General features: G+C 39.2%; 45 protein-coding genes and 2 pseudogenes (1 of these 47 running past the window's edge). 10 read left to right on the plus strand and 37 right to left on the minus strand.

What is annotated here, in order from left to right:
* Positions 1-138 precede the first annotated feature (138 nt).
* The 4 genes from DBU79_RS05870 to hopE all read right to left on the minus strand — a co-directional run bounded on the left by DBU79_RS05870 (position 139) and on the right by hopE (position 3,574).
* On the minus strand, positions 139-1,041 hold the full coding sequence (locus tag DBU79_RS05870; protein ID WP_134890206.1) for an SAM hydrolase/SAM-dependent halogenase family protein: 903 nt from the start codon (positions 1,039-1,041) through the stop codon (positions 139-141).
* Positions 1,042-1,283: 242 nt separating this feature from the next.
* The gene (locus DBU79_RS05875) at positions 1,284-1,628 is read right to left on the minus strand and encodes a hypothetical protein (RefSeq protein WP_001022704.1); all 345 of its coding nucleotides are present in this window, start codon (positions 1,626-1,628) and stop codon (positions 1,284-1,286) included.
* A gap of 20 nt (positions 1,629-1,648) precedes the next feature.
* Positions 1,649-2,575, minus strand: a complete 927-nt coding sequence (gene rsmH / locus DBU79_RS05880; RefSeq protein WP_134890207.1) for a 16S rRNA (cytosine(1402)-N(4))-methyltransferase RsmH — start codon at positions 2,573-2,575, stop codon at positions 1,649-1,651.
* A gap of 177 nt (positions 2,576-2,752) precedes the next feature.
* On the minus strand, positions 2,753-3,574 hold the full coding sequence (gene hopE, locus DBU79_RS05885; protein WP_154411840.1) for a Hop family outer membrane protein HopE: 822 nt from the start codon (positions 3,572-3,574) through the stop codon (positions 2,753-2,755).
* A gap of 164 nt (positions 3,575-3,738) precedes the next feature.
* Here hopE and uvrA point away from each other — a divergent pair, with 164 nt between their 5' ends.
* Positions 3,739-6,564: an excinuclease ABC subunit UvrA gene (gene uvrA / locus DBU79_RS05890; protein WP_180481961.1), complete on the plus strand. Its 2,826-nt coding sequence runs from the start codon at positions 3,739-3,741 to the stop codon at positions 6,562-6,564.
* Positions 6,565-7,233: 669 nt separating this feature from the next.
* Here uvrA and DBU79_RS08055 read toward each other — a convergent pair.
* The 16 genes and pseudogenes from DBU79_RS08055 to DBU79_RS05975 all read right to left on the minus strand — a co-directional run bounded on the left by DBU79_RS08055 (position 7,234) and on the right by DBU79_RS05975 (position 25,565).
* Positions 7,234-8,054: pseudogene (locus DBU79_RS08055) on the minus strand (hypothetical protein).
* Positions 8,055-8,224: 170 nt separating this feature from the next.
* Complete coding sequence (gene flgR, locus DBU79_RS05905; protein ID WP_154411842.1) at positions 8,225-9,370, minus strand: transcriptional activator FlgR; 1,146 nt, start codon at positions 9,368-9,370, stop codon at positions 8,225-8,227.
* Positions 9,367-9,840: a hypothetical protein gene (locus DBU79_RS05910; RefSeq protein ID WP_195834239.1), complete on the minus strand. Its 474-nt coding sequence runs from the start codon at positions 9,838-9,840 to the stop codon at positions 9,367-9,369. The genes flgR and DBU79_RS05910 overlap by 4 nt, the downstream gene beginning before the upstream one ends.
* A complete protein-coding gene (gyrA, locus tag DBU79_RS05915) occupies positions 9,840-12,326 on the minus strand; it encodes a DNA topoisomerase (ATP-hydrolyzing) subunit A (protein WP_154411844.1) in 2,487 nt (828 codons plus the stop codon). Before gyrA ends, DBU79_RS05910 begins: the two co-directional genes overlap by 1 nt.
* A gap of 15 nt (positions 12,327-12,341) precedes the next feature.
* Positions 12,342-12,728 carry a diacylglycerol kinase gene (locus DBU79_RS05920; RefSeq protein WP_154411845.1) on the minus strand — a complete coding sequence of 129 codons (387 nt, stop codon included), beginning with the start codon at positions 12,726-12,728 and terminating at the stop codon, positions 12,342-12,344.
* Positions 12,721-13,749 (minus strand): hypothetical protein, encoded by a 1,029-nt coding sequence (locus DBU79_RS05925; protein WP_154411846.1) that lies wholly within the window; start codon positions 13,747-13,749, stop codon positions 12,721-12,723. The genes DBU79_RS05920 and DBU79_RS05925 overlap by 8 nt, the downstream gene beginning before the upstream one ends.
* Before the next feature lie 10 nt (positions 13,750-13,759).
* Entirely contained in the window at positions 13,760-13,951 is a 192-nt protein-coding gene (locus DBU79_RS05930; RefSeq protein WP_154411847.1) for a DUF262 domain-containing protein, read from the minus strand.
* 202 nt (positions 13,952-14,153) lie between these two features.
* Complete coding sequence (locus DBU79_RS05935) at positions 14,154-14,654, minus strand: acetone carboxylase subunit gamma (protein ID WP_162982101.1); 501 nt, start codon at positions 14,652-14,654, stop codon at positions 14,154-14,156.
* A gap of 23 nt (positions 14,655-14,677) precedes the next feature.
* Complete coding sequence (locus DBU79_RS05940; protein ID WP_154411848.1) at positions 14,678-16,975, minus strand: hydantoinase B/oxoprolinase family protein; 2,298 nt, start codon at positions 16,973-16,975, stop codon at positions 14,678-14,680.
* Positions 16,976-16,986: 11 nt separating this feature from the next.
* Complete coding sequence (locus tag DBU79_RS05945) at positions 16,987-19,128, minus strand: hydantoinase/oxoprolinase family protein (RefSeq protein ID WP_154411849.1); 2,142 nt, start codon at positions 19,126-19,128, stop codon at positions 16,987-16,989.
* A gap of 208 nt (positions 19,129-19,336) precedes the next feature.
* Positions 19,337-20,338, minus strand: a complete 1,002-nt coding sequence (locus DBU79_RS05950) for a lipid A deacylase LpxR family protein (RefSeq protein WP_154411850.1) — start codon at positions 20,336-20,338, stop codon at positions 19,337-19,339.
* 127 nt (positions 20,339-20,465) lie between these two features.
* Positions 20,466-21,830, minus strand: coding sequence for a TIGR00366 family protein (locus DBU79_RS05955; protein WP_154411851.1), 1,365 nt, complete (start codon positions 21,828-21,830; stop codon positions 20,466-20,468).
* A gap of 19 nt (positions 21,831-21,849) precedes the next feature.
* The gene (locus tag DBU79_RS05960; RefSeq protein WP_001206254.1) at positions 21,850-22,473 is read right to left on the minus strand and encodes a 3-oxoacid CoA-transferase subunit B; all 624 of its coding nucleotides are present in this window, start codon (positions 22,471-22,473) and stop codon (positions 21,850-21,852) included.
* A complete protein-coding gene (locus tag DBU79_RS05965) occupies positions 22,470-23,168 on the minus strand; it encodes a CoA transferase subunit A (protein WP_154411852.1) in 699 nt (232 codons plus the stop codon). Before DBU79_RS05965 ends, DBU79_RS05960 begins: the two co-directional genes overlap by 4 nt.
* 10 nt (positions 23,169-23,178) lie before the next feature.
* Positions 23,179-24,354, minus strand: a complete 1,176-nt coding sequence (locus DBU79_RS05970; RefSeq protein WP_154411853.1) for an acetyl-CoA C-acetyltransferase — start codon at positions 24,352-24,354, stop codon at positions 23,179-23,181.
* 380 nt (positions 24,355-24,734) lie between these two features.
* Positions 24,735-25,565 carry a 3'-5' exonuclease gene (locus DBU79_RS05975; RefSeq protein ID WP_412018770.1) on the minus strand — a complete coding sequence of 277 codons (831 nt, stop codon included), beginning with the start codon at positions 25,563-25,565 and terminating at the stop codon, positions 24,735-24,737.
* Positions 25,566-25,689: 124 nt separating this feature from the next.
* On the opposite strand from DBU79_RS05975, the gene feoB reads away from it, so the two are divergent.
* Positions 25,690-27,618: a ferrous iron transport protein B gene (gene feoB / locus DBU79_RS05980; protein WP_154411854.1), complete on the plus strand. Its 1,929-nt coding sequence runs from the start codon at positions 25,690-25,692 to the stop codon at positions 27,616-27,618.
* A gap of 247 nt (positions 27,619-27,865) precedes the next feature.
* Complete coding sequence (locus DBU79_RS05985; RefSeq protein WP_154411855.1) at positions 27,866-30,169, plus strand: TonB-dependent receptor family protein; 2,304 nt, start codon at positions 27,866-27,868, stop codon at positions 30,167-30,169.
* Positions 30,170-30,208: 39 nt separating this feature from the next.
* Here DBU79_RS05985 and fliP read toward each other — a convergent pair whose 3' ends face one another.
* Positions 30,209-30,955 carry a flagellar type III secretion system pore protein FliP gene (fliP, locus tag DBU79_RS05990; protein WP_154411856.1) on the minus strand — a complete coding sequence of 249 codons (747 nt, stop codon included), beginning with the start codon at positions 30,953-30,955 and terminating at the stop codon, positions 30,209-30,211.
* Between the two features lie 81 nt (positions 30,956-31,036).
* Between fliP and glmU the strand changes: the two genes are divergently transcribed.
* From glmU to DBU79_RS06025, 7 genes are all read left to right on the plus strand, one after another.
* Positions 31,037-32,338, plus strand: coding sequence for a bifunctional UDP-N-acetylglucosamine diphosphorylase/glucosamine-1-phosphate N-acetyltransferase GlmU (gene glmU / locus DBU79_RS05995; RefSeq protein ID WP_154411857.1), 1,302 nt, complete (start codon positions 31,037-31,039; stop codon positions 32,336-32,338).
* A gap of 286 nt (positions 32,339-32,624) precedes the next feature.
* Entirely contained in the window at positions 32,625-32,945 is a 321-nt protein-coding gene (locus tag DBU79_RS06000; RefSeq protein ID WP_154411858.1) for a pantothenate kinase, read from the plus strand.
* Between the two features lie 39 nt (positions 32,946-32,984).
* A complete protein-coding gene (locus DBU79_RS06005) occupies positions 32,985-33,488 on the plus strand; it encodes a hypothetical protein (protein WP_075645635.1) in 504 nt (167 codons plus the stop codon).
* A gap of 157 nt (positions 33,489-33,645) precedes the next feature.
* The gene (locus tag DBU79_RS06010; RefSeq protein ID WP_154411859.1) at positions 33,646-36,012 is read left to right on the plus strand and encodes a ribonucleoside-diphosphate reductase subunit alpha; all 2,367 of its coding nucleotides are present in this window, start codon (positions 33,646-33,648) and stop codon (positions 36,010-36,012) included.
* Between the two features lie 61 nt (positions 36,013-36,073).
* A complete protein-coding gene (locus tag DBU79_RS06015; protein WP_154411860.1) occupies positions 36,074-37,021 on the plus strand; it encodes a Gfo/Idh/MocA family protein in 948 nt (315 codons plus the stop codon).
* A gap of 97 nt (positions 37,022-37,118) precedes the next feature.
* A complete protein-coding gene (locus DBU79_RS06020) occupies positions 37,119-37,886 on the plus strand; it encodes a sulfite exporter TauE/SafE family protein (protein ID WP_154411861.1) in 768 nt (255 codons plus the stop codon).
* Positions 37,887-37,889: 3 nt separating this feature from the next.
* The gene (locus tag DBU79_RS06025; RefSeq protein ID WP_134890272.1) at positions 37,890-38,396 is read left to right on the plus strand and encodes a methylated-DNA--[protein]-cysteine S-methyltransferase; all 507 of its coding nucleotides are present in this window, start codon (positions 37,890-37,892) and stop codon (positions 38,394-38,396) included.
* A 62-nt stretch (positions 38,397-38,458) separates the two neighbouring features.
* Here the strand turns inward: DBU79_RS06025 and xerH are convergent, their stop codons facing one another.
* From xerH to gatB, 16 genes and pseudogenes are all read right to left on the minus strand, one after another.
* Positions 38,459-39,529, minus strand: coding sequence for a tyrosine recombinase XerH (gene xerH, locus DBU79_RS06030; RefSeq protein WP_154411862.1), 1,071 nt, complete (start codon positions 39,527-39,529; stop codon positions 38,459-38,461).
* A 20-nt stretch (positions 39,530-39,549) separates the two neighbouring features.
* Positions 39,550-39,768 (minus strand): annotated as a pseudogene (locus tag DBU79_RS06035) (hypothetical protein); the annotation flags it as partial.
* Positions 39,769-39,977: 209 nt separating this feature from the next.
* On the minus strand, positions 39,978-41,150 hold the full coding sequence (locus tag DBU79_RS06040; RefSeq protein WP_134890274.1) for a pyridoxal phosphate-dependent aminotransferase: 1,173 nt from the start codon (positions 41,148-41,150) through the stop codon (positions 39,978-39,980).
* Positions 41,151-41,308: 158 nt separating this feature from the next.
* Entirely contained in the window at positions 41,309-42,121 is an 813-nt protein-coding gene (locus DBU79_RS06045) for an outer membrane protein (protein ID WP_134890275.1), read from the minus strand.
* A gap of 121 nt (positions 42,122-42,242) precedes the next feature.
* Entirely contained in the window at positions 42,243-43,628 is a 1,386-nt protein-coding gene (locus DBU79_RS06050) for a hypothetical protein (RefSeq protein ID WP_154411863.1), read from the minus strand.
* The gene (locus DBU79_RS06055) at positions 43,625-47,020 is read right to left on the minus strand and encodes a type ISP restriction/modification enzyme (RefSeq protein WP_412018771.1); all 3,396 of its coding nucleotides are present in this window, start codon (positions 47,018-47,020) and stop codon (positions 43,625-43,627) included. Before DBU79_RS06055 ends, DBU79_RS06050 begins: the two co-directional genes overlap by 4 nt.
* A complete protein-coding gene (locus DBU79_RS08080) occupies positions 47,017-48,444 on the minus strand; it encodes a DEAD/DEAH box helicase family protein (protein WP_412018772.1) in 1,428 nt (475 codons plus the stop codon). The genes DBU79_RS06055 and DBU79_RS08080 overlap by 4 nt, the downstream gene beginning before the upstream one ends.
* Before the next feature lie 77 nt (positions 48,445-48,521).
* Positions 48,522-49,811, minus strand: a complete 1,290-nt coding sequence (locus DBU79_RS06060; protein ID WP_154411864.1) for a (Fe-S)-binding protein — start codon at positions 49,809-49,811, stop codon at positions 48,522-48,524.
* On the minus strand, positions 49,808-51,181 hold the full coding sequence (hemN, locus tag DBU79_RS06065) for an oxygen-independent coproporphyrinogen III oxidase (RefSeq protein ID WP_154411865.1): 1,374 nt from the start codon (positions 51,179-51,181) through the stop codon (positions 49,808-49,810). The genes DBU79_RS06060 and hemN overlap by 4 nt, the downstream gene beginning before the upstream one ends.
* Complete coding sequence (locus DBU79_RS06070; RefSeq protein WP_000413484.1) at positions 51,181-51,696, minus strand: DUF2603 domain-containing protein; 516 nt, start codon at positions 51,694-51,696, stop codon at positions 51,181-51,183. Before DBU79_RS06070 ends, hemN begins: the two co-directional genes overlap by 1 nt.
* Before the next feature lie 37 nt (positions 51,697-51,733).
* On the minus strand, positions 51,734-52,831 hold the full coding sequence (aroC, locus tag DBU79_RS06075; protein ID WP_154411866.1) for a chorismate synthase: 1,098 nt from the start codon (positions 52,829-52,831) through the stop codon (positions 51,734-51,736).
* Positions 52,828-53,547, minus strand: coding sequence for a ribonuclease III (gene rnc, locus DBU79_RS06080; protein ID WP_167599618.1), 720 nt, complete (start codon positions 53,545-53,547; stop codon positions 52,828-52,830). The genes aroC and rnc overlap by 4 nt, the downstream gene beginning before the upstream one ends.
* A 10-nt stretch (positions 53,548-53,557) precedes the next feature.
* Positions 53,558-53,989 carry a ribonuclease HI gene (gene rnhA, locus DBU79_RS06085; protein ID WP_001155405.1) on the minus strand — a complete coding sequence of 144 codons (432 nt, stop codon included), beginning with the start codon at positions 53,987-53,989 and terminating at the stop codon, positions 53,558-53,560.
* Complete coding sequence (locus tag DBU79_RS06090; RefSeq protein WP_154411867.1) at positions 53,990-55,000, minus strand: tetratricopeptide repeat protein; 1,011 nt, start codon at positions 54,998-55,000, stop codon at positions 53,990-53,992. It lies immediately after the preceding gene.
* A gap of 10 nt (positions 55,001-55,010) precedes the next feature.
* Positions 55,011-56,273 (minus strand): SurA N-terminal domain-containing protein, encoded by a 1,263-nt coding sequence (locus DBU79_RS06095; RefSeq protein WP_154411868.1) that lies wholly within the window; start codon positions 56,271-56,273, stop codon positions 55,011-55,013.
* On the minus strand, positions 56,273-57,671 hold the 3' portion of the coding sequence (gene gatB, locus DBU79_RS06100) for an Asp-tRNA(Asn)/Glu-tRNA(Gln) amidotransferase subunit GatB (RefSeq protein WP_195834240.1). Its footprint extends 26 nt past the window's final position; 1,399 of the gene's 1,425 nt are visible here — the last part of the coding sequence; its start codon lies beyond the right edge, outside the window — the gene reads right to left on this strand; it ends in the stop codon at positions 56,273-56,275. Before gatB ends, DBU79_RS06095 begins: the two co-directional genes overlap by 1 nt.

Raw genomic sequence — 57,671 nt, forward strand, 5'->3', positions numbered from 1 at the left:
TTATAAGGGATTGGTATTTCATATTGAAACAAAATTTTAAAAATTTGTTTTAGGGCTAATTTAGCATTAATTAGGCTATGTTAATAAAAGTTTGATGGTTAAAAATCTCTAACTCCCCTTAATTTTCTAAAAAGCGCTTTACTTAGCACACTTCTTTATGTCAATATTCCAATCAGCACCGGATTTGATTTGATGTTTTTGCGCGAAATTATCCATATTCAGCGCCACGGAAACATTCAACAAGCTGTTTAAATAAACCAACGGCTGGCCTTCTGGCACATTGCCAAAGCTCGCAACATACGGCATTTTCCCTTCGTATTGTTTCTTAGAACCTTTAAAAATCGTTACACACAGCGTGTCATTGAGTTTGATTTTTGCTTGATTGAGTAATTTATCGCTGATATTGCTCCAAACATTGCCATATTGAATATCCAAAATCGGGATATTGCCTTTCACTTCCCCTTTTGTGGCTTTCGCTTTTTGGTAAGGAATTTCAACGACTTTTGGGGGAAGCTCTGGCCCGACCTGCTCGAATGTGATCGCCCCAGAAGCCAAACGCGCACCGGTGTAAGCATACACATCACGGCCATGGAAAGTATAAGATTTTTCAGAACCTTTCAAGCGGTTAGTTTTTTCATCAATTTCACGCACGCTATCAATCCCCAAAGTTTGTGCCACCAAAGTCAGCGTGCCGTTATCCGGCGAGACGAAATACTGGCCGTTTTTAGTTTTTAGCACCACCGATTTACGCTTAGTGCCTACGCCCGGATCCACTACGCTCACAAATACCGAACCTTTTGGCCAATAACTAGCGGTCTGATACAAGCGGTAAGCGCCTTCCCAAATATTATACGGGGGGATTTCGTGCGTTAAATCAAAGATTTTAAGATTGGAATCAACGCTGAAAGCGACGCCTTTCATCGCCGAGACAGCTCCATCTTTTAGGCTAAAATCTGTTTGTAAAATCAAAGCGTTACTCGCATAAACAGGCGATAACCCTATACACGCTGATAAAAACAACGCTAAAATCGTTTTTTTCATCTGTATTATTTCCTAAATAACAAAAGCGGAGTGAAGCGTTTTCTCATGGTTATCCTTTGTTGGATTAAAGTGTTTTTATTATACAATTTAAGGGGATTGTTTGTTTGTTTTTTTGAAGTTTAAAGTTTTTACAAGGGATTAAAATTTCGTATTGAAACAGAATTTTAAAATAAGTCTTTATGTTAAAATAATTTAAAATGATTTACCGCTAATTAGGCTTTCTTAAGGATAGGGGGTTTTATTTAAAACGCAATATCGCCAATATTTTCACTATTTTCTATATAGTATTTAAAGCGCTCTTTTTCTAATTCGTTTTTTAGGATTTGTTGTTCTTCTAAAAGCAGGCGTTTTTGATCTTCTAGGGTGTTGATTTTACGGCTAATATAATAAATATTATTGCTTAAATAGATTTTAGGCGCTAATAAGGCTAAAAACGCGCCCCCAAAAACCAATACCCCTATTAAATTCATTAAAGAAAGACCATGCGAATTTTCATTTGCAGTTCCAGCGAACAATTCCTTTTTTTCGTCCTCTTCTATGCGTACAAAGCGTTCTTTTTCATTTGAAGAATGGGTTTTGATATTCATGGCTTACTCATATGGCTTACTCATGGTTTGAATTGAAACACCCTCATTTTAGCGCTTCGTGAGCGCCTGTTGTTTTTAATTTCTTCTGGGCTTGGAGTGATGGGCTTTTTGGTTAAAATTGCGCCTAAAGCGTGATTGTTAGAGCAAGCGCATTTGAAACTTGAAGGATCACAAATGCAATTTTTAGCGTAATCTTTGAAAGCGTTTTTCACTAACGCGTCTTCTAAAGAATGGAAAGAAATCACGCACAAAATCGCTCCCTTAAGGTTTCTAGCGCATTGTAAAAACTCTTTTAACTCTTCTAATTCGCTATTGACTTCTATGCGGATGGCTTGAAACACTAGTGTCGCTGGGTGGATTTTTTTATTTTTAGAAAAAGAGCTTAAAAAATCGCTCAAATCTTTAGCGTCTTTAAAGGATTTTTTAGCACGCCTTTCTGCAATTTTGTGGGCGATTTTTTTGTATTCTTTGATTTCGCCATAGTCTCTAAAGATTTTTTCTAACGCTATTACAGGATAAGAGTTGATGACTTTTTGAGCGTTCAAATCACTCTCTAAATCCATGCGCATATCCAAAGCGTGCGAGTGGAAATTAAACCCTCTGTTATCGTCATCAAGCTGCAAGGAGCTCACCCCTAAATCCACTAAAACCCCCTTGATTCGCTCACCATGAATTTCTAGGGCTTCTTTAAAGCGTTTGGCAAAACCTCCGCTTAAGAGATTATAACGCCCTTCAAATTCTTTCAATCGTTCTTTAGCGATTTCTTGAGCGAACTTATCTTTATCAATGCCAATGAGTTTCAGGTGTGGTTTTTGGGATAAAAGGGCTTTAGAATGCCCCCCTAACCCTAAAGTGCAATCAATCAAAACCCCTTCTTCTAAAGGCGTGAACGCTTGCAAAACTTCTTGCAACAAAACGCTTTGGTGCAGATTTTCTATTTCTTGCAAACAATCCCCCTAAAACCCCTAGATGAATTTTCCAAATGCCTACTCAATGGTATTGGTTTTGTTGGTTACGCCCAAAAGTTTCTTTATCAATTTTAGCTTTTTAAGATGCGAAAATTCAAGCTAATAATCCTTTTTAATAAAGATTAAAAAGAGCTTAAAGACACCCTTTTAAAGGGTTTAAAAAGTGTAGTTATACCCTAAATAAAGCGAATAATCCCGTTTCAAATGGTAATAAAGATTAGTAGCGTTAGGACCCGCACTCAAAAATTTATTGATGAGTAGCGGCACTCTCACGCCAAACTCTACGCCATTATGCTTATAGATATTGGCTCTCACCCCAAAATTCAACCATACTTGAAAAGCGACGGTTGAAGTATTGGTGCTATAAGGGGCGTTAGGGTTACAATAAGTGGGGGTACAAACATCAGGACCCTTAGCTTCAATGATTTGCTCTTTCCAATAGTTTGCCGCTGAGCTTTTCCAAGTGTTACCGCCGATAGCGACCCCACCAAAAATACCAAAAGAAGCGTTGTCTCTATCAATAATATCAGCTAACAAATCGCTCCCCACACCCCAAGAAACCATATCCAACTGGATTTTATTAGGTGCATAAACTTGCTTACCCAAATCGGCATGCCCGTAATCAAAAAGCCCATACACTCTAAAACCAAACCATTTGCTTGTCATATCTAGCGACTTGAATTGGAAAAATTTCTTATAACCCACATTCAACCCAAGACCATTCAAAGCCCCATTAGCGTATTTAGCATGCCAGTTGATATTGGTGCCTCCTGGATTATGCTTATTAGCGGTAAGACCTGGGGGGCAACCTACAACACTCCCTGTGCAATCCCCTGTATTATAAATATTACTATTCAAACGGGCCTGTCCAAGCTGATAATTAGCCCCTATATAAACACCATCACCTTCGGCTAACAACGAAGAGCTTAAAACTGCGGATAGAAGCCCTAAAGCTACAAACTTTTTCATAAATTCCATTCCTTTACATTCCTATCTTTAAAATTGTCTCATAAAATAATAGCATGTTTATCCTTAATCAAGCAAATATTTTTAACTCTTATGAATAAGAAATGATAATAAAACCATTCTTTTTTGAAGTATAATAGCTCCTTTTAATCCATTTTCTTATTTTAAGGAAACTCTTGCAACATAAAACCATTATGGATAAGATCATTATTCAAGGGGCTAGGGAAAATAATCTCAAAAATATCTTTTTAGAAATCCCTAAAAACCAGTTTGTTGTTTTTACCGGATTAAGCGGTTCGGGTAAATCCACTCTGGCGTTTGACACTTTATACGCTGAAGGCCAAAGGCGTTATTTAGAGAGTTTGTCCAGCTATGCGAGGCAATTTTTAGATAAAGTGGGTAAGCCTAATGTGGATAAAATTGAAGGCCTAACCCCTGCGATCGCTATCGATCAAAAAACCACTTCTAAAAACCCTAGATCCACTGTGGGGACGATCACTGAGATTTATGATTATTTAAGGTTGTTGTTTGCAAGGGTTGGGGAGCAATTTTGCCCCACATGTCTAGAGCCTATTAGTTCTATGAGCGCGAGCGATATTATTTCTCAAATCTGTCATTTAGAAGAAAATTCTAAAATCATTATTCTCGCCCCCATTATTAAAGATAAAAAAGGTTCGTTTAACGATAAATTAGAGAGCTTGCGTTTGAAGGGGTATGTGAGGGCTTTTGTTGATGGGGTGATGGTGCGTTTAGATGAAGAAATCCATTTGCACAAAACCAAAAAACACACCATTGAAGCGGTGGTGGATAGGGTAGTCATTAATAGCGAAAATTCTTCACGGATCGCTAGCGCGGTAGAAAAAGCCCTTAAAGAAAGCTATGGGGAATTAGAAGTGGAAATCTTGCAAGACAACGCGCCAGGCATTAGGAAGCATTACAGCGAGCATAAGGCATGTTTTAAGTGTAAGATGAGTTTTGAAGAATTAGAGCCTTTGAGTTTTTCCTTCAATTCGCCTAAAGGGGCGTGCGAGAGCTGTTTGGGTTTGGGGACAAAATTTAGCTTAGATATTAGTAAGATTTTAGATCCTAACACGCCTTTAAATCAAGGAGCGATTAAAGTGATTTTTGGGTATAACCGCAGTTATTACGCTCAAATGTTTGAAGGCTTTTGCGAATACAATGGTATTGACAGCGCGCTTTGTTTTAATGAATTGAATAAAGAGCAACAAGACGCTCTTTTGTATGGGAATGGCACTGAAATCAGCTTTCATTTTAAAAATAGCCCCTTAAAACGCCCTTGGAAAGGCATTATCCAAATCGCTTATGACATGTTTAAAGAGCAAAAGGATTTGAGCGATTACATGAGCGAAAAAACCTGTTCTTCATGCAAGGGGCATCGTTTGAAAGCCTCAAGTTTGAGCGTCCAAGTCGCTGGCTTGAAAATGGCGGATTTTTTAACTAAGCCCATTGAAGAAGTCTATCACTTTTTTAATGATCCCACGCATTTTAGCTATCTTAACGAGCAAGAAAAAAAGATCGCTGAACCGATTTTAAAAGAGATTTTAGAAAGGGTGTTTTTTTTATACGATGTGGGGCTAGGATATTTGACTTTAGGGCGGGATGCACGAACGATTAGCGGAGGGGAGAGCCAAAGGATACGAATCGCTAGTCAAATCGGGAGTGGTTTGACAGGGGTTTTGTATGTTTTAGACGAGCCTAGCATTGGCTTGCATGAAAAAGACACGCTCAAACTTATTAACACCCTTAGGAATTTACAAAAAAAGGGGAACACGCTCATTGTCGTAGAGCATGATAAAGAGACGATTAAGCATGCGGATTTTGTTGTGGATATTGGGCCAAAGGCTGGAAGACATGGAGGCGAGGTGGTTTTTAGCGGGAGCGTGGAAGAGTTATTGCAAAATAACCATTCTACCGCCTTGTATCTCAACGGCACTAAAAAGATTGAGCGCCCTAAATTTGAACTCCCTAAAGAAAAGCATTTTTTAGAAATTAAAAATGTCAATATCAATAACATTAAGAATTTGAGCGTTCAAATCCCTTTAAAACAATTGGTGTGCATTACTGGGGTGAGCGGGAGCGGTAAAAGTTCGCTGATTTTACAAACCCTTTTACCCACCGCTCAAACCCTTTTAAACCATGCTAAAAAAGCTCAAAGTTTGAATGGGGTGGAGATTGTAGGGTTGGAGCATTTGGATAAAGTGATTTATTTAGATCAAGCCCCCATAGGCAAAACCCCACGAAGCAACCCCGCCACTTACACGGGAGTGATGGATGAAATCAGGATTTTATTTGCCGAGCAAAAAGAAGCTAAAATTTTAGGCTATAGCGCGAGCCGTTTTAGCTTTAATGTTAAAGGGGGGCGGTGCGAGAAATGCCAAGGCGATGGGGACATTAAAATAGAAATGCACTTTTTGCCTGATGTGTTAGTCCAATGCGATAGCTGTAAGGGTGCTAAATACAACCCCCAAACTTTAGAAATCAAGGTGAAAGGCAAATCCATTGCTGATGTGTTGAACATGAGCGTGGAAGAAGCTTATGAATTTTTTGCTAAATTCCCTAAAATCGCCGTGAAGTTAAAAACACTTATAGATGTGGGCTTAGGCTATATCACTTTAGGGCAAAACGCTACGACTTTAAGCGGGGGGGAGGCTCAAAGGATCAAATTGGCTAAAGAATTGAGTAAAAAAGACACAGGCAAAACCCTTTATATTTTAGATGAGCCTACTACCGGTTTGCATTTTGAAGACGTGAATCACCTTTTACAGGTTTTGCACTCTTTAGTGGCGTTAGGCAATTCCATGCTAGTGATTGAGCATAATTTAGACATTATCAAAAACGCTGACTACATTATAGACATGGGGCCTGATGGGGGGGATAAGGGCGGGAGGGTCATTGCGAGCGGCACGCCTTTAGAAGTGGCACAAAATTGCGAAAAAACCCAAAGCTATACGGGAAAATTTTTAGCTTTGGAATTGAAATAGCTTGCATGGGGTTTGTTAAAACGATGTAGGGCTGAATAAAATAACAGACAGCCAAATATTAGAGAGCAGAAAAATTACAAGGCTAACGGCAATAATAGCCGCTTAATCATGCAAGAGTTAGCAAGGAAACCATGCCTTTAAAATCCATCGCATGAGAGTTTGAAAAATGAGAAAATACTAAGGAAAATAGAGACCAAGCCGACACTTTCTAATCATTGCAAAAACGGCAATAGCGTTTCAAACCTTAATGGGAATAATCCCACCACAAACGAATTTAAAACACAAGAGCCACAACGAATGAAGCAAGAAAAATGCGCCATAGTTAAATCCATGCTAGAGATTATAAAAAGCTTGAAATAAGTAGGTTATCAGCCATTAAAAAATCGTGAGAGTGGGTACTATTATTTTCGCCCTATAGCCCAAATTACAAGGGGTAGGGTTAAAAACCCCCTAAACTCACTATTTTTAGTCCCACACAAAAACTACTAATAAGGCTTTATTACCATTAAGTGTTAATCATAAACTATAAAAAATGCTAAAAAACATTTTTCATAATCAATAGTAAAGAGTTTGATTTTAATTTTAATTGCACGATAATTTTTGTAGCGCGGTCTTAGGGGTTAAAAAATGACTTTTAATTTAAAAAACTAATTAAGACCCAACAAGATTTTATTTATTATTGTTTTTTCGTCCGCATTATAATCGCTTGAATGGGATCTTTGCCAAGGAGGTTGCCAAACAAAGGCCCCCTCAACAACTCCTAAAACACCTTGCTTGTCATTTTAACGGCCTCCTCTTTGAGTCTTAAGGTATTTGGGGAATTGCCTTTTAGCTTCTCTATCAATCATAGACCCCCACTTTTTATAGTAGAATTTGATCGCAAATTCCGTTCCTTATATCCGCTCTATTTTGTAACTCCTAAATCCAACTTCCAAATACTTTCTCACCAACCACTCAATGTTGTAAGGCCCTCTATCCAAAAAACGCTTGATATTTGCAGAATTGGTTTCATAATATATTGCAGGCTCGCCATTTTCAAGCAAATCAGCAAGAGTGGTGTTGTTATTATCAATCACAGGGGGTGTATAAAACCCTAAACACTCATCAACCCCTAATTCCTTAACGATAAACAATCAGCAATTGATAAAATCACCATTCTTATCGTTAAGAACATCAATGATTTTATAAGAGCTGCCATACCCATAATAGATCGAGTTAGGTTTCTGTGGTTCTTTATTAGCCTTTAATCCATTAAATTCATCAAAAATACCCGCCATGAAATCATCATCATTTGCTAAAGCGGTCTTGCTACTCAATCTAACAATCTTTTTCTCACTCAATTGAACAATCACTTCGTTAGTCTCTTGATCCGCTCCAACACCAATCACTCTATAGCCAAATCTATCCACTCTTTTACTCAATTTGTTACACAACAAACCATGCAATTCCTTGTTTTTTAATTTCTTAACCATAAAATCATTCGCTAACATAAAAACTCCCCATTAATTGAACCCCAATCTTTAAACCCCTTTGAGCAAAAATCCCAAATTAAGCGTTTCTAATAAACGCTTTTTCTAATGACCCTATGAAATTATAGCGTGATCACTAAAACTTATTAAACTTATCTGGTTGCAGATGGTTTATAAAGAAGCCCTACAAACTACCTTTCCAAAAACAAATCTTTCTCTTGGATTTCCGTTTCTTCGCTTAAAATCGCCGCTCTTTCCACGACGCCTAAAAGCTCTCGCACATTCCCATGCCAAGAATATTCTAAAAGGCGTTTTGCGGCGTTTTTTGAAAAAGATTTTGGCCCCAAATGATAAGCGTCGCACACTTCTTTAAGCTTGATTTCAGCAATGGGTAGAATCTCTTCTACTCTCTCTCTTAAAGGCGCGATAGTTATAGGCACGATTTGCAAGCGGAAAAACAAATCTTCTCTGAATTCTTTTGAAGCGATTTTTTCTTTCATGTTAGCGTTGGTGGCGGAAATGAAACGAACATCAATTTTAACGCTCTTATTATCCCCAAGGCGTGTGATTTCTTTTTCTTGAACCACTCTTAAAAGTTTGCTTTGCAATTGAATGGGCATTTCAGCGATTTCATCTAAAAAGATCGTGCCTTTATTCGCACTTTCAAAAAGCCCCATTTTAGGCGCTGTGGCGTCCGTGAACGCCCCTTTTTGATACCCAAAAAGCTCGCTTTCTAATAAATGCTCTGGGATTGCGGACATGTTGATTGCGATAAAAGGGTGTTTGGAGCGCTGAGAATGCTGGTGGATGAAATGAGCAAAAACTTCCTTACCCACCCCGCTTTCGCCTAATAGCATGACATTAGCGTCCGTGCTTGCGACTTTTAAGGCCTGCCGTTTGCTCTCTTCTAAAGCTTTTGAAGTGGCTAAAAAGCTGTGTTTGTGTGGTTTTTTTAAAGGTTTTTCTAAAGGGTGTTTTTTTTGAAATTCTAAAACTTTTTTAGTGCGATAGATAGATTCTAAAAGCAATTCTGGTTTAAAAGGCTTTTGGAAAAAGTCTTTCACGCCTAAACGAATGGAATCAATGGCTTTATTCAAGGTCGCATTACCGGTAATCACAATGGATTCATACTTGCCTTCTAAAAGGCGTAAAAATTCCAAGCCGTCCATATGGGGCATGTTAATATCCGTGATGACTAAATCAAAGCTTTCATCTAATTTGGCTAAAGCGTCTTTAGGGTTTTTAAAACTCACAATCTCTAAATCGTCTTGAAGCTCAAAAAAAAGCTCCAGGCTTTTACGCATGTTAATATCGTCTTCTACAATGGCGATTTTCATTCTTCTTCCTTTCTAAAAATATCTAACAATAACGCATCTCCCACCAAACTCGCTCTAACGCTTAAGGCTTTGAGGTTGAGAATGCTCGTGGTAGTGGTGCCGTTTTTATAGCTGTGATCATAATGCGTGATAGCGACTTGGCTTTTTAAAATGCAGTCTATGACTCGCTCTTTTTCTTTTTTTAACGCTATTTCTAAAAGGAAGCGTTCTAGTTTGGTTTGGAACAAGGGGTTTTTCAAATCGGGTAAGTTGCTAGTAATAATATAGCAATGATAGTCTAAAACATAGGGGGCTGTTTTAATGCGGCTGACGATAGGCTTAGAGACAGAATACTCTTCGCCCATCACTCTAGAATCAACGATTTTCAAGCGGTATGAAATTAAAAATTCTTGATCTTCTAGGGGGCTGAGAGCTTGCAAAGAAACCCCTAAAAAATAAAATAAAAAATAACAGAATGAAAAGAAACGCATCACTCAAACAAATTTTGCGCCGAAGAGGTTTCTAAATTTTCTGGCTCTTCTTCTTTAGGGCAAGAATTGACATACACGACTTTATCAGCGGTGTTTATGAGTTTTACCCCACTGGCATTTCTTCCAGTTTCTCTAATGTCTTTAATGGAAACTCTAATCATTTTCGCGCTCACAGTAAGGATCATCAAATCCAGGTTCTCATCATCTACGCTGATAACGCCCACTAGATTACCGGTTTTTTGAGTGAGCTTCATGCCAATGACCCCCTTGCCTCCACGAGATTGCTCCCTATACGCTTCGGCTAGAGTTTGCTTGCCAAGCCCGTTCTCGCTCACGCTCAAAAGCTTGTTGCTATCATCGCTAATGACGACCGCGCCGACAACAAAATCATTTTCATTCAATTTAATCCCTCTAACCCCACGAGTAGTTCTTCCGATCTCGCGCACATCTTCTAAAGGGAATTTAATGAAAATACCCAAATGCGATGCGATGAGCAAATGCTTGGCGTTGTTATCCACAACTTTTGCGCCCACTAATTCATCGCCTTCATCTAAAACAATCGCTCTGATACCGCTATAACTCCTATTACCGCCAAATTCGCTCAAATTGGTGCGCTTCACCACGCCATTTTTTGTAAAGAAAGCTAAAGAGCGTTCATCGCTAAAGTCTTTAGTGCTTAGAGTCGCCATGATCTTTTCATCTGGAGTGAGTGAGATTAAATTCACAATGGCTTTACCCATAGCGATCCGGCTCGCTTCTGGGATTTTATAGACTTTCAAATGATATAATTGCCCCTTATTGGTGATAAAGAGCAAAATATCATGCGTGTTAGCCACAAAAAAGTTTTCAATAAAATCGTCTTCATAAGTGTTGCCTGAAAGCTTGCCCTTACCGCCACGATTTTGCCTTTCATAAGCTTTTAAATCCACTCTTTTCACATAGCCTTTATAGCTCATGCTCACCACCATAGGCTCATTAGCGATCAAATCTTCTGTGTCAATACTTTCGTAAGATTCTTGAATTTCAGTGCGCCTTGGAGAAGAAAACTGCTCTTTGACTTCTAAAAGCTCTGTTTTGACGACTTCATTCAAGCGATCTTCGCTCTTTAAAATGCCATTGAGATCACTAATAAGCTCCAACAAGTTTTGGTATTCTTCTTTGATCTTATCCCTTTCAAGGCCTGTTAAGCGTTGCAAACGCATTTCTAAAATGGCTTTGCTTTGGATTTCGCTCAAAGTGAAACGCTCCATTAAGGCGTTTTTAGCCGCTTCTGGGCTTGGGCTTGTTTTAATGAGCTGCACGATTTCATCAATATTGTCCAAGGCGATCAAATAGCCTTCTAAAATATGCGCTCTAGCCTTAGCCTTTTCTAATTCAAAAATCGTGCGTCTTATAATAATGGTTTTTCTGTGGTTTAAGAAAAGGCGCAACAACTCTAAAAGCGTGAAAATCTTAGGCTCTTTATTGTAAATAGCGAGTAAAATGATGCTAAAAGTGGTCTCCATGGTGGTGAGTTTGTAAAGGTGGTTTAAGACAATTTCACTCATTGCGTCTCTTTTTAATTCAATCACCACTCTAATGCCCTCTCTATCGCTCTCATCGCGAACTTCGCTAATGCCTTCAATTTGCTTTTCTCGCACTAAATCGCTGATTTGTTCCACTAATTTGGCTTTATTGGTTTGGAAAGGCATTTCATCTAAAACGATGATTTCTTTATTTTTTGTTTTTTCCACATGCACTTTGGCCCGCACTTTCACACGCCCTCGCCCCGTTTTATAGGCTTCAACAATGCCCGCCTTGCCATAAATGATCCCACCGGTGGGAAAATCAGGCCCTTTGACAAATTCCAAAATTTCATCTAATTCAGCGTTAGGGTTTTCTAAGACATGCGCTAAAGCGTCTATGATTTCATCAATCCTATGAGGGGGGATAGAAGTCGCCATCCCTACGGCGATCCCATTAGCCCCATTGACTAAAAGGTTAGGCAGACGGCTTGGTAGAATATCTGGCTCTTTTAAGGTGTCATCGTAATTAGGCACAAAATCAATGGTGTCTTTATCAATATCCCTTAAAATTTCTTCACTCGCCTTAGTCATTCTGGCTTCAGTGTAACGCATCGCTGCAGCGTTATCGCCATCAATAGAACCAAAGTTGCCCTGCCCATCCACTAATTCCAAACGCATGGAAAAATCTTGCGCCATTCTCACTAGCGCATTATAAACCGCGTTATCGCCATGGGGGTGGTATTTACCAATCACATCACCCACGATCCTAGCGCTTTTTTTGTAAGCGACTTTGGAAGTAAGGCCTAATTCATGCATCGCATACAAAATACGCCTATGCACAGGCTTTAAGCCATCTCTAGCGTCCGGTAAAGCACGCCCTATGATCACGCTCATGGAATAGGCTAAATAGCTCTCTTCAATAGAAGAATCAATCCCCACTTCTACAATATTTTTTGTTTCATTGACTAAATTACCTTGCATGTGTCTCCCTAAAATTTAATTAAAATAAAGCGTTAAAAGATAACGCCCCCAAATCAAAACCCAAAAAATAAGCCCTATCAGTTGGGCTGCACTGGCCATGTCTTTAGCCTTTTTGGCTAAGGGGTGGAACTCAGTGCCAGTAAAATCCACAGCCTTTTCAATGGAGCTGTTGATCAATTCAATGACCACCGATAAAAAACAAGGTGCAATCAATAGCCCCCATTCTAAAAAATCTTTAGCTAGATAGATCGCTAGAGTGATACAAAAAAGAGCCAAGATAATAATTTGCCTGAACGCGCTCTCTTCAGCCCATGCGCATTTAAGTCCGTCTTTAGAATAAAAAAGGGCTTTAAAAAGGCGTTTAAACCCTTTAGCTTTGGGGGGGACTTTGAAATCACTCATGGCTTATTTTGTAAGATTGAAAGAAATTCACGCTAAGGCTATCCAACAAGGCGTTAAAAGTCAGCTTGGCGTTGTCTTTAGCTTGGGCGTTAAGAGTGATCTGGGATCGTTTGTCTTTAGCCATAGAAACAAGGGCTTGCAACAATCCCTTAAAATTTTGTTGGAGCGTGGTATCGTCTTTAAAATGGGATTGGAACAAGGCCATAAAATAGTTTTCTAAAGAAGCTAACGCGCTTTCATAAGAGACGCTAGGGGTTTGAGAACGCAAGCTAAAATAAGGGGAAAAAAAGCCCAAACTCTCTTTATGTTGGTGGTAAAAGGACTCTAAAACATTTTTAAGATGGCGCACTTGGATAGAAACGCTCAACTTTGGCGCTAAAAAACGCAGTTTGTCTTGCAGCTCTTCTATGGCTTTAGCGTCTTTAGAACTCAAGGTTTTAAAAATATTTTTAAGGGAAAGATTTTCTTGCGTCTCCATTAAACCCTCTTGAAAAAAAGTGTAAGCAAGGATATTTTCCGCATTAGTCAAATCGCATTTTAAATTATCGTTTAAGGTTTTTTCATCTAGAGCGTTGAATGTTAAAGAGCAATTCAAGCGTGTGGGTTTCATTTTTTCTAATAAGGTATTCAAGTCTTTTAGGGGGATTTGGCTGATTTTTTGCTGAATGGATTGCTCTAAAATAGGGGATTTGATTTGAGAATGGACAGAAAGGGTAAGAGAGCTTTTATCTAAAGAATGGAGCTTGATATTTAAATTTTTAAAATCCATAATAGGGGAGTTTTGAGAGTCTAAAAAACTCAGCTCTTTAGAAACGCATGCAATTTTAAAAAACCCTTCGCATTCAAAAGGAGCTCCTACAATCCCCATGCCCTTAATTTTAGGGCGTTGATCCAAATAAGCGTTAAGATAAGCGCTTAAAGATTTTTTAACCGACATGCTAGTAAAGAAGATAAACACCCCTAAAAGCACGCAAATTAAAGCCCCAATAACCACCATCCAAGACATGAATTTTTTAGTCAAAAAACACCCTTTATTTTATTGAAAGCATAGTGATAGGACCCATAAAATACATTTTCTTATTTTTAGAGATATTGACAATATCTTGCAGTAATTTTTTACAATTTTCTTCTTCCCAAGTGTGGTTTCGCTGGTGTACAAGGATAGAAAATATCGTGTTTGTTAGGGCAAAAAAGTCGTTAGCAATGCCTTGTGTTACTTTCATAGCTTTTCCTTGTTAGGTGGAATTAAAATTATACCTAGTATTAAATCAAAAAAAAAGAAAAAGAGCTTAAAATTTTGAAAAAGTCCTAATTTGTGGCTGAATTTATTAGGATTGAAGAAAAATCCGCTTGAGTTGAATTAACCCAAGCTTTTTAATGCACCAAAGAGGCATAAAGCCTCTTCATAAAAAGGATTGAGCGATTTTAGCGTCTTTCTGGGGGCTGTATGCCTAGCCAATCTTTATAAAACACCTCTATATCAGGCTCAAAATCATGGATCACAGGATACCAAGGAGTTGGGGCTTCAACATCTAAAAGGATGCCGCAATCCGGGCAAATATACTCCCGATACACTTGCCAGTGAGTATCACTGGCTAAGAGTTTAGGATACACCTCTTCCATTTTTTCTGCTGTATCGCGCACATAGATGTTTGCATGCAATTTCCAATTCTCCTCTGGAGCGCAAAACGCATGACCGCATGAACACTTAATAACCCACTTCTTTTGAGGATCTTGCACCACAAACAAATGCGGCCCCAAGGGTAAGACGATCTTATCATCAAAACCTACCTTATCTTGCAACACCTTCAAATACATTTGGAACCTTTCATGATCTTTAGGCATGCTCAGCATTTTTAAGACAGTGTTCCAATCCAAGTTCCCCTCTACTAAATTTTTAATTTGTTCTTGTGTGTATTTTGACATAACCATTCTCCTTCACAAAAATCTTATTTCTCATCAACCAACACAACCGTGCGCACATCAGGCAATTTGCTCAAATCCATCCTGTATTTAGATCCATAGGTGAATACGCCAAGCTCATCTTCTTTCACAGTCCAATTCTTTGGCAAGTTCCAGAATGTTTTAAAATCATTCAAAAACTTAGGCGAGAGATCAAAGCTAGTCGCATACATGTGCTTAACTTGTTTGGAAGCCTCTTTTTCAAGAATAGCGTTTCTTTCTTGCTCCATCCATTCTTTTACAGGGATGGATCTAGCCTTTCTGTTTTCAAGAATTTCTTTTCTTCTGGCTTTCGTTTTGGCTTCATCTCCTACCCAAATGCCGTCTTTATTCTGGCTCACAATCGCACCATAAACCTTGTAAGCGTATTCTGGCAATAGCTGTTTGCTGTTTAGATCTTCTAAAATCGCATCCAAATCCCTTTCAATAGGATCGCCAAATCCAGGACCGCCTTTGATGTAGTTCAAATACAAGTCGTAATTGTCAAAGCAGTTCTCAGTGGTGATGCATTGCTTATCCCTTTTGACTTGAGACGCATGAGAAATGTGCTTTTCATAATCTCGATCAGTTGGGTTAAAATCGCCCCCCAAAGGCAAGCTAGCGTTATTTTTAATCCTGTTTTTTAAATCGGTGTTGTGCGCTTCAAACCTATAACCACTAGCCGCTGGATAGCCTCCCATCATACCCCAATCGCTATTCATATAGCCATTACCCATAAAGAACATGGTCCAATCATGCGCGCCCCACACCATTCTTAAGGTTTCAAACCCGTTACCGCCTCGATATTTCCCATACCCACCGGTATTGGCTTTGACATTCCTGCCTAAATAAAGAAGAGGCTCTGCCATTTCCCAAATTTCAACATCGCCCATATCGCCTTCTGGATTCCAAATAGCCGCTGCGTGATTTAGGCCGTCTTTTATCGCGCAAGCTCCAGTCCCACAAGAACTCGTCTCAAAGCTATTCACCGCATGGATTTCTCCATCCTGGTTGATACCACCGCCTTGCAGCCAATTGGAAGTGTTAGCGTTTCCAGAATTGACTTCTTCTAAATACCCTCGGCTGTAATACGCTTGAGACAAACCTCTCCACAAAGCGCTCCAGCCTGATACCAAGAAATGCCACGCATAAGCATGCCCAGTGCGCCTGTCATCTGGATTCATCCAAGTCCCTTTTTTGAGTCTGAATTGAGTCGCAAAATAAGCACCATCGTTGATGCGGGAAGTGGGGATCAGCGTTTGAGTCATCATCACCCAAATACCGCTAGTAAAAGACACTTGGTTGCAATTGAAAGAGTGCCATCCCCACCTAGACGCACCATCAAAATCCAATTTCCATGTAGCGTCCTTATTGATAGTGATTTCCACAGGAGAGTGCATGATTGTGTCTAGTTTAGCAAATTCAGAACACACGCCAATATCCTTATGCGCATAAGGCACATCCACAAACGCTACCTTTCTATACTTGCCCGGTATGGTCATGGATTTGATCCTAGAGATAAGGCCTCTTCTCCCCTCTTCAATCACCTCATCAATAAATCGCATGTAAGAATCAATGCCGTCTTCTTTAATGACTTCCATCACTAAATCCCTAATCATATGGCATCCTGCAATCCTAGTCCTTTCATCCAAAATCCAATATTTAGGCGTTCTTACCGATCTTTGAGATTCATGCAACCAATCTTTAAAGCTCTCATCATTCGCCCCTGTCTTACGGCAAGTGATCATGTATCCATCCCCAAATCTTTGAACCTGCCCGGTGCTCATCGATCCTGGAGTAACTGATCCGGTATCAATCACATGCGTAACACCGCCTACCCAACCAATCAATTTTTCATCGTGAAAAATAGGCACAAGAGTCATAATATCGCATGGGTGCACATTCCCAATCGCGCAGTCATTATTGGTGAAAATATCCTTGTCGTTGATACCAGGGCTATCTTCCCAATTATTCTCTACCATGTATTTAATAGCCGATCCCATAGTGCCTACATGGATAATGATGCCCGTAGAAGTCAGCACGCTATCGCCCACAGCGTTATAAAGCGTGAAGCACAATTCCCCCTCTTGCTCAACAATAGGGCTAGCCGCAATCCTTTTAGCCGTTTCTCTGGCATGCACGATACCACCTCTTAATTTAGAGAACATTTTCTCATAACCAATCGGATCTCTTTCTTTAAACTCTAGTTTTTTGAGACCATTATAATGCCCTGTTTTTTCTGTCCTGGCTAGGATTTCATCTCTAGCTTGTTTTAAAGTTTTGCCGTTTTTCAATAAATTTGCCATTTTGAACTCCTTTATTTAATTTCTTTTAAGTGGAACAATCGGTGTTTGTCTAGTCTTGTCGCAAAGCCTTTGGGTATCACGAAAGTGGTCGCATCTGATTCCACGATCGCAGGCCCTATGACTTCATTTCCAGGCAGTAATTTTTCCATTTGCCACACATCTGCATCCACCCATTTCTTATGACGATAGAATTTTCTAACGCCTATTTTGGCTTCTTTTGGAGGCGTGGCACCATGCTCTTTTTCAACCGGAATCACAGGTTTTTGCGTAGCCACAACACCACGCATGATCACGCCGGTCACGCTAAAACCAAGCTCTGGAGAACACGCTGATTCAGAATAAACACGAGCGTAGGTTTTTTCATATTCTTTAACAATCTCTTCCCAATCAGCCACGCTTGCAGCTTTTGACACAGGAGAAGTGATCTCTAAATCATTCAATTGCCCCATATACTGCATCCTGTATCCAGGTCTTAAAATCACATCTTTTTGAGAAAATCCATTGATCTTAAACTCTTCAATCACTTTGAGAGTCAATTCATCCCATGCGTCTTGAATGATTTTGCATGCTTCTACTTTTGACTTGTCTGAAGAATACTGCGGAATGGCAATATCCACGCTCTTATCGTATCTGTATTCAAAATCAGCGCAAGCGCAACCAAAAGCGCTAAATCCAGCCGCCCACGCAGGCACTACCACATCCTTAAACCCTAAACCTTCTGTATAGCCATAGGTATGCACAGGCCCCGCACCACCATATGAAAAGCACACAAAATCAGACGGGCTATACCCTTTAGCGCTAATATTGGATCGCAAGTATTCTTTAAGCTCCAAATCAAGCAACTCAATCACACCCGCAGCCGCATCTTCTACGCTAATGCCTAGCGGATCAGCGATTTGCTCTTTAATGTGTTTTTTAGCCCTATCCACATCTAATTTAATCAAACCGCCTAAGAAATTATCCGGGTTCAAATAGCCTAAAACAATATGGCAATCAGTTACTGAAACCGTGTCTAACCCGCTGTCTTTCCAACAAGTGCCAACTCTATACCCCGCGCTGTCAGGTCCTAGTTTGACAGATCGGCTGTGCGGATCAATGCGCACAAAACTCCCCGCACCTGCACCAACAGAATCCATAGCCACAAGCGGTAGAGATAAAACAAGGCGCGCCATATCAGGGTCAGAAGCGATGTTGAAATTGCTCTTAACGATAAGCGCCATATCAAAGCTCGTGCCGCCAATATCGCTGCATGCAATATTGTCATAACCAAGCGTTTCGCCTAGCAATTTAGATCCAATCACGCCTCCAATAGGACCGCTCACGATCGTTCTAGCGAGCTCTTTAGCTTTCCAACTGATAGTGCCTCCATGCGTTGCCATCACACGAAGATCAAATTTAGCGCCATGCTCTTTGAAGCGGTTACTGACTTTAGAGAGAGTTTGTCTGCTTGGCTCAGCCGCATAAGCTTCTAAGATAGTGGTGTTCATTCTGTGGCTTTCTTTTCTTTGAGGGTAGTAATCCACCGAAGCGAATACAGGAACATTTTTACCCAATTTTTCAATCTGTTCTAACGCTATATCTCTAACGATCCGTTCGCTTTCAGCGTTTTTATGAGATTGCAACAAGCAAATCACAATAGCCTTTGCGCCTGCTTCTAAAAGCTCCTTAACAGCAACTTTAACCTCTTCTTGGCGCACTGGGATAACCACTTGCCCCTTGACATCGGTTCTTTCTGTAACGCCTCTAATCCTTTTTAAAGGAATCAGCGGATCATCATACTTGTGCGTGTTGATATGCAACCTTTCTTCTAGCGCATACCCCAAGTAGGATTGCAACGCCCTGCCCATAGAATGCATTTGCTCAAAACCCTTATTGCAAATCAGGCCCACTTCCATCCCACGCCTTTGGACGACCCGATTGAGCATCGCCGTGCCTGAGTACACGCAAGTGACCAACTCTGGATAAACCTTATTCACATCTGATTGCCAATGCGATAAAGCGTCTTGTGAGCTATTGTAAATAGCTAAGCTCTCATCTTCTGGGTTGCTTTGGGCTTTACCAACTACGAAACTGCCATTTTCTTTCACAAAAAATGTGTCTGTCATGGTGCCACCGGCATCAATACCCATCACCTGAACTCTTGCGTCTTTCATTTTTTAGACTCCTTAGTATTAAAGTGTTGCTCAAGGTAACCTATCAAGGTAACCTATTTGAATTATAGGACAAATTTTAAAATGGAAATCGTTTTTTTTTTTTTTTTAAAGCCAATCAGTGAAAATTTAGTGTGTGAAGTGAATAATAGTAATAAGTTCATTCAAAAAAATATCATATAGGAAGAAAAATATTAAACCTAATATTAAATCAAAAGGCAAAATTCAATTCTAAAGTGCCGATTTGGTGGTGTTTAGGCTGGGATTGAAAGGTTTTACTAATATCAGTGATCGTAAAAGCCACCCTAAAGCTACGCCACATCATAGCCGCTCCTATTTCACTGGCATAAACAAAGTATTCCAAATTAGCAATGCCCCTAGTTTCAGGGCTATTGCCTTGAATGAAGATGTTAAGGGGTTGGAAGCGCCCAAAAGCCCCTACAAAAAAATAGACGGAAAATTTATCGCTATAAGGCATGCCTCCATCAAAAGCGGTATTGACCTTATTGACCCCATAATCAGCGTCTAGGTTATACCCAGCCCTAAAGAGCGAGCCGAGTTGGAAATAATCCCTCGCATTACCCAATTCCACATTAAACCCAGGCATTAACTCCATAGAAAAAAAACGAGTCTTTAAAAGGGGGACTTTTTTGAGCAATTGGTAGTGCAATTCAAAGATAAATTCGTTTTTGAGCTGTGTGTTCCAGCCATAAAATTGGGGGTCATGGCCCCATTTATGAATGAGATGCTGCGTTTGAGCGGCCAAAGAATCTTGCCCTGTCGTGCCTAAAGAAAGCGTGAATAACTCCATGAAAGTTTGATGGCGGTTATACACATTCAAATTCACCCTCAAATACCCCCCATAAGGGTGGTTGTCATGCAAATGCACCAGTTTTCTGTTTTCAAGTGAAGGGGTATACATGTCTTGGGCGAGAGAAATGCCAAAACGAGTAACCCTAGGGCTTTTATTGAAAAACCCTAAATACGAAGTCCATTTCATCGCTTTATTTTTAGAAAAATCAAACTCTTTAGTAGAAAAACCTATTTGGTTGCCTGCGGTATAATACTCATCAATGTAAGGGTTGATATAACCATCATTTTCAGTCATCAAATTGATAGAATAGCGTTTAGAGGGCGTTAATGGGGTAAGAATATCCTCTTTTGCCCATGCAAACATTCCTAATGATAAACATAAAATAAATTTGAAAAACAAAACACTTCCTTAGGTTATTATGGGGTTGGTTATTGTAACGAAATAAGGCTTAATTACAAGAGCGTTTAAAGGGTAAAAAGAGAAAACTTTACCCATTGGAAAGAGCGTGGTTTTAGGCATAAAAAACTCACACTAAAAAATAAAATACCCCACACACGACTAAGCCTACAAAAATTAAAGTCAAAACGCAATAGCCCATAATGTCTTTAGCGCCCAAACCGGCAATGGCTAACGCAGGCAAAGCCCAAAAAGGCTGTATCATATTCGTCCAAGCGTCTCCCCAAGCGATAGCCATAGAAACCACGCCCGGATCCACCCCCAAGCTTTGGCCAGCTGGGAGCATGATAGGAGCTTGAATCGCCCATTGCCCTCCGCCTGATGGAATAAAAATATTGACAACCCCTGCGCTCAAAAAAGTCATGAGCGCGAAAGTTTTTTCATTAGCGATGTGCGTGAAGGCTAAAGAAAGCATTTGCGCTAAAGAATGCCCCCCCACGCTATGGCTTGCCATCATCCCCATAATCCCGGCATAAAAAGGGAATTGCAATAAAATCCCAGCCACGCTCCTAGCGGAATGATTGATCGCTTTCACATAAGCCAAAGGGGTTTTATGCAGTAAAATCCCTAAAAAAAGGAAAATCGTATTGACAATGTTTAAACTAATCCCTCCCCCTTTAAAAAAATAAACACCAAGATACCCAAAACCCAAAAAAACCAAAAGATAAGAAAGCAAAGCACTGTTTTCTAAAAAATGCGCGATCGTTTTGTCTTGTTGGTGGTCAATGAGTTCAATTTCTTTGTATTTGTCTTTTAAAAGCTTTGAATCAATTTCAACGATTTCTTCTTTTTTAGGGTGGATCATTGCCATTAAAAAGGGTAACCCTACAAGAATGATCCCTATAATGATTAAATTATATGCAGAAAAAATCGTCTGACTGATAGGAATGGCTTTTTCAATCACCCCAGCGCTCATTTTGGATAGATTTTCATTTTGGGTGGCAACGCTTAAAGGGATAGAGCCTGATAAACCCCCATGCCAGATGACAAAACCCGAATAAGCGCTAGCGATAAGTAGCCTGTAATCCACCCCTTTAACATTTTTGGCGATCTCTTTTGCAAAAATCGCGCTGATCACCAAGCCAAAACCCCAGTTGATCCAATTAGCGATTAACGATAAAAAAGTAACTAACCATAAAGCCGTGTAATACCCTTTAGGTAAAGACGCCAAGTATTTTAAAAGTTTTTGGACTAATTTAGCGCTAGCTAAAGCCTGACCTAGCACCAAAATAAGAGCCATTTGCATAGAAAAACCTAAAAGCGTCCAAGCGCCATTCCCCCAACTGGAAATGACAGACGAAGCGTCTTGCCCTGTCAAGCAATAAACAAGAACAAACACGACAAACGATAAAAGAGCGACCAAGACAAAAGAGTCCGGCAAACATTTAGACGCTAAAAACACGCACGCTGAAGTCAAATGCCTTAATAAAAACATAAACACCCCCTTTTATAAGCTATAGATGCACTTCAAATTCAGCTTCTGTTTTTTCTTTCACTTGATCAAGGCTGACCCCCTCTTGCAATTCCACTAATTTCATGGCGTTATTGGAAAACTCAAACACCGCTAAATCCGTTATCAATTGATGCACCACGCCTTTTCCCGTTAAGGGCAATGAGCATTCTTTTTTCACTTTAGACTCCCCGTATTTGTTGCAATGCTCCATGATGACAATCACTTTTTTAGCGCCATGCACCAAATCCATAGCCCCTCCCATGCCTTTTATGAGTTTTTTAGGGATCATCCAATTAGCCAAATCCCCATTTTGCGAGACTTCCATTCCCCCTAAAATCGCTAGATCAATATGCCCCCCACGAATCATCGCAAACGAATCCGCGCTATTGAAAAACGAAGCGCCCGGCACCACGGTTACGGTTTCCTTTCCTGCATTGATGAGATCCGCATCAACGCCCCCTTCTAAAGGGTAAGCACCAATCCCTAATAGCCCGTTCTCGCTTTGGAAAACGATATTCATCCCGCTCACTTCATTAGCCACCAGCGTGGGCAATCCTATCCCTAAATTCACATACATGCCCTCTTTTAATTCCTTTGCCGCTCTTTTAATGATGGCCTCTCTCATTTCGTGCTCCTTGTGGTGGTTTTTTCTATCCGTTTTTCAAATTTCTCGCCCTTATAGATGTGTTGCACATAGATTCCTGGCAAGTGTATTTCATCTGGGTCTAATTCCCCGGCCGGGACAATTTCTTCCACTTCAGCGACGCATATTTTTGACGCCATCGCACACAAGGGGTTGAAATTTCGGGCCGTTTTTCTAAACACCAAGTTCCCAAGAGTGTCGCTTTTATAGGCTTTGATAAGCCCATAATCGCCCGTTATGGCTCTTTCTAAAATATACTCCTTGCCGTTAAACTCCCTTGATTCCTTGCCTTGAGCGATTAAAGTCCCAACCCCTGTTGGGGTGTAGTAAGCGGGTATCCCAGCCCCTCCAGCGCGTAAGTTTTCAGCCAGCGTGCCTTGCGGTGTCAAAACGACTTCAATTTCTCCGTTCAACATTTGCGATTCAAAAATCTTATTCTCCCCCACATAGGAAGCGATAATCTTTTTAATCTGCTTTTTTTCCAAAAGAATACCAAGCCCAAAGTCATCAACGCCGCAATTATTGCTCACGACAACCAAATCCTTAATGCCTTTCTTATAAATGTAATCAATGGCGTATTCGGGTATCCCGCACAGCCCAAAACCGCCCACTAAAATAGTATCCCCATCTTTTAACCCGCTCAACGCTTTGTCTAAATCGGTTATAACCTTATTCATCTCATTCTCCTTATTTTTGTTCAACTACCACTGATAGCCCTTGACCGCCACCCACGCACAACGACGCGCAACCCACGCCATGCCCGCTCCTTTTCATTTCATGCAATAAAGTCACTAATATCCTAGCGCCGCTCGCGCCAATAGGGTGGCCAATCGCTATCGCGCCTCCATTCACATTCACGATATTAGGGTTTAATTCAAGCTCTTTTAACACGGCGATGCTTTGTGCGGCAAAAGCTTCATTGAGTTCAAAAAGATTGATGTCGTTGAGATTCATTTTGACATTTTTAAGGTTGTTTTTAATAGCGATGCTAGGGCATATACCCATTATATCCGGACTGCAACCACCCAAACCAAACCCCTTGATAGTGGCCATGGCTTTTAACCCCAATGTTTGGGCTTTTTTAGCGCTGCATAAAATGATAATACTCGCGCCATCATTGATCCCTGATGAATTCCCTGCCGTTACCGATCCGTCTTTTTTGAAAGCGGGTTTGAGCTTTGCAAGGGATTCTAGCGTCGTGTCTCTAGGGTATTCGTCTTCTTTAAAAACCACCACGCCTTTTTTATTCGCTATTTCAATAGGCGTGATTTCTTCTTGGAATTTCCCTGCATTGATGGCGGTTCTTGCTTTGAGTTGCGATTGGAGCGCGAAATTATCTTGATCTTCTCGGCTTATGTGGTATGCTTGAGCGACATTATCAGCGGTGATCCCCATGTGGTAATCATTGAACGCATCCCATAGCCCGTCATGTATCATGGAATCTATCATGTTCGCATTCCCCATTCTTTTCCCCTCTCGCATATCAAACGACAGATAGGGCGCTGCGCTCATGTTCTCCACGCCACCGCACACCACCACCTCATCGCGCCCAAGCATGATGCTGTCATGCGCTAATTGAATGGCTTTCATAGACGATCCACAAACCATATTGACGCTAAAAGCGTTTTTGTCATTAGGGATACCGGCGTCTAGTTGGATCTGTCTGGCGATATTTTGACCCAAACCAGCACCTAAAACATTGCCTAAAATGACGGAATCCACATCGCTAGGCTTAAGAGAGATCGCATTCAAAGCATCTTTAAGCACGCAAACACCCATTTCTCTAGCGCCTACATTCTTTAGAGAGCCTAAAAAACTCCCTACAGCGCTACGCTTTGCCGCCACTATAACCACTTCATTCATGTTTTGCCTTTAAGTTGATTTACTCATCATAGTATCACTTTTAAGTGATTGAAACCCTAATAAGTTTTATTCTGTTTTAGGTTTTGTTTTAGATTGAGAGCGATCCGTTTATTTTTTTCACAAAAATATTATTCTTATCGTTCAATGATTATTGCACAATTTTTCATTCAACACAAATTAGTTTAAAACTATAATTATTAGTTGTTAAGCTATAGCCTGTCTTAATGATAGACTATATTATTTATTAAAAACTAAAAGTTTTATTAGCGCATAAATTAGTATAAATACATATATTTTCATCTTTATATTCTAGTAATAAATGATAATGGCTTTGCTAACACTTGGTTTTATACTGATTGGTTTTGATTATCCAATAAGGTTTAAGCAAACTCCCTAATTTCTTTCTCTAAAGCGTTAATAAAAACGCTTGAATAGGATTTTTCTTTAGGGAATTTTTCTAAAAAATCATTCAATAGCCCAAGGTATTGCTCCTTATTTAAAGCCCCTTTTAACACTTCGTATTTTAAAAAAAGCCAGTAAGTGTTAAGCACATCGCTTTGGCAATAGCCATCAATAATGCCTTTTTTCTCCTTTTGGCTTAAATGGGGATTGTAATAAATCGCATGCACTAAATCCCCGCTCACATCAAATTTACCAGGAATATTCATCATAGAGCAAATGCCATTCAAATTCAACCCCCTAACGGATCCATAATGGCTCAAGCTATCCATTAAATCCAAATGAAACTGCTCGCTATAACGCGCGCGGTAATTTTCCCATTTGTTTTCTTGGCTGTAAAAAGCGTCTAAGGTTAAATTGTATTTAAGGGCTTTGAGCGTGAGTAGAGGCATATCAAAACCTCTGCCATTGAAGCTTATTAGGCGCGGTTGTTTTTCGTTAAAGTATCTAAAAAAGTCTTCTAAAAGCTCTTTTTCGCTTGTAAAACCCTCTTTATTCTCGTGTTTTTGACCAAAATTCCCCACTTTGACAAACTGCCCGTAATCATCGCCAATGACCGCTGCAATAGAGATAATTTCATGCAAATAAAGGGGTAAAAACTCGCTCCCGCTTTTTTCTTTTTGTTTTTCAAAACTCCATTCACAGATTTTTAGCGCATCGTCTTCTTTTAATTGAAAATGCTCTTTACACAAGCTCACGCTAGGAATGGTTTCTATATCAAACACGCACAACATCACACGCCTCTTTCGCATTTTAATATTCTTGTCTCGCTTTTATTATATAACAATTAGTCTTATAGCGCTATAGTGCTGACTTTTAATCTAAAAACGATATAACCAAAAATTAAAAAACTTTAATGCGGAGCATTCAAACCCAATGAAAGAAATCACTATCGCCCTTGTGGGCCAGCCTAATGTGGGGAAATCGTCCCTCATCAACGCTTTGAGTAACGCCCATTTGAAAGTGGGGAATTTTGCTGGGGTTACCGTGGATAAAATGGAAGTGAGTTTGATCCATAAAGAGCATCAAATCACTATCATTGATCTACCTGGCACTTACGCGCTCAATGACTTCACCACTGAAGAGAAGGTTACTAAAGATTTTTTAGAAAAAGGGCAATACGATCTCATTCTTAATGTGGTGGATTCCACCAATTTAGAGCGTAATTTAGCCTTAAGCGCGCAGCTATTAGACACGAATAAAAAAATGCTTCTTGCGCTCAACATGTGGGATGAGGCGCAAAAAGAGGGCATTAAAATCAATACAGAAAAGCTTTCTCAAGAATTAGGGGTTGTGTGCGTGCCAACAAGCGCAAGATCCAAAGAAGATCGCTTGAACACCGAGCTTTTATTAGATGAAATTGTCAGGCTTTATTCTCAAAACGCTACAAACAACGAAAGCATAAAAGTCCCATCTCAAAGCTTTAAGGAGTCTTTAAAATACAGCCAGAGCGCTCAAAGAATCGCTCAATCAGTGATCAGTGAAAACAAACAAAATGCGAGTTTTGAACACACTTATAAGATTGATAAGATTTTAATGCACCCGCGTTATGGGATTTTCATTTTTTTAGGGTTTATGTTTGTCATTTTTTCCTTGAGCTTTTTAATAGGGGGGGGAGTGCAAAAAGCGCTTGAAGAGGGGTTCAAGTTTTTGAGCGATAGTATTAAAGAAAATGTGGCTAATGAAGATTTAGCGTCTTTGGTGGGCGATGGCATTATTGGGGGAGTGGGAGCGACGGTTTCATTCTTGCCTTTAATTGTGGTGTTGTATTTTGGGATTTCTTTACTAGAGACGACAGGCTATATGAGTAGGGTAGCGTTTTTACTGGATGGAATCTTGCATAAATTTGGCTTGCATGGGAAGAGTTTTATCCCTTTAATCACCGGTTTTGGCTGCTCAGTACCCGCTTACATGGCGACAAGAACCTTACAAAATTATAACGAACGATTGATCACGCTTTTTGTGATCGGCTTTATGAGTTGCTCGGCAAGGTTGCCTATTTATGTGCTGTTTGTAGGCTCGTTTTTCCCTTCTTCAAGCGCGGGGTTTGTGCTGTTTTGTATTTATATTTTGGGGGCGGTTGTAGCATTAGTGATGGCCAAATTACTCAAATTAAGCGTGTTTAAAGGACAGACCGAATCTTTCATTATGGAAATGCCCAAATACCGCTTGCCCAGTTGGAGAATGGTCTATTTCAGTATCTATACCAAATCGCTTTCTTACCTTAAAAAGGCCGGGACTTATATTTTAGTGGGAGCGATTTTAATCTGGTTTATGTCTCAATACCCTAAAAGCGATGCGGCTATGAAAACTTATAAACAAGAAAGCTTATTAGTGGATAAAGACACCACCCTTTCAAGCGAAGTTAAAGAAGAAAAATTAAAAGAATTAAAAGCCAAACTGGATCAAAAGAATTTAAAAAATAGCATCGTAGGAAGAGGCGGGGCGTATTTGGAAAAAGTCTTTAGCCCTATGGATTTTGATTGGCGTTTGAGCGTCTCGCTTGTAACCGGATTTATGGCTAAAGAGGTGGTGGTTTCTACTTTGGGGGTGTTGTTTTCTCTAGGGGATCAAAATGAAAAATCTGACGCTTTTAGAGAGATCTTAAGAAAAGAAGTCAGCGTGCCTAGCGGGATCGCTTTTATCGTGTTTGTGATGTTTTATATCCCTTGTTTTGCAGCGACCATTACTTTTGGTAGGGAAGCTGGGGGGATCAAGTTTGTAGCGTATTTATTCATCTTCACAACCGTTGTAGCGTATGCGTTTTCCTTGATAGCTTTTTATGCAACTCAAATTTTGGTTTAAGGGCTAAAAGGGTTTAAAAACCCTTTATTGGTTTAAAATTCACCCCATTAGAAATATTAAAAAATTTTTATTTTTATTTTTCTCCCAATCTTTTCTATAAACATTCGCATTAATCGGCATTTTTAATAAAAAAAGCTATTAATTTAATTTAAATAATAATTGTCTCAAAATTTAAGCTAAAACTAATAATGGTTATTATAAATTACACCTTGTTGTAAAAATGAACATTTTTCATAAAAGGTGGTAAATGAAAAGAATTTTAGTCTCTTTGGTTGTTTTGAGTCATAGCGCGCATGCTGTCAAAACTCATAATTTGGAAAGGGTAGAAGCTTCAGGGGTGGCTAACGATAAAGAAGCGCCTTTAAGCTGGAGGAGTAAGGAAGTTAGAAACTATATGGGTTCTCGCACGGTGATTTCTAACAAGCAACTCACTAAAAGCGCCAATCAGAGCATTGAAGAAGCTTTGCAAAATGTGCCAGGCGTGCATATTAGAAACGCTACCGGTATTGGAGCTGTGCCTAGCTTTTCTGTTAGGGGCTTTGGTGGGGGGAGTTCAGGGCATTCCAATACGGCTATGGTTTTAGTCAATGGGATCCCCATTTATGTCGCGCCCTATGTTGATATTAGCATTCCTATTTTCCCTGTAACCTTTCAATCTGTAGATAGAATCAGCGTAACCAAGGGCGGGGAGAGCGTGCGTTATGGCCCTAATGTTTTTGGCGGTGTGATTAATGTGATCACTAAGGGCATTCCTACCAAGTGGGAAAGTCAGGTGAGCGAGAGGGCCACTTTTTGGGGCAAATCTGAAAATGGGGGCTTTTTCAATCAAAATTCTAAAAACCTTGACAAGAGCTTAGCCAATAACATGCTTTTTGACACTTACTTAAGAACAGGGGGCATGATGAATAAGCATTTTGGAATCCAAGCTCAAGTCAATTGGCTCAAAGGGCAAGGGTTTAGATACAACAGCCCTACCAACATTCAAAACTACATGTTAGATTCATTGTATCAAATCAATGATAGCAATAAGATCACCGCTTTTTTCCAATACTATAATTATTTTATGGCAGACCCCGGATCTTTAGGCATAGAAGCGTATAATCAAAATCGTTTTCAAAACAACCGCCCTAATAACAATAAAAGCGGGAGAGCAAAGCGATGGGGGGCTGTGTATCAAAACTTTTTTGGGGACACGGATAGGGTAGGTGGGGATTTCACTTTCAGTTACTATGGGCATGACATGTCAAGGGATTTTCAATTTGATTCTAATTTTTTGAATGTCAACACCAATCCTAAATTAGGCCCTGTTTATACCAATCAAAATTATGCAGGATTTTTCATCTTTGATCATTTAAGGCGTTACATAATGAACGCTTTTGAGCCTAATTTGAACTTAGTCGTCAATACCAATAAAGTTAAGCAAACTTTTAATGTGGGCATGCGTTTTATGACAATGGATATGTATTTCAGATTGGATCAAAGCACATGCGAAAAAACAGATATTTTTAATGGGGTGTGCCACATGCCCCCATATGTTCTTTCTAAAAAACCCAGCAACAATCAAAACCTGTTTAACAACTATACAGCGGTATGGTTGAGCGATAAAATAGAGCTTTTTGATTCTAAATTGGTGATAACTCCAGGGCTTAGATACACTTTTTTGAACTATAACAACAAAGAGCCAGAAAAGCATGATTTTTCTGTATGGAAGACTACAAAAAAGCGTCAAAACGAATGGAGTCCCGCCCTTAACATTGGCTATAAACCTATGGAAAATTGGATATGGTATGCGAACTACCGCCGCAGTTTTATCCCCCCACAACATACAATGCTAGGCATTACTAGGACTAATTACAACCAAATTTTCAATGAAATTGAAGTGGGGCAACGCTATAGTTATAAAAATCTGTTGAGCTTTAATACCAATTATTTTGTGATTTTTGCCAATCGTTACTATGCGGGAGGCTATAGCCCACAGCCTATTAACGCTAGGAGTCAAGGGGTGGAATTGGAATTGTATTACGCTCCGATTAGGGGTTTGCAATTCCATGTGGCTTACACTTACATTGATGCGCGCATCACTTCTAACGCTGATGATATTGCTTATTATTTTACAGGCATTGTCAATAAACCCTTTGACATTAAAGGGAAGCGTTTGCCTTATGTGAGTCCTAACCAATTCATATTTGACATGATGTATACTTACAAGCACACGACTTTTGGAATCAGCAGTTATTTTTATAGCCGCGCTTATAGTTCCATGCTCAATCAAGCTAAAGATCAAACCGTGTGCCTGCCCTTAAACCCAGAATACACAGGGGGGTTAGAGTATGGTTGTAATTCAGTGGGGTTATTGCCCTTGTATTTTGTGTTGAATGTCCAAGTAAGCTCAATCTTATGGCAAAGCGGTAGGCATAAAATCACCGGGAGTTTGCAAATCAATAACCTTTTCAACATGAAGTATTATTTTAGGGGAATTGGCACAAGCCCTACAGGAAGAGAGCCCGCACCAGGGAGATCCATTACAGCGTATTTGAATTATGAGTTTTAAACTAGCTTCAAGCTTTCATCGCTTGAATGCTTGTTAATATTAAACCATTTTAAAACTCGTCACTAAATTCTCGGTCAATAAATTAAACCCATCTACCAGAATAAACACTAAAATTTTAAAAGGCAGAGAAATCATTACAGGCGGGAGCATCATCATGCCCATCGCCATTAAAATAGAGCTGATAACCATATCAATCACCAAAAAAGGCAAGTAGAGTAAAAAGCCGATTTGAAACGCTGTTTTCAACTCGCTTATCATGAATGCCGGGATTAAAACGCTCAAACTCACCTCATCAGGGGTTTTAGGGTTAGGGAGATTTCTAATCCTAAAAAAAAGGGCTAGATCCTTTTCTCGTGTGTTTTTAAGCATGAATTCTTTGAAAGGCAGAGCGCTTTTTTCAAACGCTTCGGTGTAAGAAATCTTTTTATCCATATAAGGCTTAATCCCTGTGTCATAAGCCTTTTTCAAGCTAGGTTCCATGATGAAAAAAGTCAATATCAAAGAGAGCGAGACTAAAATTTGAGTGGGTGGGGTTTGTTGCGTGCCTAAAGCGGTCCTTAAAAAAGAAAACACCACGATCAAACGGGTGAAACTCGTCATCACTAAAATCAATGATGGGGCTAAAACTAACAGCGTGAGTAGGGCGATGACATTAAGGGTGGTTACAAGCTGTTTAGGATCATTAGGAGCGTTTAAAGAGAGATTGACGCTGGGCAATGCACTATCAGCGCTCATTAAAGGGCATATTAAAGGGCAAATGAGGATTAAAAAAATGAAAAAACGCAAAATTCTAGCCTTAAATCTTTGATGAAACGAAGCCAAATTATAAGATAAGGCATGTTAAAATTCCCTAAAAAAAGGATTTTAATGCTTTCTGTCATCATACTGGCCGCTGGTAAAGGCACTCGCATGCATTCTAGCCTGCCTAAAACTTTACACACGATTTGCGGGGAGCCTATGTTGTTTTACATTTTAGAAACAGCCTTTTCAATCAGCGATGATGTGCATCTCATCTTGCACCACCAACAAGAACGCATTAAAGAAGCGGTGTTGAAGCGTTTTAAGGGCGTAATTTTCCACACTCAAATCGTGGAAAAATATTCAGGGACGGGTGGGGCTATCATGCAAGAAGATAAAACGCCTATTCCCACGAAACATGAGCGGGTTTTGATTTTGAATGCGGACATGCCCTTAATCACTAAAGACGCTCTCGCCCCCTTATTAAAAAGCCATAATAACGCTATAGGCTTACTCCATTTGGCTGACCCTAAAGGTTATGGGCGCGTTATTTTAGAAGATTATCAGGTTAAAAAGATTGTAGAAGAAAAGGACGCTAATGATGGAGAAAAAACCATTAAAAGCGTGAATGCTGGCGTGTATGGGTTTGAAAGGGAGTTTTTAGAAAAATACTTACCCAAGCTCCATGACCAAAACGCCCAAAAAGAATACTACCTCACGGATTTAATCGCCCTAGGAATCAACGAAAACGAAACCATTGACGCTATTTTCTTAGAAGAAGAGTGCTTTTTAGGGGTGAATAGCCAAACAGAAAGGGCGAAAGCTGAAGAAATCATGCTAGAAAGACTGCGAAAAAACGCCATGGACTTGGGGGTAGCGATGCAATTGCCTAATAGCATTTATTTAGAAAAAGGCGTGAGTTTTAAGGGGGAGTGCGTTTTAGAGCAAGGGGTGCGTTTGATTGGGAATTGCTTAATAGAAAATGCGCATATTAAGGCTTATAGCGTGATAGAAGAGAGCCAGATCATTAATAGCAGTGTGGGGCCGTTTGCCCATGCGCGCCCTAAAAGTGTGATTTGCAATAGCCATGTGGGGAATTTTGTAGAAACTAAGAACGCTAAACTTCAAGGCGCTAAAGCAGGGCATTTGAGCTATTTAGGGGATTGTGAGATAGGGAAAAACACAAATGTAGGGGCTGGCGTGATCACTTGCAATTACGATGGCAAAAAGAAGCACCAAACGATCATCGGTGAAAATGTCTTTATAGGGAGCGATAGCCAGCTAGTCGCCCCTATAAACATCGGCTCTAATGTCTTAATCGGCAGCGGCACCACCATCACTAAAGACATTCCTAGCGGTTCGTTAAGCCTTTCACGCGCCCCTCAAACTAACATTGAAAACGGGTATTTTAAGTTTTTTAAGAAGCCTTAAAGAGCTTGAAAAGAATTGCTGTTTTAAAACCTTATTAAGCGTATTTTTAATGGATTAAAAAGTTCTCTTTTTATCCTTTTAAATTTGCTTCAATAATGAAAAATCCAAAAACCACTATAATCATTTATTTTAATCCTGTAATTTGTGTATAAACAAAACACTTATTGAGCTTCTTGTGATCTTTTGCTGATCTGTAACAACGCTTTTAAATAGGGTTGTGGTATAAATATTCTTATCAGGGTGTGCCAAACATGCCTTGAATCTCAATTTTATGAAAGGATTTGTTATGAGTGGATTAAAAGCATTTAGTTGTGTAGTGGTTTTATGCGGTGCAATGGCTAATGCGGCTGTAGCTAGTCCTAAAATAGAGGCAAGGGGTGAATTAGGCAAATTTATAGGGGGTGGTGTTGGGGGTTTTGTTGGTGATAAAATGGGCGGATTTGTTGGTAGTGCAATAGGAGGATATATTGGGTCTGAAGTAGGCGATAGGGTAGAAGATTATATCCGTGGCGTTGATAGAGAGCCTCAAACTAAAGAACCACAAGCCCCAAGAGAACCTATCCGTGATCTTTATGATTACGGCTATAGTTTTGGGCATGCTTGGTGATCTTAAATGAGCCAAGGTGATGAGGGGAAAGGAAATAGCATGGATACTACAAAAGAGAATTTGAATGGCTCAAAAGAGCGTTTGAATCATACTGAATACAGTGTGGCAACGGTTTTGGTTATTATAATTTGTTACTCCATAGTTTTTAGAACAGCTCTTTATCGCTCAGATGTTGGTGATCCGATTTTCAACCCTAAAGATAGTTACTATGTGTGGCTAACGATTCTAATAGCGGCTTTATTGTCTAATCTTTTGTTCAACCCAAAAGGCAGGTCGGTAGGTTATTTCATTATTGAAACTTGGCAAGGGTTCCCCAAGTTTTTTAAAGCCATTTTTAAGGCTAGGCTTTTTGGTGCGTTTTATGACGCTGTGTTAGGAGCAAGACTGAGGGATTTTTATATGGTGCTTTCAATAATGCCCTTTATTATCGCTATCCATGAGATTTCGGCGTATTGTGGGCATCCTAGCAACTTTCTTGTAGAGGGTTTGGTCATTTTGGGGTTTCAAGGTTTTCTTAAGCTTTGCGCTAAATGGGGGTGGTGATTTAACCCAAACAGCATTAAATGGAGGGGGGAATAAAAACATTAAAACTTATTCTCATTAATAGAACAGATCCAACTTGAACTTTTCTTTTTCTTAAGTTTTTTATTGATACAATTCCAAATTTAAAAAACAAACGATTTAATTCAAAGGAAAAATTTTGATTACGGTGGTTAAACGAAACGGGCGCATTGAGCCTTTAGACATTACAAAAATCCAAAAATACACTAAGGACGCTACGGACAATTTAGAGGGCGTGAGCCAAAGTGAGCTGGAAGTGGATGCGAGGTTGCAATTCAGGGATAAGATCACTACTGAAGAAATCCAACAAACTCTGATTAAAACCGCTGTGGATAAGATAGATATTGACACGCCTAATTGGAGCTTTGTCGCTTCAAGGCTTTTTTTGTATGATTTATACCATAAAGTAAGTGGTTTTACAGGGTATAGGCATTTGAAAGAGTATTTTGAAAACGCTGAAGAAAAGGGCCGCATCCTTAAGGGCTTTAAGGAAAAATTTGATTTAGAGTTTTTAAATAGCCAGATCAAGCCTGAAAGGGATTTCCAGTTCAATTATTTAGGGATTAAAACCTTGTATGATCGCTATTTGTTAAAAGACGCCAACAACAACCCTATTGAATTGCCCCAACACATGTTTATGAGCATTGCGATGTTTTTAGCGCAAAACGAACAAGAACCCAATAAAATCGCTTTAGAATTTTATGAAGTTTTAAGCAAGTTTGAAGCGATGTGTGCGACTCCCACTCTAGCGAACGCTCGCACCACCAAGCACCAGCTAAGCTCATGCTATATTGGCAGCACGCCGGATAATATTGAGGGGATTTTTGACAGCTATAAGGAAATGGCACTGTTGTCCAAATACGGCGGAGGGATTGGCTGGGATTTTTCTTTGGTGCGTTCTATTGGGAGTTATATTGATGGGCATAAAAATGCGAGCGCTGGCACGATCCCTTTTTTAAAAATCGCTAATGATGTGGCGATTGCGGTGGATCAATTAGGCACACGAAAGGGCGCGATTGCGGTGTATTTAGAAATTTGGCACATTGATGTGATGGAGTTCATTGATTTAAGGAAAAATAGCGGCGATGAAAGGCGAAGAGCGCATGATTTATTCCCGGCTCTTTGGGTGTGCGATTTGTTTATGAAAAGGGTTTTAGAAGATGCGATGTGGACTTTGTTTGACCCTTATGAGTGTAAGGATTTGACTGAGCTTTATGGGCAGGATTTTGAAAAACGCTACTTAGAGTATGAAAAAGATCCTAAAATCATTAAAGAATACATTAACGCTAAAGATTTATGGAAAAAAATCTTAATGAATTATTTTGAAGCTGGCTTGCCTTTCTTAGCCTTTAAAGATAACGCCAATCGGTGCAATCCAAACGCTCATGCAGGCATTATTCGATCCAGCAATCTGTGCACAGAGATTTTTCAAAATACCGCGCCTAACCACTACTACATGCAAATAGAATACACCGATGGCGCCATAGAGTTTTTTGAAGAAAAGCAGTTGGTAACGACAGATAATCATATCACTAAATGCGCCAACAAGCTCACTAGCACGGATATTCTTAAGGGCAAGCAAATCTATATCGCTACTAAAGTCGCTAAAGACGGGCAAACAGCGGTGTGTAATCTAGCAAGCATCAATTTAAGCAAGATCAACACTGAAGAAGACATTAAAAGGGTTGTGCCGATCATAGTTAGGCTATTAGACAATGTGATTGATTTGAATTTCTACCCCAACCGCAAAGTCAAAGCCACTAATTTGCAAAATAGAGCTATAGGGTTAGGGGTTATGGGTGAAGCGCAAATGCTCGCAGAACATCAAATCGCTTGGGGGTCTAAAGAGCATTTAGAAAAAATTGACGCTTTAATGGAGCAAATCAGCTACCATGCGATTGACACGAGCGCGAATTTAGCGAAAGAAAAAGGGGTTTATAAGGATTTTGAAAATTCAGAATGGAGTAAGGGGGTTTTCCCCATTGATAAAGCCAATAATGAAGCCTTAAAGCTCACCGAAAAAGGGCTTTTTAACCACGCTTGCGATTGGCAAGGTTTGAGGGAAAAAGTCAAAGCCAATGGCATGCGTAATGGCTATTTAATGGCGATCGCTCCCACAAGCTCTATTTCTATTTTAGTAGGCACAACCCAAACGATTGAACCCATTTATAAGAAAAAATGGTTTGAAGAAAATTTGAGCGGGCTAATTCCAGTTGTAGTGCCTAATTTGAGCACAGAAACCTGGAATTTTTACACATCAGCTTATGATATTGACGCTAAAGATTTGATTAAAGCAGCGGCCGTGCGCCAAAAATGGATCGATCAAGGCCAAAGCATTAATGTGTTTTTACGCATAGAAAACGCCAGCGGTAAAACCTTGCATGAAATCTACACGCTCGCTTGGAAATTAGGGCTAAAATCCACTTATTATTTGCGTAGCGAAAGCCCTAGCATAGATGAAAAAAGCGTGTTGGATCGATCGGTGGAGTGTTTTAATTGCCAATAATATAAGCTTAAATAAGCTAATCTTTGCTAAAATGAGATTCAAAATTATTTAAGGAAGATGAATGCTTTTTGCTATGATTGGTTCAGGGGGGTTTATCGCTCCCAAGCACTTGCAAGCGATTAGAGATACAGGGCATTTTTTGGATTGCTCTTTTGATATTCATGATAGTGTGGGGGTTTTAGATGAGTATTTCGCGCAATCAGAGTTTTTTACCAATATTGAAGATTTTGAAAAGCATTTAGAGCAATCTAGGGCTATGGGTAAAGAAATCAGCTATTTGAGTGTTTGCACGCCCACGCACACGCATTTTGATCACATCCGTTTCGGGTTAAGAAACGGCATGCATGTGATTTGTGAAAAACCCTTAGTTTTAGACCCTAGCGAAATACAAGAATTGAAAGATTTAGAGGTGAAATACCAAAAAAGGGTGTTTAGTCTTTTGCCCTTGCGTTTGCATTGCGACACGCTGGCCTTAAAAGAAAAAATTAAAAGCGAATTAGAAAAAAACCCTAGCAAGGTGTTTGACATCACGCTCACTTATATCAGCGTTCAAGGGAAATGGTATTTTTCTTCATGGCGAGCGGATGTGAATAAGAGCGGAGGGTTAGCCACTCAAATGGGAATGAATATTTTTGACACTTTATTATATTTGTTTGGAGGCGTTAAAGATAAGGTTATCAATAAAGAAGAGCCTGATTGCGTAGGGGGGATACTCTTTTTAGAGCATGCTAAAATAAGATGGTTTTTTTCCATCAATCCAGAACACATGGGAGTGGCTAAAGAGAAAGTTTATCATAAAATGATCCTAGAGGGCGAAGAAGTCAATCTCACGCAGGGCTTTGATAATCTGTATATAGAAAGCTACAAACAGATTTTAGCTCAAGGGGGGTTTGGTTTAGATGACGCTATGGCGTCTATTAAACTGGCTTATGAATTAAGAAACCTCCCAGTCAGCGAACCCAATGAAGATTCGCATACTTTGTGTTGCAAAAACAAAACAGACCAATAAAAGCGTTGTTTAGGGGGTTTTGGTTATTGGTGTTTGATTAAAATAGGGTTGTTTTTAATTTTCTTTTAAGAGGGTTTTTACTTTTTTAAGGGTTTTTATGGGTATTTATGCGTTATACATAGCGATAGGGCTTTTTACTGGCATTCTATCAGGGATTTTTGGCATTGGTGGGGGGATGATCATTGTCCCTATCATGCTCGCAACCGGGCATTCTTTTGAAGAATCCATTGGCATTTCCATTTTGCAAATGGCGCTTTCATCGTTCGTTGGCTCTGTTTTGAATTTCAAAAAAAAATCGCTTGATTTTTCTTTAGGCTTGTTGATAGGGGCAGGGGGGCTGATAGGGGCGAGTTTTAGCGGATTCATTTTAAAAATCGTTTCCAGTAAAATTTTAATGGTTATTTTCGCACTTTTAGTCGTGTATTCTATGATCCAATTTGTTTTAAAACCCAAAAAAAAAGATTTGATAACGGACACTAAACGCTACCATTTGCAAGGTTTAAAATTATTTTTAATTGGCGCGCTCACAGGGTTTTTTGCTATCACTTTAGGGATTGGTGGGGGGATGCTCATGGTGCCTTTGATGCATTATTTTTTAGGGTATGATTCTAAAAAATGCGTGGCGTTGGGGTTATTTTTTATTCTGTTTTCTTCTATTTCAGGAGCTTTTTCTTTAATATATCACCACATCATCAATAAAGAAGTGCTAGTAGCAGGAGCGATTGTGGGCTTAGGATCAGTTATGGGCGTGAGCATTGGGATTAAATGGATCATGGGGCTTTTGAATGAAAAAATGCATAAAGCTTTGATTTTAGGGGTGTATGGCTTGTCATTATTGATTATTTTATACAAACTCTTTTTTTAATTGATGGTTTTATACCACTACTATTTTAAGACCCCTAAGAGCTTCCCTTTAGAGTATTTGCATTTGTGCGCTAATGAGAGCCATTTATTGAGATTGGATTTTGATACGGCCAATTTTTCTCATAACACCCCTATGAATACCCCATTAAAACTCAGCGTTCAAGCCTTAGAGCGTTATTTCTTGGGACAACTTTTTGAATTTGATGCGCCTTTAGATTTGATAGGGACTTCTTTTCAAAAACAAGTTTGGTCTGCGTTATTAACTATCCCTTATGGCAAGACAAAAAGTTACGATGAAATCGCAAAGCTCATTAATAACCCTAAATCTTGCAGAGCGATTGGCAACGCTAATCATAATAACCCTATTTCTTTGATCGTGCCTTGTCATAGAGTGGTGCGTAAAAATGGCACTTTAGGGGGGTATAATGGGGGCATAGAAGTCAAAAAGTGGCTGTTAGAATTTGAAAGCAAAATTTTAAATGAGCAAGCTAAAAACCCTTTAATTTCTTAAAAAATGGGGTTGTAGTCGTTTTATGGTAAAAATCATTTTTTTTAAGGGAGTAGGGGGTGTTTTTAATCTTCTTCCCAAATGCTCACCGCTTCTTCTAAACGCTCTTTGTCAAAATGCGTGTAAATCCTGCTCGTATTCAAGCTCGCATGCCCTAGAGCTTCTTGAACTAAAATCAAATCATGGCGTTTTTGATAAAGCAAGGTCGCAAAAGAATGCCTTAACATGTGCGCCCCATTTTTCTCTCGCCTGAGTCCTGCAAAATTGATGATGCGCTCCACTTGCTTATACAAATAAGCTTGCGTTAAAGCGCTGCCTTTTTGGTTGCAAAACAATAAATCGTTTTTAACGGGATATAATTCCCTTTCTATGAGCCATTCTTTCAAAAGGCTCTCAATATGGAAAGCTTTGAGCATCACCGCTCTGTATTTATCGCCCTTGCCTTTAATCAAAATCGTATAACAGCCATTTTCTAAAGTGAAATCCTTTATTTTAAGCTGCAAGGCTTCATTAGAACGCATGCCTGTAAAAACGATGATTTTAATGAGTAGGCGGTTTCTGGCACGCACTTTAGCGGACATTTCTATTTTATCAATGCTCTCTAAAAATTTTTCTAATTCTTCATTATTCAAATGAGTAGGGAGCTTGTTGCCTGCGCTTTGATTGACTCCGCTGATATTTTTAAGCGTGATATTATAGATATAAGATTTTTCATTTTCATCTTGATTTTGCTTGTCTATATAGCTAAAAAGCCCTAATAGAGCGATCCGGTAATTTTTCTTAGTGGCTAAACTCAAACCTCCGGTATAAATACTCAAAAATTCAGCCAACATGACTTCGTCTATATTTTTGAGCGATTTTAAAGAAAGCTTTTGAGCGTATTCGTAAAATTTGAGTAGGGGCAGTGCGTAGGTGTTGATACCTAGTAATCCGGCACTGCGGGCTTTTTTGCAAACTTTTTCCAATTGGCTTGAGCTGATGAACGCATGATTGAATTCGTTCAAACATTCAAAAACCTTGTTTTGGTCTTTCACTTGGGAATTAGACAGGCTTGTGCATTTGTAACGCAAAAAGCGCCCAATCCACAGCAAAAGATTTTCTATAGGGTCTTTTAATTCTTCTAGGGGGTGTTTCATTTAGGGTTTAGATTATTCTTTCAAACGCCTGTCAGTATATAAGATCCTTCATTGATAGACTGTATCAATATATTTATAAAAATGTTTATATACCATTGATTAACACATATTTCTTTCATGTCAGGTAACTTAATATTTTCTAATGCTACTCTAGGCACTTCAATAGTTAATTTTGATTTTCCGCCTAAGAAGTTATTACTAACATTAAAGATAAAATGGAATGTGTTATCACGGACAAGCATTTGTATTTCTTCCATCCATTCAGAGTTATTGTTGTTGCTGTTGCTATCAAATCTTATTGTCATAATTATTCCTTAAAATCTATTTTAGTTATGAAAACTGCACTTTTCAAACTTTTAAATCAAACCATTATACCACGCTATGCTACTAACTACAATATCAAATTCCAAACAAGATTAAGTCCCCCCTTTTTTAAATACCAATTTTTTTATCCCTTTGATTTGACAAAGCGAGCGATGCGTTCAATCCCCTTTTCAATCTGTTCTTCTGAGCATGCAAAAGACAAACGAACATAGCCTTCCAATCCAAAAGCCTTTCCAGGCACTAACGCCACGCTTTCTTTTTCTAACAACTCATGGCAAAATCGCATCGAATCCCCCCCACAAAGACTGCCAATATGAATAAACAGATAAAACGCCCCATCAGGTTTTAAAGCGTTCAGCCCTTCAATCGCATTGATTTTTGCGTGGGCTAAATTACAGCGCTTCTCAAAAGCCTGACGCATCGTTTCAATTTCTTTATCCACCAATCCTTTAAGCGCCACAATAGAAGCCATTTGCGTGATAGAATTGATATTGGAAGTGCATTGGCTCTGCAAGTTATTCATCAATTTGACTAATTTTTTATCCTTGCTCGCCGCATAGCCCATACGCCAGCCTGTCATCGCCACTGACTTGCTCAAGCCATTAATGGTAATGGTGCGTTTTTTCATCTCTTCACTCACCGCCGCGCAAGAAACAAACTCCCCTTGATAGACAAGCTTTTCATAAATTTCATCGCTAAGCACCCAAATTGGAGTGTCTTTTAAAACTTCGCCTAAAGCCTCTAATTCCGCCTTACTATAAAGCATGCCGGTAGGGTTTGATGGGGTGGTGAGAATGAGCATTTTTGTTTTGGGGCTTAAGGCGTCTTTAAGCTGCTTGGGGGTGATTTTAAAATGGCTTTTTTCATCGGTTTGAATGAATTGACTCACCCCACCGCTGTATTTCACAAGCTCAGGGTAAGTTACCCAAAAAGGCACAGGGATAATTACCTCATCGCCCTCCCCTATTAAGGCTTGAATCGCATTGAACAAGCTTTGCTTAGCGCCATTACTCACTAGAATTTCACTCGGCTCATAATCCAAGTTGTTTTCTTTTTTCAATTTAAAAGCGATCGCTTTGAGTAATTCAGGGATTCCAGCCACTGGAGTGTATTTGGTAAAGCCGTCATTTAGGGCTTTTATAGCCGCATCTTTGATCGCTTGCGGGGTGTCAAAATCAGGCTCGCCCGCTGAAAAACTTAAAATATCTTTTCCTTGCGATTTCAATTCTTTAGCGAGCGTGCTGATAGCGATCGTTGTGGATTCTGAAAGGGATTGGATTTTAGAGGAATATAACATGCTTAATCCTTGTTAAATTTTTGGACTATCATAACATGATCAAAAAGATTTTAATTCTAATTTTCAAAAAACTTTTAAAAATGTTTCAAAAGAAAGCGGTGGTTTATGCAAGAAAACTCTAATTGAAAATCCAATTAGAGAAAAACAAGCGTTTTAAATCAGAAATTGTAACGATACCCCACATAAAGGCTGTATTGACGGCGGTAAGTGAAGCTCAAATTCCCATGGTTAAAATAATAAACATTGATAGTAGGAATCTTCACGCCAAAGTCAAATTCTTGATGCTGGCCAATATGGGTGCGGATCCCTAAATTAAAAAGGAACTGGAAAATCGCCGGATCAAGGCTATAGGAAGTGTGCTTATAAGGGCTTTTAGTTTCCAAAAAGGCCCCTGTCGTATTACCCCAAGAGTTACCCGCAATTTGAGCCCCAAAAAAGAATCCAAAACTTGCGTCTTCTTTATTAATGACATTGTATAAAGTGTCAATACCCACACCATAAGTGAACATGTCAGACAGATTGCCCATTGTCCCTACTTTGGTCGCGCATGGCTCATTGAGTTTGCATGCCCCACCATTATCTGATGTCAAAGCGTTCGCTCCAAACACGGCATGCCCATAATCCATAAAGCCGTAATAACGGGCACCAAACCACCGCTTAGCCCCAAAAAACTGCTTATAACCCACAGTAAGCCCTAAGCCTTGCATAACGGCTAGATAGTCGGTTTTACCCACAGGGAACTTAGGGTAGTTAAATTCGCTGCTTTTGGGGGGGTTTTTAACGCTTTGTGAAGCCTGACCGACTTGATAGCTAATCCCCAAATACCAAGCGTTTTTCTCGCCTTTCACTACTTTATACTCTTTTGGCTTTTCCAATTGCTTTTGCACTTCTGTGCTACCTTCTGCTGCCACAAGACTATGACCTAACACTACCGATAAACAGAGCGTTTTAAACACTACAAACTTTTTCATACAACATTTTTCCTTCTAAAAGTCTACATTTCGTATAATAATAACATAATAATCTATAAAAAACCTAAATTCTTAAGAAAAACACCCCTAAAACTTAAAATTTTAAATTTTCTAGGGGGTTTTAGCGGTTTGGCTCTGCGATTTTTTCTGTTTTTGGGGGGTTTCTTAATTTAACTTTGTTAAGAAAACCAAAATTGTTTGTAATAAAATCGCTCAATCCTATCTTACCAAAGAAATATTCAATGACAATTTGCTTGAAATCCATAAAAACATGGCTAATGTCTGTAGCTTTGTTTGTATCAAGCTTTAAATCATCTCCGTGTGCTAGATTGTTGCGGCAGTCAACAATCTGTTGGATTAGATCTTTTTGATAGTTATCATTAAAATAATTTTTTGTTTGATCGCATTTTGTCCTAGATAATGAAATTTTAAAAAATTCAGAGAGTTTTTTACAGAGTTTTGTTCCTTGTGGTTTCTTTAAAAAACTTTCAATAAAACTTTCAATCATGCTAATCAATACAAACATGTCCAAATACAAGTGAATAATTGGATCTTTTTTGTTGATAATGTCTAAAATACTTGCAAGTTGAAAACCTCTATTATCTTTAATATTATCTTTAATATAAAAATCAATCCATTTTTCAAGTATTACAGAAAAATTGTCTATCTGTTGGAAATTTATAGCAATCCCATAAGAATCTATCTCCATGGACTTTTTGTCTTTTTTGTAAGTGTTTCTTATTGCTGTAATGTTTTTATTAGAAAGTTTGAATTGGATATAGTCAATTTGGATGTCAAACTTAGAATGAGCATAAATCAAAACAAAGAAATTTTTAATCGCTTCAGCAATAAGCGCTAATTCTTCAAGGGTTTCAAAAATCATATCACATTCCAAAAACAAATCAAATTGATAAGTTAATAAACGATTCTGTCTTTTAGGAACCAAATTAGATTTTGCTTTTATCTTATCTTTTTCATATCTTTGGGACAAAAAATCATTTTGAATATAAAATGATTGTAAAATAAAATCCTTATTTTTATCCCCATGATAACTTTCACACACACTTTCATCTACTTTAAATAATGCATCAGGTAGCAAATGCTTCTTGGTCGTAAAAAAACTTTCTAAATAATTTGTTCTGCAATTAAAACGATCGCCCATAATTTTTTCTGGATCGATCCAATCATCAAACAGCCATTCATAATAGAGCGTGATTGGTGCAGAATACCCTAAAGTATGACCTAAAATAATGCGATCATAAAGCTTGTAAAGAGTGTATCTTTTTGTGTTATCCACAATATAGAGCGTTTGGTATTGTGGATTGGTATAAAGTGAGTAAATCTCTTTAATTTCTCCTAAAACCAAAAAAGAAAAAGAAATTTTGTTTTCTTGATACGAAAACACTCCTGGAATGCATTGCTCATTTTGTGGATTAGTTTGTGGATTTTTTAAGAAAGCAAGACATTGCCTTTCAAAATATTCCACACCTCCAAGCGATGTGATCACTCAAACCTCTTCTTACTAATTTTTTCAATCAAATCCACGCTTTTTTCAGAGAGTTTGATGACCCTACAAAGGAGTTCAAAAACATATTTTCCGCCGGCATAATCGTTCGAGTTGTTTTCAATCAAGCTGTCTTTATCTTTAGTCTTTTGATAGCGTTCGATCACCCAGTCAATCGCGCTTTTGCCATTCACCACATAGTCAAAGGCTTTTTGGGGGATTTTAGTGATGGTGATATGGTGGTTATAAAGGATGCAATCCCCTTTTTTGGTCATTTTTTCCACATCATAATAGCCCTCTATTTTGGCGTTCTCTAGTAGGTTGTATTGAACGCTTGCGTGCATTTCCCCGCTCTCATAGTTCAGATGCAACTCGGCTAATTCTTTGCCAAGAGTAGAGAGTTCTTTAAAATCTTCGCTCAAAGCGATACGAGGCGCTTCTTTGGTGAGAGAATTTTTGTATTTTTCCAAATAACCTTTATGGTGGAAAATCGCATAAATGTAGTAAAAAATCTCTTCTTCAGTGATAGCATTATCTTTATAATGCCTCCTGAAGAGATTGAGCGCATAGCCGCTGATAGCGTTATAGCGGTTCCCCAGATCGTCGTAATAATACAAGGGGTAAGCTTGGGTGTTCGCCATTGTTTGGACATCAGTAATCTCGTTTGCAATCAAGCAGGAAAAATTTCTTGAAGCCATTGAACTTGTATTAATCACCACATTATTAGCGCTTTTATCCGGGAAAATTTTTGAAAATTGATATTGTTCTTCATTTAAATTCTTATCAAAATAAAGCCATTGTTTGTTAAAAGGGCGGTATAAGGCTAACCTTACGCGCTCTTCACTACTTGTTGGCAGATTTGTATTTTTAATAAATCCTTGTTTCAAACTACGAGTCCAAGCGATTTTCGTTTTATCGGTGGTGATTTCTCTATCGTTTAAGTGCTTATAGAGTTTGTCTGACTTGACGCCTTTAGTGCGTTGTTTGAAGGCTTCCCTGAAACGCTCATTGAAGCGCTTCAAATCAGCGTTATAGGTGTCAATGCAGTTTTGCACCGATTGCTTTAAAGCGTTTGGTGAAAAGTTATACACCCAAGGATCACGACCGCTCACCACCCCATTAGAATTGAGATCAAAAATACTATCATTTTTGAGTTTTTTGTCTCTTTTTAAAGGGATGAGCTTTCCAAAATCGTCATTCCTTTGGTTGATCCAATCGCCTTTGTCATTGGGGGTAATTTCCTTAAAAGGCACAAAATCCAGATTTTCAAAATTGGCGAGCAAGTTGAGTTTGGCTTCTCTTTTTAAATAATCATCCACTTCATAGTAAAAAATCGTATTATTGGGGGCACTCTCATCTTTCACAAAAAAGATGATCGCTACCGTCGCCCTGGATCCGCTATCAAAGATTTTCCCTCCCTCTTTTCTAGACACTTCCCCTGAAGTACGCTGATTCCCCCTCAAATTCAGCACATAAAGATGCGAAAATTCTTGTGCCACGCATTTTCTGAACCCGTCTGAGCTTTTATTATCAATGAAACTCCCGTTCACCACAAAGCCTAGCACCCCCTTATCGTTAAGAAGATCGCTCGCCATGCGTATTGACTGAATGAGCGTGTCTCGTGTGGTTGCCCCCGCTTTGGCGGTGGAATTTTTGCCGTATTTTTCATAAACTAATTTTTCAAGCTTAGGGTGTGAAAGGTTTTGGTTGTTATCGTTTTCGCTTTTAGCGCCGCTTGAATAAGGCGGGTTGCCGATGATGACTTGGATTTTTTGGTCGGCTAGAGTGGTTTTGATTTCTTGGTTTTCTTTCAAATCTTCAAAGAAAGGGAATACCCCCTTAACGCTTTTTTCTTCCAAATAATCCAAGCTGTCCGTGAGCGCGATGTTTTTGAAATTTTTTAACGAGCTGTCCCTATTTTGCGCGGCTTGGGTGATATTGATTAAAGCGATATAATAAGATAAAAGCACGATGTCAAAAGCGAACAGATTTTTTTGAAATTTCTCTTTTAGGGCTTCATCGCTAATGAGCGCGTTTTCTTTAGAAAGCAAACGAGCGATAAAACTCCCGGTGCCCGTGAATGGGTCAAAAATCGTGATGTTTTTATCGTTAAAATCCGTGTTGAAATGCTTTTTCAAAATGCCGTTAGTGGCCCTTAAAATGAAATCCACCACCTCTATAGGCGTATAAACGATCCCTAGTTTTTCGCTTTGCTTTCTAAAGGCTTCTTTAAAGAAAGTGTTGTAGAGGTTTTTAATGAGTTCTTGTTGGCTTTTTGGGCTTTTGGCATGCGCCGCTTCGGTTTTCACGCTTTCATAGAGGTTTTTAAGATCTTTAGTTTCCCCTTCTAGCCCTAGATCGGAGAGTTTTAAAACCATTTTATCCAAGGCTTTAGCGATAGGGTTTTTGATATTGTCCCCAAAAAGCGCATCAAAAATGGGCTTAGTGATGATGTGAGAAACGAGCATATCCAACGCTTCCTCATTCTTAATGCCTTGATGGATATTGTCCCTTAAAGAAGTTAAAAAGTTGTCAAAAATTTCATGGTTTTTGCCAAAAAGCTCTTTCAAGCGGTTATTTAAGGTTCTTGCGATGTTGCCCGTTTTTTTGGCGAAATTTTCCCAATAATTCCTGTCCCCTAATTTAGTGGGCATGACATTATACACAGCGTTCGCTAGATCTTGCAGCAAGATAGCGTCAAAAAGGGTTTTTTGGGCTTCTTTGGGATCGTTTTGAGCTTGCTCGGTTTTATCTTTTTTTAACTCTTCATCATCGTCTGTATTGCTTTCATCATTACTTCCAAAGATTTTGATTTTTTCTTTAAAAGTGGCTTCATCAACGAGACTTGAATCATGGCTTCTTAAGGCTTTTAGCACTTTCCAAATGTTTTGGAAATTGGTGTTCTTGACGGCTTCATCTAGGTTTTTGATTTCACTCTCTGCTAAAGCGATAGGCAAAATGATATAGCCTCTTTTTTTGTTTTTGGCTTTCCGCATCACCCTACCCACCGCTTGGATAATATCCACCATGGCACTCTTGCCATCAAAAAAGATAACGCTATCAAGTGCTGGGACATCCACCCCCTCGCTCAAACACCTGGCATTACTCAAAACCTTACAAGTGTTAGGCTCGAATTGGTTCAAGTTTTCTAATTTCTCAAGCCTCTCCTTACAATTCATGGTGCCATCAATGTGATCGATGCTGATTTCTAGGTTTTTAAAACTCTTTTTCTTCAGCTCTTCATCATAGCATTCCATGATCGTTTTAAAGGAGTTGTTGATATTTTTACTCGTTTGTATGCTTTTACAAAAGCTTATGGCTCTTTGAGAAACAAAGGTGTCTTTTTGGCTTTTCAAGTCGTTGTCTTCTTTGTTTTCATCGTCTAAAGCGATCAAATCCTGTTGGCTAACCCTTTATGCGTGCCAACGATCTTACACACAAATTCGTTATTAATGAGCTTTTTATCTAATTTAGTGCCTTTGGCTTCAAGCTGGCTGATCTTTTTATTCACGCTGTTAGTAACGCCGCTTAAGTTTTCTGAACGCACCGCTAAAATGATGACTTTATAATCGGTGAGGAGATCTAAAGCGATCGCTCTTTCAAAATTGAGCGTATAGATTTCTTCGCCAAAAACCTCCGCATCATCCATAGAGTAGATAATATTATCGCTCTCTTTGGCTTTAGCTTTAGAACTTTCGCTATACACTTTAGGCGTGGCGGTCATATAAAGGCGTTTTGTAGCCTTGATATTTTCATCGCTGTGGCACAGCGTGAAAGCGTTTTTATCGTCCCTTTCATTCGTGGAATACATAGCCCCTACCGTTCTGTGGGCTTCATCGCAAATAATGAGATCGATTGCACCTAAACCCGCTTCTTGCGCTTCTTTAATACGCAACGCGCTTTGATAAGTTGAAAAGATAATGAAGCGCTTGTTTTCTTTTTGCGCTTTTTCATAAGTGCTTAAAATGTCTTCAAGGCGAGTGGAGGGCTTTATAGGGAGCTCAGAAAATTTAATATCGTCATTGTCTTCGTTCTTACTTTGCCCGACTTTATCATCGCTGCACACGATAGAAGCGTAAAAAGGCTCGCTCTTTTCTTGCGCGTATTCTCTAAAAGTTTGAGAAAGCAAAGCGATGCTTGGCGCTAAAAAAAGCGTGATTTTGGGATCTAAAGCTTCCATGATTTTTAAAGAAGTGTAGGTTTTGCCTGTCCCGCATGCCATAATGAGCTTGCCTCTAGCGTTTTTAGGATTAGAAAAATACTCTTTGGTGGCTTTTATCGCTTCTATTTGGTGAGGGCGCGGCTTTTTCTTATCGCATAAGGGGAGTTCGCCTTGAGTTTGCGTGGGATCGAACTTTTCCCAATCAATCTGAGAATAGATAAAATCCTCTTCACTGATTTCAACAATATCAATCCCTTTGCTTTTTCTGATTTGTTCAATTTCTTCAAGAGCGTTAGAGCTTAAATTAGAAGTGGAGATGATGATCCCTTTTTTAAACCCAACCTCCCCTACCCCGCTTTGCAATTTGCTTAAAAAAGTTGAAAGGTCGTTCAGTGAAACGCTGTCTTGATGGAATTTGCATTGCACGGCGATGTATTCTTTTGAAGCCGTTGTAATCACCATATCAATCCCGCGATCGCTCTCCTTCCCCCTTAATTCCCAATCGCTCCAAAGATCAATAGACTCGTATTCATCAGCGCTGTCATGCTCTTTTAAAAAACGCTTAGAAACTTTTTCAAACCAGCTCCCTTTAAGGCGTTGGTTGGGTATGGCTTGCAATTTTTCTTTGATGAGTTTATAGGTGCTGATTTCTGACATTTTTCATTCCTTAATAGTAGCGTTAAAGTTCTGTATTATAATAAAAAGATGTTAGAAAGTGGGGTTAAAAAGGCTTTTTATTCAGCGCTTTTTAAAGCTTTAGCGATGAGTTCTAAAGGGTGCGAAAATTGCGGGGTGTTAGGGTCGTCTAAAGACTTTAAGGCGTTGTTTAATTGCATGTGGCATGCCCCGCATTCAGCACTCACAACTTTAGCTTTGGTGTTTATGATTTCTTTAGCCCTAAGAAGACCCACTTTTAAAGAAAATCCCGCCTTTTCTGTTTGCATCGTAATCCCCCCAAAACCGCAACAATTATCCGGCATTTCTTTAATTTCATAATGCGAATTGAGCAAGTTGCGCACTTCCTTATGAGCGTTTAGGGTTTTTTTGGCATGGCAAGGGTTATGATAGGTGATAGTCTCTTTTTTCCCCTTAGGGATTTTTTCTAAAAGATGTTTTAAAGGGGTGTGTTTCTCTAAAAACACGCTCGCCAGATAGATTTTAGGCGTGATTTTTTCTAGGCGCTTCACATACAAATCCCTATCTTTTTCGCCTAAAAACACCTTGTAATAATCGTTGATGAGCATGCTAGCGCATGTGGCTTCAGGCACAATGATCGCATCCACTTCGTCTAAATAGCTTTCAAACCATTCTATGTTTTTTTTCACTAAAAAAAGCGTGGTGTCTTTATCGCCGGTAAAATACGCAGGTGCTGAGCAGCATTCTTGCTTAGGGATGATCGCTTGAATGTTGAGTTTTTCTAAAATATACAACAAGCTTTCCCCCACTTGCTGGTAATGGTAATTACTCAAGCACCCTATAAAAACCGCCACTTTTTGAATGGGGTTTTCTAAAGGTTTCATTTCTGCATGCTTTTGTAAAAAACTTTTTTGATTTAAAGGAGGGAGAGCGCTTTTTTTAAAGCGTTTGAATAAGCCTTTAAACGCCATTCTAGGCTCTAAACTATCCCCTACTTGCTTGAAAACACAAGGGGCTAAAAAATGCGACACCGAAAACACCCTATCCATTTTTTTGCGGTTTTTTAAAAGGGAAAAATAGGATTTTTTATACCAAGCAATGCCGTATTTTTGAGCGATTTTTTCTCTGGCTTTTTCTATTAAAGTGTCTATGGGCAAATGAAAGGGGCAAATTTCCACGCAAGCGGTGCATAAAAAACAAGTTTCTAAAAGGTGTTTTAAATTCGTGTCTAATTTGAGCTTGTTTTGAGCGTTTAGGCGCATCAAATCTAAAAAGCCTCTAGGCGAAGTCGTTTCGTCTTTATGAATGCGGTATATGGTGCAACCTGGCACGCATTTAGCGCATTTAACGCAAGCGTCCCCTACTTCTTCAAAAATATTCCCGTTCATAGCGTTTTACTGAAATGTTTTTCGCCCCCACGCAAATACGCGTCAAATTCCATAGCCATGTTTCTTACGAGCATGCCCCCTGTTTTGGTCATCTCAAAGCCTTTAGCGTTAAAAGAAAGCAAGCCCGCTTCTTCATAAGGCTTTAATTTTTCTAATTCTTTTCTAAAATGCGCTTTAAAATCAATAGAAAATCTTTCTTCAATCTTAGAGTAATCCAGTTTTAAATTACTCATCATTTGCATGATCACTTCTTTTCTTAATATGTCTTCTTTGGTGAGTATTACACCCCTTTCTACCGGTAAATGCCCCAAATCAAGGGTTTTTTCATAGCGGTGCAAGTCTTTATAATTTTGCGTGTAATAATCGCTCCCTTCGCCAATGCTCGTAACGCCAATGCCAATGGTTTGAGTGAATTTCTTAGTGGTATAGCCTTGAAAATTACGGCGCAATTGCGCTCTTTGAAGGGCCAGATACAATTCATTATCGCTTTTAGCGAAATGATCCATGCCTATCATTTGGTAATGGGCTTTCTCTAAAAAACTAATGAGGGATTCTAAAATCTCTAGCTTGTCTCTAGGGCTTGGCAATAAGGTTTCATCAATTTTACGCATCGTTTTTTTCACCCAAGGCACATGCGCGTAATTGAACACCGCTAATCGGTCCGGATCCAGTTTCAAAACCCATTCCAAAGTTTTTAAAAAACTCTCTTTAGTCTGGTTGGGTAAGCCATAAATCAAATCAAAATTAATGGATTTGATGCCGTAATCTCTAGCGAGCTTCACGGATTCTTGAACCATTTCAAAAGGCTGGATTCGATGAATGGCTTTTTGGACTTCAAAATCAAAATCCTGCACCCCAAAACTCAAGCGGTTAAACCCCCTATCAAACAAGGTTTGCATGTGTTCTTTAGTGAAATGTCTAGGATCAATCTCGCAACTCATTTCAATATCTTTGCTGAAATTGGGGAAAACTTCTTGAATGCTTTGCGTGATTTCATCTAATTGAATGGGCGAAAAAAAGGTCGGCGTGCCGCCTCCATAGTGGAATTGCACCACTTCTCTGTTGGTATCCATGGCGTTTTTTAAAAGAGCGAGTTCTTTTTTAAGGTAACTGATATAGCGGACTTTTTTCTCTTCTAAGCTGGTGTAAATGACTGAACAAGCGCAAAAATAACACGCACTCCGGCAAAAGGGCAAATGCGTATAAAGCGATAAAGGCATGGGGTTTTTGAGGCTGTCATGGTTAAAAAACGCCGTTTTCAAACTCTCTTCATTAAAATTTTCGTTAAACTCCACCGCTGTGGGGTAGCTGGTGTATCGTGGGCCGGGCTTGGAATATTGCGAAAATTTTTCAAAATCAATGGTTTGCATTAAAAATTTTCCTCATCGCTATTGTCAAAATTTTCAAAATTATTCTCATTAAAAGGGGGTTGTTTGAACATGTTGTCAAAATTAAAGAATAAATTAGGGTGTTCTTTTTTGATTTGTTTGACAAAATTTAAGGTGTTGATATTGGGCAAATTCCCGTCTTTTTGGCGTAAATTTTCCAACAATTGCAAGGAAACTTCGCGCACGTCTTCAAAATCAATCGGCACTTGGGTGATAATATCCCTTTCTAATTCCGCCCTAAGCCTAGCTTCAAAAGCCTTTCTGGCGTTTTCTGCCAAAAGAGAGATCACATTGTCCGGCACTAAAACGTAATTTTTATCTTCTTCATCAGAAATAAAATAAGCTTCATTTTTTTTAAACGCCCCTTTTTCTAATTCTAAAAGCATTTCACTAGCGCTGATTTTTTTGAGAAAGGCTCTGTTTTTTTGGGTTGTTAAGCTATTGATAAGTTTTTGTGATTTGGTTTTAGAAACTCGTTTTTTAGGTAATTTTTCCACTTTATATCCTTTTTAAGCTGATTGTATCCAATTTCGTTTAATTCTCATTATAAATCGTTTTTAAATACTCTATTTTTGAAGTCAAATTGAGTAATACCATATCAGCTAACACCAATGAAAGCAAACTCTCGCACACCACGCTCCCTCTAATCGCAATGCAAGGATCATGCCTGCCTTTTAACAAGCATTCGCATTCATTATTATTAATATCTATGGTTTGTTGAGGTTGGAAAATGCTTGGCGTGGGTTTGAAATGCACTCTTATAATAATTTCTTCCCCATTGCTCATGCCCCCTAAAACCCCCCCACTACGATTGCTCAAAAACCCTTTTTGATTTATTAAATCATTATACTCTGAGCCTTTTAATAAAGAGCTTTCTACCCCCTTGCCTATTTCAACCGCTTTCACCCCATTAAGCCCCATCATCGCTTCAGCGATTTTAGCGTCTAATTTAGCGTATAGCCCTTGACCTAAGCCAATGGGGAGCTTTTGATTTGTTTTTACACTCCTTGCTCTAATCAAAGCCACGCCCCCTATGCTATCGTGGTTTTTGATAGCGTTTTGAATGGCTGTTTTTTGCGCTTCTTCTTGTTCTTTGTCTAGGGCAAAAATCTCGCTTTTTAAGGCGTGATTAAAATCGTAATTTTTGGCTTCAATGCCCCCAATTTTAATAATCCCGCTTTCACAAACAATACCAATTTCTCTTAAAAGCATTTTAGCAAACGCCCCAGCAGCCACTCTTATAGCGCTCTCTCTGGCCGAACTCCTCCCTCCACCCCTAAAATCTCTGATGCCGTATTTATGAAAATAAGTGAAATCCGCATGGCTAGGCCTGAAAAGGTTTTTAATGTTATCGTAATCCTTGCTCCTAGCCCTTTGGTTGTGGATTAAAAACCCTATGGGCGTCCCTGTGCTAAAATCTTCAAAAACCCCGCTTGTTATTTCCACCTTATCGTCTTCTTTTCGTGGCGTAGTGAAAACATTCCTCCCCCCTTGGCGGCGCTTCATTTCATTTTCTAATAAGTCATAGTCTATTTTAATCCCGCTAGGCATGCCGTCTAATACCCCCCCTATCATATCCCCATGCGATTCCCCAAAAGTCGTGAGCCTCAAAAAACGCCCCAAAGTGTTCATTTGGCTTCCTTAAGTTTTTGAAGCGCTTGATAAGCGCATTGCTGTTCGGCTTCTTTTTTACTCTTGCCTTTAGCGGTCGCATACATTTTATCTTGAATGTATAGAGCCATTTCAAATTCTTTATGGTGATCGGGGCCTTTTTCTTTGAGTAATTGGTACGAAGGGATCACGCAAAATTGCGCTTGGGTCAATTCCTGTAAGGCGGTTTTATAGTCCATAAACAAATGCTCCAAATCCAAACGCTTGTAAGCGCGATTGAGTAATTTTTGTATGATTTTACGCACCTTAGCTAACCCTGCTTCCAAATACACCCCAGCCATTAAAGCCTCAAAAGCGCTTGACAGAATAGAGGGTTTTTCCCTCCCATTAGAAATTTCTTCAGAAGAAGAAACGCGCAAATAATCCTGTAAAGCAATCGCTTTCGCTAATTTCGTAAAACCATGCGCACTCACAATAGAAGCCCTTAATTTAGAGAGTTTGCCCTCATCGTATTGATAGAATTTATGGTATAGCAACTCCCCTATCACCAAGCCCAACACCGCATCGCCCAAAAATTCTAAGCGCTCATTGTTTAAAGCGAGTTTGCATGATTTATGCGTTAAGGCTTGCTCTAATAAACGCTTGTCTTTAAAAGAATACCCTAAAGCTTTTTCTAGCGTTGTATAAGGGTTATTAGGCGTTGTATAAGGGCTGTTTTGAGAGCGTTTGTTTTTCATCATTTTCCCTTTAAGTGGTCGTTTTGACCCGTTTTTGCGCCTCTAATTTAGCGAGGCTATCGCATCGTTCATTCTCAGCATGCCCGTTATGCCCCTTGATCCAAACAGCCACAATAGAATGCCCTTTAGAGACTTTTAAAAATTCTTTCCATAAATCCACATTTTTAACTTTAGAAAAATTCTTTTTTTGCCAGTTAATCAGCCACACATTGATCGCTTGGCACACGTATTGCGAATCGCTATAAAGCGTGATATGGCATGGGCGTTTCAAGATTTTTAACGCTTCATTGAGCGCTCTTAATTCCATGCGGTTATTCGTGGTGAAATGTTCGCCCCCACTGATGATTTTTTCTTTATCTTTATAGCGTAAAATCGCCGCATAACCGCCTGGCCCAGGATTACCTAAAGAAGAACCATCGCAAAAAATTTCAATTTCTTGCATTTAATCCACTCCCATAGCATGCGTTTCTTTAGAAATTTTAAGCACCATATCCATAAACGCTAACTGGTAACACACAGGGCACCTATGGCTTTCAAAAGGAAAGATTTGTTTGCAATGCTTGCAGCGGTATTCAAAAGTCAGACGCGCTTTCATAGGGCTATACAATAGAGCGCGTAAAACCTCTAATTCAAAAACTTGGCAAGGTTTGTGATCCAAAAGCAGCCCTTGGGATCGCGCGATGTCTTGCAAAAGGGCGTGTTTTTCTAAAATGAAAGCAGGGATATTCATATCCCATAAAAGATCGATCACATTTTCTAGCCGTTCGGTTGCATCAATTTCTTGCCAAAAAAGCTTTTCATCATAAGATTTTAAATAATTTAAAGCGATTTTTTTCAAATCTAACGACGCTTTTGAAACATGCAAGATTTTAGCCGCATCTTCCTTATTCTCTATTAAATGCATGAGATAAAGATAATTTTTAATCGTTTCAATTTCAGGCACTTCTAATTCTTCCAAACATTCCAAAGTCTCTAAAGCCTTTGAATAGTCTTTTTCTAATTCATACGCATGCAAAAGTTTCAATAACGCTTCCACATTCCTTGGGGAAAAGCGCAAAATTTCTTTCACGGTGTCTTTTATTTTTTGCAAATACCCCACACTAAAATAATTTTCAGCTAATAAATCTAAAACAGCGATTTTTTCTTCATCTTTTAAGGGGCGATTCAAAAGCCCCTTTAAAATTTCAATACTCATTTCTATGTCAGCAATTTTAGAATACGCCCTGGCTAAAAACATCAAACTAGAAATTTTAGCATGCTTTAAAAGCTCGTCTAAATTCTCACTGCTCGCATAGGCGTTTTGATTTTGGGCGAATTTTTGTAAAAATTTTTTGTTTCTCTTTCGGGTGAAATACGCTCTAGCCTGTTCTAATAAAATCACAAGAGCGATAATGAAAGTGAATAAAGCGATAGAAAATAAAGAATCTTTATAGAGGAAATTGAAGTGTTGCACAATCTAAAAATCACTCTCTAATCATCACAATCCTAGACTTAACGCGCAATTTTTCAAAATGCTCTTCTAAAATCTTATCTTTAGATTCTTCCACTAATTTTTGGGCGATGAATTGCTTGGCTTGACTGAAGCTCACTTCGTTTTTACCCTTTTTTTCCTTGATATAAAAAGTGATGAACTGCCCCCCACCCCCATTCATAACGGGCGTGAAAGATCCTTGCTCATGCGAAATAAAGACTTGAGCGATTTGAGGGTTTAAGGTTTTCATCTCTATTTTTTCATTGGCCTTACTCACCCCTGGAATTTCCAAATTAGGATCTGCCATAGCCCTTTCTAAATCTTCTTGATTGGTGGAAGTGTAGCGCACGGTTTCTATTTCTGTGGGGATACTGAATTGCTCCTTGTGTTTGTTATAATATTCGCGCATTTTGGTTTCAGAGCTGGTATCCACATTGGTGAGTAAGATATTACGCAACAATTCTTGCATTTCTAAATGCTCCTTAAGCTGATCTCTATAGAGTTTATAATGCCCCTCAGCCATAAGCATTTGTTTGAAATGGTCTAAATCCATGCCTTGCTGTTGCGCCATCATCGCCATTTCTTGGTCCAGCTTGTCATCATCTACATGGATTTTTAAGCGCTCAATTTCTTGGTTTTTAATGCGCTCCGCAATCAAACGATCCCTAGCTTGAGCTTTGCTCACTTTAGATTTTTCTTGCTCTTCTTGGATTTGATACAGCGTGATAGGCGAGCCATTAACGAGCAAAGAAATGCCCCCTACGACCTTATCTTCAAGGGTGTTGTTAGCAGCGCCATTAGGATTACCAAAAATAGAATTGAATTGAGAGCCAGGGCTTGTCCCCTTATTTTTTTCAAGAGTTTGAGAGGTTGTCTCTTTTTCTTCAAGTTTTGGCACATTATTTTGAACGCCTTGATTTTGCGTGCCTTGATTTTGAACCCCTTTAGCACCCTCTTTGATTTTAGAAGGCGTTATTTTTTGAGTGGGATTTTTGGCATCCCCATGATGGACTTCCGCCCTGGGCTTTCTCTTGGCTTTTGTTTCTTTCTTTTCTTCGGGGTTTTTCTTTTCTTCTTTTTTATTCTTCAAATCCTTATTCTTCAAATCCTTATTCTTCAATTCTTGGCGGATTTTTTTATCCAAAGAAGACTCTTGCTTCCTCCCTTCTAAGGCTTCCACTTTAGATTCCGGCTCTGCATAAACGATCCTAATAAACAACAAAGCCTTCAAAACATAAGAAAAAATTTTCCTCATCAACCCAATTTCTCTTTCAAAATAGCATTCACCACGCCAGGATTAGCGCCTTTTAGATTTTTCATCGCTTGCCCTACAAAAAACCCAAAAAGCTTGTCCTTACCGCTTTTGTATTCAAGCACCTTATCAGCGTTGTTTTTAAGCACCTCTTCTACCACTTTGACAATCGCTTCTGTGTCATTGACTTGAGACAAGCCCATTTGTTCAATGAGCGCATCCACATCGCCCCCTTGCTCTTCTAAAAGCCTGTCTAACACATCTTTAGCGCTCTTACCCGAAATCTTGCCCTCATCAATGCGTTTGGCTAAAGCGCCTAACGCATGAGCGCTAACTCCGCAATTTTCTAAAGTGATCTCGGCCTTCAAGCGTCCTAATAATTCCACACAAAGCCATGTCACGCTCGTTTTAGCCTTAACCCCAAGATTGAGCATGCTTTCAAAATACTCCGCCAATAAAGGATCGCTCACCAATAAATTCGCATCGTCTTCTTTAAGGTTAAAATCTTTCATGTAACGGATTTTTTTCGCACCCGGCAATTCATTGATCTTTTGAGATTCTTTTAAAAGTTTTTCATCAATAAAAACAGGATACAAATCCGGATCTTTAAAATAGCGGTAATCCGCTGACTCTTCTTTATTGCGCATAGAAAGGGTGATCCCTTTGGCGGTGTCAAAAAGGCGCGTTTCTTGAACCACCTCTTCATTATAACGCCCGCTTTCCCACGCCGCGCTTTGGCGCTCTATTTCGTATTCAATCGCTTTAGCAATGAATCTAAAGCTATTTAGGTTTTTAATCTCCACTCTCGTGTAAAGCTTTTCATCGCCCTTAGGTCTAATGGATACATTCGCATCGCACCTGAAATTCCCCTCTTGCATGTTTGCATCAGAAATCCCTATAAAACGCACGATAGCATGGAGCTTTTTCAAATACGCTATGGCTTCTTCACTATTTTTCATGTCCGGCTTGCTGACAATCTCTAATAAAGGGGTGCAAGCGCGGTTCAAATCCACCAAAGAATAACTGCCCTCATGGATATTTTTACCGGCGTCTTCTTCCATGTGGGCTCTTTCAATGCGCACGATTTTTGCGCCCTCTTTGGTGTCAATCTCTAACTTCCCATCGCTCACAATGGGGACTTCAAACTGCGAAATTTGATAAGCCTTAGGCAAATCAGGGTAAAAGTAATTTTTCCTCGCAAAAATGGAATACTGGTTGATATTGGCTTCAATGGCTGTGCCTAATTGGATGGCTTTTTTAACCACTTCTTTATTCAATACCGGTAAAGCTCCCGGTAAGCCCAAACACACAGGGCAGGTGTTAGAATTGGGGGTTTCTCCAAAGCTTGTAGAGCAAGAGCAAAAGATTTTGGTTTTGGTGTTGAGTTGGACATGGACTTCT

It is taken from the genome of Helicobacter pylori (assembly GCF_009689985.1).
Lineage (GTDB): Bacteria > Campylobacterota > Campylobacteria > Campylobacterales > Helicobacteraceae > Helicobacter > Helicobacter pylori_CG.

Excerpts from the sequence above, each read along its gene's own strand:
- DBU79_RS05870 (WP_134890206.1), bottom strand. The coding sequence starts at position 1,041 with ATGAAAAAAACGATTTTAGCGTTGTTTTTATCAGCGTGTATAGGGTTA.
- DBU79_RS05875 (WP_001022704.1), bottom strand. The coding sequence starts at position 1,628 with ATGAATATCAAAACCCATTCTTCAAATGAAAAAGAACGCTTTGTACGC.
- hopE (WP_154411840.1), bottom strand. The coding sequence starts at position 3,574 with ATGGAATTTATGAAAAAGTTTGTAGCTTTAGGGCTTCTATCCGCAGTT.
- flgR (WP_154411842.1), bottom strand. The coding sequence starts at position 9,370 with ATGAAAATCGCCATTGTAGAAGACGATATTAACATGCGTAAAAGCCTG.
- DBU79_RS05910 (WP_195834239.1), bottom strand. The coding sequence starts at position 9,840 with ATGCGTTTCTTTTCATTCTGTTATTTTTTATTTTATTTTTTAGGGGTT.
- gyrA (WP_154411844.1), bottom strand. The coding sequence starts at position 12,326 with ATGCAAGGTAATTTAGTCAATGAAACAAAAAATATTGTAGAAGTGGGG.
- DBU79_RS05920 (WP_154411845.1), bottom strand. The coding sequence starts at position 12,728 with ATGAGTGATTTCAAAGTCCCCCCCAAAGCTAAAGGGTTTAAACGCCTT.
- DBU79_RS05930 (WP_154411847.1), bottom strand. The coding sequence starts at position 13,951 with ATGAAAGTAACACAAGGCATTGCTAACGACTTTTTTGCCCTAACAAAC.
- DBU79_RS05935 (WP_162982101.1), bottom strand. The coding sequence starts at position 14,654 with ATGTCAAAATACACACAAGAACAAATTAAAAATTTAGTAGAGGGGAAC.
- DBU79_RS05940 (WP_154411848.1), bottom strand. The coding sequence starts at position 16,975 with ATGGCAAATTTATTGAAAAACGGCAAAACTTTAAAACAAGCTAGAGAT.
- DBU79_RS05945 (WP_154411849.1), bottom strand. The coding sequence starts at position 19,128 with ATGAAAGACGCAAGAGTTCAGGTGATGGGTATTGATGCCGGTGGCACC.
- DBU79_RS05955 (WP_154411851.1), bottom strand. The coding sequence starts at position 21,830 with ATGTTTTTATTAAGGCATTTGACTTCAGCGTGCGTGTTTTTAGCGTCT.
- DBU79_RS05960 (WP_001206254.1), bottom strand. The coding sequence starts at position 22,473 with ATGAGAGAGGCCATCATTAAAAGAGCGGCAAAGGAATTAAAAGAGGGC.
- DBU79_RS05965 (WP_154411852.1), bottom strand. The coding sequence starts at position 23,168 with ATGAATAAGGTTATAACCGATTTAGACAAAGCGTTGAGCGGGTTAAAA.
- DBU79_RS05970 (WP_154411853.1), bottom strand. The coding sequence starts at position 24,354 with ATGAATGAAGTGGTTATAGTGGCGGCAAAGCGTAGCGCTGTAGGGAGT.
- DBU79_RS05975 (WP_412018770.1), bottom strand. The coding sequence starts at position 25,565 with ATGCGAAAGAGGCGTGTGATGTTGTGCGTGTTTGATATAGAAACCATT.
- feoB (WP_154411854.1), top strand. The coding sequence starts at position 25,690 with ATGAAAGAAATCACTATCGCCCTTGTGGGCCAGCCTAATGTGGGGAAA.
- DBU79_RS05985 (WP_154411855.1), top strand. The coding sequence starts at position 27,866 with ATGAAAAGAATTTTAGTCTCTTTGGTTGTTTTGAGTCATAGCGCGCAT.
- glmU (WP_154411857.1), top strand. The coding sequence starts at position 31,037 with ATGCTTTCTGTCATCATACTGGCCGCTGGTAAAGGCACTCGCATGCAT.
- DBU79_RS06000 (WP_154411858.1), top strand. The coding sequence starts at position 32,625 with ATGAGTGGATTAAAAGCATTTAGTTGTGTAGTGGTTTTATGCGGTGCA.
- DBU79_RS06005 (WP_075645635.1), top strand. The coding sequence starts at position 32,985 with ATGGATACTACAAAAGAGAATTTGAATGGCTCAAAAGAGCGTTTGAAT.
- DBU79_RS06015 (WP_154411860.1), top strand. The coding sequence starts at position 36,074 with ATGCTTTTTGCTATGATTGGTTCAGGGGGGTTTATCGCTCCCAAGCAC.
- DBU79_RS06020 (WP_154411861.1), top strand. The coding sequence starts at position 37,119 with ATGGGTATTTATGCGTTATACATAGCGATAGGGCTTTTTACTGGCATT.
- DBU79_RS06025 (WP_134890272.1), top strand. The coding sequence starts at position 37,890 with ATGGTTTTATACCACTACTATTTTAAGACCCCTAAGAGCTTCCCTTTA.
- xerH (WP_154411862.1), bottom strand. The coding sequence starts at position 39,529 with ATGAAACACCCCCTAGAAGAATTAAAAGACCCTATAGAAAATCTTTTG.
- DBU79_RS06040 (WP_134890274.1), bottom strand. The coding sequence starts at position 41,150 with ATGTTATATTCCTCTAAAATCCAATCCCTTTCAGAATCCACAACGATC.
- DBU79_RS06045 (WP_134890275.1), bottom strand. The coding sequence starts at position 42,121 with ATGAAAAAGTTTGTAGTGTTTAAAACGCTCTGTTTATCGGTAGTGTTA.
- DBU79_RS08080 (WP_412018772.1), bottom strand. The coding sequence starts at position 48,444 with ATGTCAGAAATCAGCACCTATAAACTCATCAAAGAAAAATTGCAAGCC.
- DBU79_RS06060 (WP_154411864.1), bottom strand. The coding sequence starts at position 49,811 with ATGAACGGGAATATTTTTGAAGAAGTAGGGGACGCTTGCGTTAAATGC.
- hemN (WP_154411865.1), bottom strand. The coding sequence starts at position 51,181 with ATGCAAACCATTGATTTTGAAAAATTTTCGCAATATTCCAAGCCCGGC.
- aroC (WP_154411866.1), bottom strand. The coding sequence starts at position 52,831 with ATGAACACTTTGGGGCGTTTTTTGAGGCTCACGACTTTTGGGGAATCG.
- rnc (WP_167599618.1), bottom strand. The coding sequence starts at position 53,547 with ATGAAAAACAAACGCTCTCAAAACAGCCCTTATACAACGCCTAATAAC.
- rnhA (WP_001155405.1), bottom strand. The coding sequence starts at position 53,989 with ATGCAAGAAATTGAAATTTTTTGCGATGGTTCTTCTTTAGGTAATCCT.
- DBU79_RS06095 (WP_154411868.1), bottom strand. The coding sequence starts at position 56,273 with ATGAGGAAAATTTTTTCTTATGTTTTGAAGGCTTTGTTGTTTATTAGG.